The organism is Sporosarcina siberiensis (genome assembly GCF_042681925.1).
Taxonomy (GTDB): domain Bacteria; phylum Bacillota; class Bacilli; order Bacillales_A; family Planococcaceae; genus Sporosarcina; species Sporosarcina siberiensis.
The window spans coordinates 1-57671 of record NZ_JBHUGI010000004.1 but is presented as its reverse complement, the minus strand read 5'-3'; the positions used below and the strand labels follow the sequence as shown (position 1 = coordinate 57671).

The window sequence follows — 57671 nt, the reverse complement described above, 5'->3', positions numbered from 1 at the left end:
ACATATCTGAAAGTTCGGAAAGGATGTTTACGAATGAAGAAGGTTCCTGAAGGTATTTGGTCCGGAAGAATCGACCATCATACAAATAGATCGAGTTTTAGGATTCACCAAATAATCGAATTGGTAGAAGTTGAAGATTCTAAGTCGGTAAATAAGGCATGTGCACTCATCGGTTTTGAATCCGAAGAAGGCGTTCGTAGAAATAAGGGCCAACTCGGAGCTGCTGCGGCACCAAACGAATTGCGAAAAGAATTGGCAAAGCTTCCTTGGATGTTTTCGGACGACAAACGTTTAGTGGATATCGGTACTGTTGAATGTATTGGAAGTGAACTCGAACAAGCCCAGAAAAACTTAGGGAATGTTGTTTCAAAAGTTTTAACGAACAATGGTACACCAATCATTCTTGGAGGTGGACACGAAACAGCTTTTGGTCATTATTCCGGCGTTCGTAAATTCATTGGTAGTGATGCTTCACTTGGAATCATTAACATCGACGCCCATTTTGACTTACGTTCTTACGAAGAACAAACTTCTTCCGGTACGATGTTCAGACAAATTTTGGATACAGACAGTAATAGTAATTACCTAGTTCTTGGAATTCAGCGATACGGGAACACCAAAGAACTGTTTGATAAAGCAGACGAACTTCGTGTCGAATATGTTTACGAAGATCAAATGACGACCGGTAACACTGAATCTGTTTTGAACAATTTTATCGATAAACACGATTTTATTATGCTTACATTATGTACGGATGTTTTAAATGCAGCTTTCGCACCTGGCGTTAGCGCACCTTCACCATTCGGTCTCGACCCAAAAGTGGTTCGTGCAATTATTCAAACTGTCGCGTCAAATAAGAAGACGCTTTCATTTGATATTTCCGAAGTCAATCCTATTTTAGATGAAAATAATCGAACGGTAAAACTTGGTGCATATTTAGTTAATGAAGCAATCACATCATTTTTGGGGGGAAATAAATGAATTTAGAAATCAATCAAATAACAACTATTTTTCTTGCCATCGGACTTTTAGTTTTAGGTACATTTTTAGTAAAGAAAGTTGGAGTTTTACAAAAGTTTTGCATTCCAGCTCCGGTAGTCGGCGGATTGCTTTTCGCTTTATTTGCCACCCTGTTTAAATCACTCGGCTGGCTGGAATTTACTCTCGACACGTCTCTACAAAGTCTGTTCATGATTACTTTTTTCACTACTGTCGGTTTAGGAGCGAGTTTTAAACTCGTTAAACTTGGCGGAAAACTTCTGGTCATTTACTGGTTGGCATGTGGAGTTTTAGCTCTTGCACAAAACGTAATCGGTATTTCAATGGCCTATTTATTCAATCTACATCCGCTTATCGGATTGATGGCTGGTGCTGTATCAATGGAAGGCGGACATGGAGCTGCAACTGCTTTCGGGCAAACCATTGAAGATCTCGGCATCGATTCGGCACTTTCAATTGGTGTAGCGGCTGCAACATTTGGTCTTGTCGCAGGTGGTCTCATCGGGGGTCCAATCGTTAAGTATTTAATTACGAAATACGATTTAAAACCGAGTGAAACAGATGAAGATATAGGAATGCCAATAGTAGATACAGAAAAACCAATCGAAACAAATAAGTTTTTCACACAACTTTTACTCATTACATTTTGTATGTCCCTTGGTACGTATTTAGGCGGACTGTTCTCTACAGCAACCGGTTTTGTTCTTCCAGGTTATGTAGGTGCAATGTTCGTAGCTGTTATTGTTCGTAACATTGTGGATAAATTCAATCCGAAAGTGGTAGATATGAAGAGTGTTGGTTTAATAAGTGATGTGACGCTTGGAATTTTCTTAACAATGGCACTTATGAGCATTAAGCTTTGGGAAGTTGCGAACTTAGCTTTACCTTTACTCGTAATTGTTTTTGTACAAGTTGTCTTCATAGCTCTTTTCGGAATTTTCATCTTGTTCCGTGCGCTTGGCAAAGATTACGATGCTGCGGTAATGGTCGCTGGATTTACAGGTCATGGTTTAGGTGCAACTCCGAATGCAATGGCGAATATGGCTGCTGTTACTGAACGTTTCGGTCCATCTCGAAAAGCATTTCTTGTCGTGCCAATTGTCGGTGCATTTTTAATCGATGTATTTGCAATACCAATCATCATTACGTCTATTAATTTATTCCAATAAAAGAAAGGCGGAACCCTGTCCAACTCGACAGGATTCCGCATTTTTTTGTTGTTGTACAATACATATGCAACTAAAAATACCTATTATTACCCGTTGATTTCCGTTCCGATCGGACGCTTTCCACTAGCGAAGAATATAAACCATTCTTCTTAGGGGCACGGCTTCAGCCTCCTCGTCGCGAAAACCACGCTCCTGTGGGGTCTTCAACTCGCGCTAATCCCGCTGGAGTCGCCGATCTGCACTCCAATCAACTTGGTGTGGAGGGATATAAGTTCTATATAGTAGCTAGTGAACTTTTTTTAAATCCAATTCCTATTAGAGTTTACTCTTTTGTACTCAGCTTCTCAATTACACTCGCAAGAAGTTCAGTTCGTTCGACAAACGAAGGGATCTCCAAGTACTCTTTCTCCGTATGCGCATCTCCGCCGATTGGACCTAAGCCGTCAATGGTTGGAACTCCTGCTACCGAAGTAAAGGATGCGTCTGAGGCGCCGCCTGTTGCAGTGTCGGTTATATCAATACCAATTGTTGTACCAACCTGTTTAATAATATCCAAAAGCTGTATCGTTTTATCGGTCTTTACTAATGGCGGACGGTCAATTCCACCTTCAAGTCGTAAAGTTGTCCCAGGAATATCAGATACACTGCATATGTCTTCGATTTGTTTCGCAAGAACTGCAGCTTGTTCTGCCTTGTTAATGCGAATATCAATATGACCTACCGCGGTTGGCGCAACTGTGTTAACCGATTCTCCGCCTTCGATTAACCCCACATTCACTGTGATTCCTTCTTCATGATTCGTTAACGTATGCAACTTGATGATTTTATGTGCAAGTTCTTCAATTGCACTGATGCCGTTTTGTGGTTCAATTCCGGAGTGCGCTGCCTTGCCAGTAACGTAAAGCGAATATTCACCGCCGCCACGTCTTGCTGTAACTAGGGAACCATCTTTTCGTGCAGGTTCCATGATCAGCGCATATTTTTTACCTGTTGCCTGCTGTTCAATTAAATCTTTAGATGTTGGAGAACCAATCTCTTCGTCGCTGTTTAGAACAATACGAAGATTTTCAAAACCTGTACGTTTATTGGCAATTAAAGCTTTCACGGCATACAACAACGAAACTTGACTCGCTTTCATATCAATCACACCTGGACCATATGCACGTCCCTCTTTAATCGTAAACGGTCGCTCACTTGCAGTACCGTCCTTAAAAACAGTATCCATATGCGCCACCACTATGATTTCAGGGTTGTTTGACTGTTCATATTGAATCAATAGATTATTACCGTTATTCGACTCCTTGATCACTTCAACAGTAAAGCCCAAATCTTCATATTCGCTTTTAAGTATTCCCCCTACTTCATCTATACCTGCCTTATTTGCGGATCCAGAATCGATGTTTACGAGGCGTTCGAGCAATAAAAGCATTTCTCCTTCTTTACTTTGTAAATAGTTCTTCAAATTAACTCTCCCCTTTCCATCCTTATTAGCATATCAATAGTTAACTAGAAAAGAAATATCCATATCTAATTGGCAATTGCTTTTCAATTAAACCAAAGAATCTTTCGACAAAAACTGCGTTAACCACGTCTGTGGATAAGTTTACACACATTATACCACTAGACCGCCATGTGTTTAAGTGTGTTGCCCACAGACTACCCACATGTTACCCACACTAAGTTGTGGATAACAGAACGGTTGTTCCAATTTCATATGTATGGTAAATTAAGAGTAGTTGCTCCCACTTACCATACTATTCTAATTCCTTTAACAATAGAACAAAATACAGCTTTAAATTGGAGGCGAGATTTCTAATGAAGAACCTATCAAATGAACTGTTGATGGATTGTTATCACCAAGCGATTGTCTTGAAGCTATGTCCAGGTTTTATAGAGTTAATCGAAAATGAAATTCGACGTCGCTCTGAAAATTTTTATCAAACAAAGGTTTCTTTGTAATCACTTCATGATTCACGCCCATACAAAAACAGACTCTCATCGTTTCTCTTCAAGCATAATCCTTTAATGTCGCATACTTCTTAGTCACTTAGTTTCCCAATCAGTTTTGCCAATAAATTTGTTCGTTCAACAAGTGAAGGAATCTCAAGATACTCATCTTCACTATGTGCATTGCCACCGACTGGGCCCAATCCGTCTACGGTTGGAACACCGATCGCAGAGGTGAAGGAAGCATCAGAACCACCACCTGTTGAAACATCTGTTATTTCCATCCCCAGGCTTGAGCCAACATCTTTTATGAGGTTCAATAATTCAATTGTCTGCACGTTTTTCACCATTGGAGGTCGGTTCATTCCGCCCTCCAAAACAATTGAAGTTCCAGGAACGTCAGCCGTTTCACATATCTCTCTTATTTTCTGCATAAGAATGTCCGCCTGTTCCTTCCGACTTATTCGAACGTCTACATGCGCAACTGCCGATGGTGCAATCGTATTCACTGATTCACCGCCTTCAATTAATCCTACACTTACACTTATTCCTTCATCGTGATTTGTTAAAGCGTGTAATTTCACTATTTTATGAGCCAATTCTTCAATTGCACTAATGCCATTTTGCGGTTCAATTCCCGAATGTGCTGCTTTTCCTTTCACAAAAAGTGAAAATCTACCGCCGCCCCTTCGCGCACTAACGAGAGCACCATTTTTGCGTGCAGGCTCCATTATTAGTGCGTATCTTTTCCCCTTTGCTTGGGTTTCTATGAGTTTTCTAGAAGTGCCTGACCCAATTTCCTCATCACTGTTTAACACAATCTGTACATTCCTAAATCCATTGCTATCAATTGAAATCAATGCTTTCAGTGCATACAGCAATGCAACTTGGCTTGCTTTCATATCAATAACTCCAGGTCCATAGGCACGGCCATTTTTCATCGTAAAAGGTCGTACAGCAGCTGTTCCATCTCGGAAAACGGTATCCATATGCGCGAGCAATATGATTTCAGGAGTTGCAGCATCTTCATGTTGTATAACGAGATGATTTCCTCGTTCACTTTCTTTATACGTCTCTACACGGAAACCTAACTTTTCATACTCGGCTTTTAAGATTCCACCAACTTTATCAATCCCCGCCTTATTTGCCGAACCAGAATCGATATTCACAAGTTTCTCAAGTAATAACAACATTTCATTTTCCTTAGTTAACAGGTATTCCCTCAATTCAATGGACCCCTTTCTAAATAGAAAATGTGCCTGTTATATCCGCTGTAAAAAAGTACTTTGGACATAACGGACACACTTGTAGTTTTAAACTTTCAATTTTGGTCGGTTATTCAAGAAGTTTTCTGAAGTAAATCCTCTTACTTCTTCTTCAGTATATTTTTTTAGCAACTCATTCACTAAATTAGGATATTTAGATGAATCTTCCAATCCAACAATATATCGATCAATACCATCGAAATCAGAGCCAAATCCGATGTTTTTAACGCCGCCCAGTGAAATAATATGGTCGATATGATCAAACAATTCACTATAACTTGCGGATTGACCGTCTTTTTTAATGAATTCAGCATAAAAAACAACATGAATGAGACCGTTTTTCTCAATCACAGCTTTAATTTGCTCATCGGTTAAATTTCTTGGGTGGTCGCAAAATGCACGAGTATTTGAGTGACTTGCGATTACATAATCCGACAACTCTAGTACATCCCAAAATCCTTTTTCTGATAGATGAGAGACATCCGTAAACACCTGGTGCTCATTATTCAATAGGACAACTTCTTTTCCGAGCTCCGTCAGTCCAGCTCCGCGTGGTTCTCCAGCGCCGTCCGCACATAGATTTGGGTTGTTCCAAGTTAAACCAATAGACAAGACGCCAAGACGGTAAAGATGTCGGAGTTTGCTTAAATCATTTCCAAAGGCATCTGCACCTTCCAATGTTAAGACTGCGCCAATCTCGCCATCTTTTAAGTCATCAAGATCTTCCCATTTCTTAATATGTTTCATTGCCGGATTCTTTCCTAGGATTTCTGTATAGAACAAATCGATTTGCTCTAAAGCGTGTTGCCATTTTTCATCGGAAAGAACATCTGGAAAAATAAAGATTGCAAAAAATTGCGCCAGTACATTTCCTTCTTGTAAACGATGTACATTCGTTTCAATTTCAACGGAATCGGTAAAATTCAAGGGTTCTACATTGTAACGTTTCCCTCTTTTTGCTTCTTGAAGTTTTAAAAGTGCATCACAGTGCGTATCGATGATTTTCATTTTAAAAAAGCCCCCTGATTATTTTTTGTCTTTACGTATTTGTCTCGAACTATAGAATATCCGATCGACACTACCTGTTTCATTCGTTACAAATCGAATCACATCTTCTTTATTCTTTTCAATTCCAACAAAACTATTGCTTCCTACATGTCGAAGTGGATTGTACATACCTTCAGTAAAATGCCTTAACTGACCCTTGTTGACATCGATTTTCACATTCATACCTTCACCCGAAGTGTAAGAACCGGCGAACTTATCGAGCTTTGTCTCATCTATCCACTCTGTCTCTAAAAGGAATCTTGTCGCATCTGCTTGTCTTCCTTTCAGAACATTTAACGCTCCCTTTAATAATTTTCCAGACGGAACACTAGCAAGACTCGACAATGCAACGCCCGTCAAACCGCTTTCAGGGAGAACGACCATTAAAGAAGAAACACCTTTCAGACCTCCACCATGTTCAATAAGGGGTTCCCCGTAATAATCAGGTGTAATTCGTAAACCATACCCATAATAAGTACCTTTTTCATATTCGAAATGAGGATAAATCATCTGGTCTACACTATCCTTCGATAAAATCCGGATACCGTCAACCATTCCTTCATTCCGGAAAATTTCGAGATATCTTAAAATATCATTCATTGTTGATTTTAAATATCCAGCAGCTCTCATTGCCGGTGCATCCCACCAAATTTCTGTCGGATATACATGAACTCCTTCTTCAGACGTTTTTGCCGCATATAGCGTAGTCACATCATCAAAACTGTTTAATTTCTCTATGTCAAAGAAGCTTCTTGTTAATTTTGCTGGTTTTAAAATATGTTCACTTACGTAAGTTTCATAGGATTGCCCACTTACTCGGCTAATAATTACTCCAAGTAGTCCATAAGAGTCGTTCGAATAACTAAATGAATTTCCAGCCTTGTCTAGCGGCTCGTAGTTCAGCTCCGCAATAAAGTTAAACATGTCTTCATATGTATCAATTGCACTGCCAATATTGTTCACCAAATTTAAATCCAAATAATCTTTTGCAGAAGGGTCCGAATCTATGCTCCGTTTTCGAGCGAACACATGCGTAGAAATCGGTGGAATTCCCGCCGTGTGCGTCATTAAATGATGAATCGTAATCTCTTTTGTTTTCTCCATGTCCGCAGTTCGAAATTCTGGTAAATAGTTCAGAACTTTATCATGAACAGATAGTTTGCCTGCTTCTTGGAGTTTCATAATTGCCACACATGTGAAGGATTTGGTCATCGATGCAATCCCAAAGATAGTATCCCCAGTGATTTCCAGTTCACTTTCCACATCACGATAGCCAAATCCTTTTTCATATAGGCGCTCGCCATCCTTGTTCAAAGCAATTCCCACGCCGGGAATATGGTTTTCTACTACTAGTTTTTCAGCATACGTTTCAAATGGTTTCATCTCATCTTTTTCAATCATTACTAACAGCTCCTATAGGATTTATAATAAATGCATCTTTCTTATTATTATAACAATGATATAATAGTAATGTTCTAAATAGCGAAATCTTATTAACCGACTGGAGGGATTCCCCATTAACTTCTTTAATCTACGTTATTTTTTTGAAATAGCGAAAACGTTAAACTTCACTAATGCCGCAAAAAATATAAACATCTCACAACCCGGCTTAAGTCAACACATCAACAACTTAGAAAACCAATTAGGGTTTAAACTTTTCAATCGAACAACAAAGAATGTAAGCCTGACCGCAGAGGGTAAATTCCTGCACAGTAAACTAGCAAGCTCTTTCCAGAAAATCGAATCTACTTTCGAGGATATTCAAAAAAATATCATGTTGCCGATTTCCAATTTAAAGATGGCGATGGTTCCTTCCGCAGCAATCACGATTTTACCTAGAATTCTTAACATCGCACATCAAAGATTTCCCAATCTCAATCTACTGCTTGAGGAAACTGATTCTGTAAATGCATTAAATTTAATGCTTGATAAAAAGTGTCAGATCGCACTCATACGAACACCGCAAGACACAAGTTTTTTAGCTGAATCCGGTTTGAATTACAGAGAATTGCAAAGGCACCCAATTAAGCTCATTGTATCCTCAGACCATGAATTGGCAAAGCGTGATGAGGTATTGTTGTCTGAGTTAAAAAACGAACGATTTATCAGTCATCACAAAGTTCATTCCGCTTCCCTACATTTTTTATTTGAGAAAGCCTGCTTTTATGAAGGATTTACTCCACAATCCATTTGTGAGGGGTCAGAATTACACACTATACTCACATTAGTCTCTCACAATATTGGCGTTGGGATTATGCCAATGGATATTCTTGAAGTTTCAAATTCATTTAATGTAAAAGCGCTTGATATAAAAAATCAAAAGTTGGAAAGCTCGATAACGATAATATGGGGGGATAGTTTTTACCTAGATTCACTCATCGAAGAAGTGATTCAAATTATCAATCCTTGTGAAAAAGAACTAATACTACATTAAAACCCAGTTAAAGAGAGCTCTTACAAGCTCTCTTTAAAATGTTCACACTCTTATTCAAAAGTGCCTTCACATTTCATACTGAAAACCCTTCAAAATTGTATAATCTTTATCTGATGCCAATCAACTGTTCTTTTTTAACATCACTAAACTCAGATTTATATTCTTCATCGTACATATGACAACTTACAAACTGTCCTGGACTTATTGTGGTTTCTCTTGGTGTAATTTTTCCACACACATCTTTACTAAAACGACATCTCGGATGAAATGCGCATCCACTCGGAGGGGATGACGGACTTGGAACATCCCCTCTTAATATAATTCGTTCTTTTTTTGCATCAGGATCTAAAGAAGGTACGGCTGACATGAGTGCCTGTGTGTAAGGGTGTAAAGGTTTTTTAAACAACTCTTTTTTATCGGACATCTCAACGATTTTCCCCAAATACATCACACCTATTCTGTCACTTACATGCTTCACAACGCTTAAATCATGTGCGATAAAAATATATGTTAATCCTAATGTGTTTTTCAAGTCTTGAAACAAGTTCAACACTTGCGCTTGTACAGATACATCTAAAGCAGATACCGGTTCATCAGCGATTATTAACGCCGGATTTACAGCGATTGCTCGAGCAATTCCAATACGTTGCCTTTGACCTCCACTGAATTCATGAGGATACCGTCCAATATGGGTAGGACTCAGACCAACAATCCCTAATAATTCTTTGACCTTTGCTCTACGGTCCTTCGAATTCTGACCTAAATGATGGGTTGATAAGGCTTCTGTTAAAATTGAACCTACAGTCATTTTAGGATTCAGCGAAGCAAAAGGATCTTGGAATACAATTTGAATTTCACTGCGTATTTTTCTTAAATCAGATTTATTCAGCGTGGTCAATTCCACTCCATCAAACATCACAGATCCTTCTGTCGGTTCGATTAGACGAAGAATACTTCTACCCATCGTTGATTTTCCACATCCACTTTCTCCAACAATTCCTAGAGTTTCACCTTTATTCACATGAAACGAAATTCCATCCACAGCTTTCACAAAACTTTTTTCTTTATTTAGCAATCCCTTTTTAATTGGAAAGTGTGTTTTTAATCCCTCTACAACTAGTAATGGCTGATTCAAGCGAACACCTCCTCTTTTTCATACAACCAACACCTAACCGTTTGTGATTCCAACTTAAATAACGGAGGATTCTCTTGGTAACATTTTTCATGTGCATGTTCACAGCGAGACCTAAACGGGCATCCCGATGTTATCACGCCGAGATTAGGCACATTCCCCTCAATCGGTTTAAGTCGAACTTCATCGTCTTCGTCAATATTAGGAATGGAGTTTAAAAGTCCTACTGTATAGGGGTGTTTAGGCTGTTTGAATAATGTACGGACGTCTGCTTCTTCAACTATTTGGCCGTAATACATAACCATGACCCTGTCTGCCATTTCCGCTACAACCCCTAAATCATGGGTTATTAACAATATGGCCGTTTTATATTCCTCTTGCAATGTGTTCATTAAATCCAATATTTGTGCTTGAATCGTTACATCTAGTGCGGTAGTTGGTTCGTCAGCTATAAGTAAGCGAGGATTGCATGCCATTGCCATAGCAATCATCACTCGCTGCCTCATTCCACCTGATAATTGATGTGGAAATTCTTCAATTATCGCTTCTGGCCTGGGAATTCCGACTTTTTTTAATATTTCTATGACTTTTGATTTGATATTGGATTTGTTCGCTAGTGAATGTAATAGAAGAACTTCTCCGATTTGTTTCCCGATTCTATGTACCGGATTTAGTGATGTCATTGGTTCTTGAAAAATCATAGACATAGCATTTCCGCGAATGGACCTCATTTTCTTCTCTGAATAAGAATTTACATCTTCACCTTCAAGCAGTATTTGACCATCTATAATGCTTGAGTTTTCAGGTATTAGTTTCATAAGTGAAAGCGCAGTAACACTTTTCCCGCATCCAGATTCACCTACCAAACCAACCGTTTCGCCTTCATGAATATGGAAGTTCAAATCCCTTACTGCTGATAATAGACCACCTTCATCATTTTTAAAGGAAATGTTCATTTCCTCCACTTTCAGTAATTCTTTTTCATATGTTTTGCTCTCCATTAACGCACCTCCTAATTTTCTTTTTATAAAGTAAGGGTGCTGGATTTTCTGCAATTACTAAACTCATTTCCCACAAAAATGTTCGTAAGCAATTTGGGAAATGCGTGCAATTGGTTCGTCGCCTTTATATTCTAGCGAATTCCCAATTGAATAAACCGTAATTACAAATGCCCCTTTGTTTTCGGGTAAATCAACAATACCAGCATCATTGAACATCGATCCGAGGCTTCCCGTTTTATTTGCAACAGTAGTATTTCTAGGTAATTTGCCACCGATTCGTTGTTGATATTGTTGCTTTAACAAAATTTGATATATTGCCGATGAACATTGTTCTGAAACAAATGTGCCAGAAGCTATTTGTTCCAATAATAGGCACATATCTTTTGGAGAACTCATATTGTTTTCTACGCTTTCCTGAAAGACAGTTCCACCCAATTCATATCCGCCTTCTTCTAGACATTTAATGATTTGATCGGAAAGCTCTTTTGTATAGGGTTCCGGTGTAATTTCAGCACATAGACTTAATAATTCCCAAATGGAGTGTCGAACATGAATATTTTCAAGGCCAATACTTCGCATTTTCTCTTGAACTCTATCAGCACCGCCAACAATAGTTAATATTTTGTCGGTGGCTAGATTGTCGCTCACAATGATCATCATTGTCGCTAGGTCTTTAATCGTTGGTTCGATTCCACAATCCATTGTTTTAAATACACCCGATCCCGGGACAAAGTCACTTTCTTCTATTTTCACTCTTTTTGTTAATTCAATTTCTCCTTTTTCCACTAAATCAAATAGAGTCGCTAAAATTGGCACTTTTACTACACTAGCCATTTGGTATAAACGATCTCCTTGAATATTAACCTCTTCTTTTGTTTCTATATTTTTAATATATATGCCAAAGGAAGCATCTATTTCATTAATATACGATTCAATTTTCGTCTTTAAACTCATGGAATCTCTCCTATACTATTGTATTAGTTCGACCTTGGATCTAATGCATCTCTTAGTCCGTCTCCTAATAAGTTAAATCCTAATACGACGAGCATAATAGCGAGACCAGGGAATAGCGTCATCCACCAAGCCTGACTCAAGAATGATTTACCAACAAATACGAGCGCTCCCCATTCAGGGTTCGGTGGTTGTGCTCCTAAACCTAGGAAGCTCAGTGCAGCAGCCGCCAAAATTGTACTTCCGAATTCAAGTGTTGCTAATATAATTATCGGAGAAGTAACGTTTGGTAAAATATGTTTCACAATAATTTTCCAATCTTTAACTCCTAACGCTTTTGATGCTTCTACAAACTCTGTTTCTCGAATCGATAATACTGAACCCCTCACTACTCTTACAAATGACGGAATTACAGCAATTGCAACAGCTATCATAGCATTTGTCAGTCCAACACCTAAAATAGCCACAATTGCAATTGCCATTAAAAGTGAAGGGAAAGACATGAGTATGTCCATAACTTGCATGATGTATATATCCAATCTTCGATAATATCCTGCTATCACACCTAGAAACACACCGACTGTTCCGGATATAGAAACAGCGAAAAGGCCCATAAGTAATGAGACTCGGCCACCGTGAAGCATACGGGTCATTATGTCTCTTCCAAATTCATCCGTTCCGAGCCAATGTGCAGCACTAGGTCCCATTAAACTGTCTTCGAAATTCATCTCGTTTACAGGATAGGGCGATATCACTGGTGCCAAAGCAGATGTGATGATAAAAAACAGTAAAATTCCTGCTCCAACTAAAGCTCCTTTGTTTTTCTTTAACTTTTTAAAAAATATTCCTGCTCCGGACTCTATTTTTTCTTCATTCATATTGGAATCAGGATATTTTAGCGCTAGTTCACTACTATTTAATTGCTTCAGAATAATCGCTCCTCTCAAATTGATACCGCATATAGGATTACACCAGAAAGAGTATATAAACCGCATTCAGAAGTTTCTTTGAAGCGGATAGAAACCTTTCTCATTAATCGTATTGAATACGGGGATCTAGTTTTGTGTAGATCAAATCTACCAACAAGTTTGCGATTATTATCATAGCTGCCATAAACAGAAGCAATCCTTGTACCGTCGGAATATCTCGTGTAGAAATTGCAGATACAATTAAACTACCAAGTCCAGGTAGCGCAAACACTGTTTCAGTAACAACCGCACCCGCCATTAAATAACCAAATTGCATACCAATCAATGTAACAACTGGAATGAGCGCATTTTGCAAGCTGTGCTTAAAAACCAAACGATACAAACTTGCTCCTTTCGCCTTTGCAGTACGTATATAATCTTGTTTAATTACATCAAGCATATTTGATCGCGTCATACGCGCAATGCTTCCGGCTGATCCAAGTCCTAATGTTATTGAAGGGAGAATAAGTGAGTAAAATCCGCTGTAACCTGAAATCGGAAACATACCCAACTGGTAGGAAAATAGAAGTATTAAAAATAATGCAATCCAGAAACCAGGTGCCGAAATCCCAACTAGAGCAATAAGCATTGCAATTTGATCGAAAATCGTGTTTTGCTTAACCGCCGCGATAACGCCGAGTAAAATTCCAACAACCGATCCAAATATCACACTATATAATGCTAGTTGTGCCGTAATTGGTATTCGATTCATAATTTCTTCCACTACCGTGTAACCGGTAACATATGACGTACCAAGATCACCTTGAAATGCATTAATCATATAAGAGAAATACTGAGTTATAATCGGTCGATCCAAACCTAATCTACTTTCTAGTTCCGCAACAGATTCTTCAGTAGCAAAATCCCCTAAAATATACGAAACAGGATTCCCTGGTATCAAATGTATGATTGCAAAAACCAGTATTGATACACCGATTATCGTAATAAACATCGTTAATAATCTTCTCGATAAATAATTCTTCAAAACACGACCCCCTGTTCGTAAAGGCTTTGAAAGGATTAATTCAGGTGTGATTACTATCCTGTAATTATCTAGGACAGTAATCGCTCACCTGAATTTCCTTACATACTAATTACTTTGATACTTCTACACCTGGCCAAACAATTGCATTTCGTATCGGATGTATTTCAAAGTTTTCAAAGTTACGAATTGCTGTTATATTTTCTTTTACATATAGAGGAACCCATGGTGATTCTTCCACTAACATTTCTTGAGCTTCTTCATAAAGTTTCATACGTGCATCTTGATTCATTTCAATAGCACCTTCGTCTAACAAACTGTAAATCTCTTCATTTTGATAGTGTAGTCGAGTCGACTTATCCTTACCGAAAAGAAGGAAGTTCAATACGTCTGCATCCAACCAGCCAAAGCCCCATAGAAGCATCTCATGTTGCCCTTTTGGTGTTTGTTCAATAATCGTTGCAGATTCTTTAACCGATATAGAAACCTTAATTCCGATTTCCATTAATTGGTTTTGAATGATTTGTGCCGCTCTTGAGTTTGCTGGATCATCATCGACCCATAAATCTACAGTAAATTTCTCTCCATCTTTCATAACTACTCCATCTTTATCCGTTTCATTCCAACCAGCTTCAGATAATAAGCCTTTTGCTTTTTCTACATCAAATGCATATTTTTCTTTTGCCATATTTTCAATCTTTTCACTATGGCCAAATGTTGCTTTTGGTAATGGACCAAATACCGGTTGTGCTTCGCCACGCAATGTATTTTTGATGATTGAATCACGGTCGATTGCCATTGCGATTGCTTGTCGAACTTTTACGTCTTGAAATTTAGGCAATTTGTTGTTCCAACCTAAGTAACTTAAAACATAGTTAGGTACACGTTCAATTGTCACGCCTTCTTCTTTTTCAAGTTCCTCAATGTATTGATAAGGTACATCTGTTAGAACATCAATGTTTCCTTTTTTGAATTCCAAAATCCGTGTCTCTTCATCTGGTATGAATCTGAATTTCACGCTATCAAATCCAGCACCATCCGATGAACCCCAATCAAAATCTTCATTGGGTACATAAGTGATAGAGTCTCCTCTTTTAATTTCAGAAAGTTTAAGTGCTCCAGATGCGCTTGGGTTCTTTTCAAACTCTTCTCCTTCAGCATTCAACACCGATACATCTAAAGGCGCTAGGTACGGAGATGTTGCATTTAAGAAAAATGGAGCAAAAGGTTCATTCCATTCAATTTTAAATGAGTATTCGCTTAATACTTCAATAGTATCAATGTCTCCAGCATTCGAACTAAATGGTGATGACTCCATCAAACGCTCCATTGAAAGTTTAACTGCTTCCGCATCTAAAGCTTTCCCTGAATGAAATTTCAATCCTTCTTTCATTTTAAAAACTACGGCCTTACCGTTAGGATCGACTTCATATTCCGATACAATATTCGGCAAAATATTTCCATCGTTATCTAAAGACAATAATGTATCATACATTGCAATGTTTGAATCTCCAGCTGACGATGTTCTATGAATATCAACCGAATCTGGCTCTGAAACCATTCCAACGATTATTTCTCGATCGCCTTTATCTTTAGAATCCGTCCCCTCATCTTTATTACAACCTGCAAAAATCAGAGTTGAAACGATGCACATCATTAGAAATAGATAGAGTTTTTTTGTCAATAGAATTGCCCCCTTATTTTTTGTTTAAGACATTAAATGCTTTGAAGTATCTCAGTACGCTCAATCACCCCCTTACAATTTCAGGACTTTTAATATCATGAAGAAACAGACTATGTAGTCGTTTGGTTAAAATACCTGGTAAACCATTTCCAATTACTTGCTCATCCACTTTTAAAACGGGCATTACTTCACTTGTAGTAGAGGTGATAAATACCTCATCTGCATCTAGAAGTTCTTGTTTTGTAAATGATTTTTCTTCATAAGGGATATGCTCCTCGTTCAACAGGTGTAGAACTTTCATCCGTGTTATTCCATTTAATATGTTGTTGTCTGCAGGGTGAGTACTGATTACATTATCTTTTATCATGAATACATTTGTAGATGTTCCCTCGGTAACAAGTTCATCTCGAATGAAAATAGTTTCAAATGAACCACTATCATGCGCTTTTTGTTTCATCATAATGTTATACAAAAGATTCAGACTCTTTATATCGCAACGATGCCATCTCAAATCATCTGCTGTTAAAACCGAAACTCCTTCGTTTTGCTGTTTTTCGGGTCGTGTAAAATATAGAGGATACGCAATGAGTTTGGGTTCGATTTCTTTTTCATATTGATGTTTTCTTGGTGCCACCCCCCTCGTCATTTGAAAGTAGATACCGCCTTCTAACAACTTGTTTTCTGTAATTACATCCTCAATATTACTTTTCATTTCATTCTTCGATTGGGGCGGTGTAATTCCAATTTCTTTTGCACTTCTGTAAAACCGGTGAATATGCTCGTTCAATTCATACGCTTCTCCTTCATAAACACGAACAACTTCATAAATTCCATCTCCAAATTGATATCCTCGATCTTCAAAATCAATTCGTACATCTTCGCGATGCACTATTTCATTGTTCACAAGCACTCTCATAGCGATCCTCCTAATTGACCGATAAACTGAAACTTCGGATTAATAAAAATTGTAAGCCATTACACAGTTATTGTTAAATACTAATAATTTATTATGTCATAAGTTTTACTTATAGAAGGCTTGATATGTAGTTGCAATTTATTTGTGTATTCCCTTGGAATAGCAGTATAAAGCCTTCTCCAGATTGAATACGTTAATATTCTGTCGATTATTTACTTCCTAGATTGGCCTAGTCATTTAGTTTAATAACTTACTTTCCCATCATAGTCCTTTTTGTTTTATAGAGTACTATTCAGATAATTTGATCCCACACAAATAAAACCGTTAAGAACAATTTAAAGTTCTTAACGGTTTTCTGTATGTTATTTTCATTAAAATTAACCAATTACTTCTCTTCATTCAAATAATTATAAACCGTTAGTGCCTGTATTGCGGCGCCAAGGGGTAAACAGTCCTCGTCAATATCAAATTGATTGGTGTGGAGTCCGTGAACAATTCCCCTTGCTTCATTACGGCATCCAAGCCTGTAAAATGCTGAAGGGGCAGCCTCCGCAAAGAATGCAAAGTCTTCGACACCTAAACTTGGTAATGTAAGTTGGTGTACTTTGTCTTCACCAAGTAGATCGAATCCAGTTTGCTTCACTAGATCTACCATAGCGTTGTCGTTAATGAGTGCGTTATATCCATCTTCTATTTCTAATGTGAATGAACCGCCCAACGCTTGAGTTGTGTGTGCAATGACTTCTTCTATTCTCTTCAATACGTAACTTCGAACTTCAGGATCCAAAGTACGCACCGTTCCCGTCATCGTTACTGTGTCAGCAATTATGTTTGCAGCTGTTCCACCTTGAATAACCCCGATTGTAATTACAGCGGACTGCGTTGGGTCTACATTACGACTAACGATTGTTTGTAAAGCAGTTACAACTTGTGAAGCTATCACAATTGCGTCCGTTCCATTATGGGGATAGGCTCCGTGGGCACTGTCACCCTTTATTGTGATAGCCAATGAATTCGAAGCTGCATTCATTTGGTCGTATTTGACTCCAATTTCACCTACCGGAATGTCTGGTGCGATATGCAATCCAAATACCGCATCAACTTTCGGATTTTCCATAACCCCTGCTTCAATCATCGGTTTCGCACCGCCAACTGTTTCTTCAGCGGGTTGAAAGAACAGTTTCACATTTCCTTTGAGATTCTTTTTATTGTCATTTAGAAGTTTAGCAGCTCCGAGTAAGACTGTCGTATGTGCATCATGGCCACAAGCGTGCATTTTTCCTATATTTTGAGATTTATATTCCACTTGGTTCATTTCAGTAATTGGAAGTGCGTCGATATCCGCACGAAGCGCCACTGTTTTCCCTTTTATTCCACCTTCAATAAAGCCGACAACAGCCGTATGTGCAATATCTTGTTCAAAAGGAATTCCCATTTCTGTAAGATATTCAATGATTTTATCCCGCGTCCTGTATTCTTCCAATCCTAGTTCTGGGTGACTGTGTAAATCTCTCCGTATTTCAACGAGCCATGGCTTGATATCGGCCGCTTTCGTGAGCAACTCATCTTTGCTGTACATACTCTAGTAAACCCCTTTCGAAGGATGCATGATCACTAATTTACAAACCTTCTTTTTTTTTGATAGAATGTCAGTATTCATTTCTTAAACATATACCATTTGTTTGTTTATTGCGATAATTTATACTTTATTTATCCTAAAGAATAAAACGCAAGTTTAAAAACTACAACAGGATCAGCAGATGCTGGATGAACGATTATTTTCTCTGCTGATTTTCGAGTTTCTTCTATAATAACGTTCTTGCAGCACTATATTTCTTTTATCGTACTTTAATATGACAACTCTTACAGATTTATTTGTATTTATTCTACATATGTTCGGTATTATGTCTTTAAAAGCAACGACGAAATTGGAGATTTAGGTCGAACATTAAATTTACTAACCGCAAACTTACGGAGTATGATCGGAACAATAAAATCAACATCTGTTTTGTTGACCCGAAATTCATTGGACACTGCAGCCTCTTTAATTGAAGCAGGCTCAGACACAGTTCTCCAAACAGCCCAGTCACTAAGTCAAATCTCAACTGATGTATCAAGCACGGTTGATGAAATTAGTGCGATTTCTGAACTCACAACGATCGAAGCCGAAAACTCCAAAACGGTTGCTGCGCTTATTAGTCAACTGACCGATTCAGTTAGCGAAATTGACGAACAAACATCGACCATTTCAGCTGCTACAGAACAGACTTCCGCATCCATTGAAGAAGTCGCAAGTCGTTCGACTGAAACAAGTTATATGCCTTAAGAACTCGAACAAATCGTTGGTCAATTTAAAAATTTAATACAAGTTAGATTGAATGACCTCCGGAGGGTTTCCAATATCCTTGGGAGGTTTTTCTGTCAATCTCCAAAAGCAGATGAAATAATGGAAACCTGCGCCCTTGCATATAATAAGAAAAAAGTTTGAAGGAGGCTTTTTTATTAAAATATATTTCATTCTTATAGAAAACCTCGTTTCATATACATCAACAATGAGAACGCTTACTATTTAGAATATTCTAAATCAGTATTCTAATATACCTTAATTTCCGGTAAAGAATTATTGTAATTTCTATCTGAACATGTTATTAATTAGAATACTTAAATATTAATATACGATGGGATGGGGATCTTCAATGGTAAAAGTTATTAGTTCTGCTTTACAAATTCATAAAGATAATAAAGGCAAAATGGAAGTTGTATCTAAAGTACCTTTAGAAAACAACGTAGATTTAAGTTTGGCGTATTCTCCTGGTGTTGCAGAGCCATGCCTCGAAATTGTTAAAAATCCTTCATCTGTCTATGATTATACAATTAAAGGAAATTTAGTCGCTGTTGTTACAGACGGAACTGCCGTTTTAGGATTGGGCGATATTGGACCGGAAGCATCACTCCCAGTAATGGAAGGTAAAGCGTTACTTTTAAAGAGATTTGCAAACATCGATGCTTTCCCAATTTGTCTTAATACAAAAAATGTCGATGAAATTGTAAATATCGTAAAAGCGATTAGCCCTACTTTCGGCGCTATTAACTTGGAGGATATTTCAGCTCCGAGATGTTTTGAAGTAGAACGTCGTCTTCGCGAGGAATGCGATATCCCTGTTTTTCATGACGATCAGCACGGAACAGCAATTGTAGTAGGTGCTGGTTTAATCAACTCGTTAAAAGTGGTTGATAAAAAAATGAGCGAGGTTAAAATCGTAGTAAACGGTGCTGGAGCTGCAGGTATCGCTATCGTGAAACTTCTAGTAGAACTCGGTTTCGACCATATCGTGATGTGTGATTCTAAAGGAATTATTTATAAAGATCGACCAGATGGTATGAATCCAATGAAAGATATGATCGCAACAATCACAAATCACTCTAGTCTAAAAGGTTCTTTAAAAGATGCAATGACCGGAGCCGATATATTTATTGGTGTTTCGGCTGCAAATTTATTAACTAAAGAATTGATAGAATGTATGGATGTCGATCCCATTGTATTTGCTTTGGCTAATCCAAATCCTGAAATAATGCCGGATAAAGCGAAGGAGTTCGGAGTGCGCATAATCGCTACGGGACGCTCTGATTACCCTAACCAAGTCAATAACGTACTTGCATTCCCAGGCATCTTCCGCGGCACTCTAGACGTCCGTGCGACCGACATCAACGATATTATGAAGCTAGCCGCAACGTATGCGATTGCTTCATTAATAAAAGATGAAGATTTAAATGAAGAATACATCATTCCAAACGCTTTCGATGACCGCATCGCAAAAGTTGTCGCAAAGGCTGTCAGCCAAGCTGCGATTCAAAGCGGTGTTGCTTTACTGAAATAGGACAACGAAAGAGAGAGAATGCATTTATAGATGCATTCTCTTTTTTTGTTGAAAGTTGAAACTTTTCCAGGTGTATATCTGATTGGATTCTCGGCCCTTAATATACTTTCTATAGGATGAATCCGGAATACTAACTACTGTCGCGTGATGAAGAACATGATTTAGTATAGTGTTCTCTAATTTAATGTCCTCGAAAACTTCATCCTATGTCTTAAAGTCGCATTTTTTTGACGGAAAGCATATCGATGAGTTGAAGAACATCTTTGCATCTTCGACTACGATTGGTAAATAATCAATCTAATCGGTTATTAATAGTCTATACTTTGTTTAATCCTTTAAACGGTCTTATAGCAGACTTTCTTTAATTAACGAATAAAAAGATATATAAATCAACAGAAATATATGTCGTGAACACAAATGGAATTACAAGTAAAAACTTACTTTTAAGTGATAATTCTTTAATTTCATTTTTAAAAATAAATGTTAATAAAAACAATGAAATATATAAAATGACGAATAATGATGCCGGGAAAAATAACTGATAAAGTACCCTGTCAACGAATGTTATATCACCTGGATAACTGGAAGCAGCCATACTACGGCTTATATCAATATAAAAATGACTAGCCAATCTCCAAAAATAAGTAGTTAAAATGCTTATTAGTAATGCTATAAAAACCATATTTCTTACTCCATTTCTGCTTAAGGCATGAATTTAGGCAAGGTACATCTTTAACAACTGACCCTTATTTTAAAAAAGGGGGCAAATTCCTCTTCTAGAATTGCACTCTTTTATGAGTCAGGAGTCACATCACTCTTGTACATCAAATTCGAAATGATATATATATCAAACTTTAATTTGTGTTAAAATAAATGTTAAAACTTTAACTTGAAGGAGAATCTTTATGAATCCAAAAAAAATATTTTACTATACTTTAATTCTCCTGTGGTTCATTTCATCTGGTTATATGCTATATAAATATAGCTTGAATGCTGGGTACTGGAAAAACCCTCTATTACTATCCTTTTATTGTTACATAGTCATAATTATTATTAATAAGGGTTTTAATAAATTAATTATATTCATTACCTTGATCTATATTGGACTTGTTTTCTGGTTTATATGGGATTTAATAGTTATTCTAAATGAGATTTTTGGAGTTTAACGGTACTGTTCCAGGATCTGCTCTTAGCTATGACATATTCTCGTTTTTTTTGCACAAAATAGCCTTCATGTAAACCCTATTGTTCCCCTTTTCAAGCTGGCTAACAGCTCGATAGATGGTTTCGTGACCACGTTTTATTTTTCACAATTGTTCGTCCAGAAAAAATAAAGGAATGATATTCTTTTCTGAATACCAGTTCCCCTTTGGTAAGATGGCGGGGAGAACGTGTTTGATGCACTCTTCTTAATAACTCTAGTAGGTTATAAATTGTGTGTATCACGACATGTATTTTTGGTATCTCGCTTATTTATACAATCGGTGACTTATAAATGAAAAAGCCAAGAATCCGAATATATTATTCGAATCCTTAGCTAATGTAACAACGGGGGAATTTTTTCAGCGGCCTCCCGCATAGGGTTGAACTTTTTGTTCGCTTAAATACATTTCATCGAAACACGATTGTTTTATTGTCTTCAACAAGAATACGGTCTTCCAAATGCCATTTAACAGCTTTTGCTAACACCCGGCGCTCAATTTGGCGGCCGATTTTCTTTAACTTTACAATGCTGTCCCGATGATCGACTCGTTCGATATCTTGTTCAATGATTGGACCTTCATCCAGATCGTTCGTCACGTAATGTGATGTCGCTCCAATAATTTTTACACCGCGTTCAAAAGCACGTTCATACGGTCTTGCCCCAATAAATGCCGGGAGGAACGAATGATGTATGTTAATAATTTGGCGAGGAAAATGAGCTACAAATTCCGGTGTCAATATTTGCATATAGCGCGCCAATATTAATAGGTCCACATCATATTCCTTCATTAATCGGATTTGCTCCTCTTCAACTTGTTGACGAATGTCTTTATTCGCCGGTATGTAATGAAATGGGATTCCCAAATCTTCTACAATGGCTCGAGCGCCTTCGTGATTACTGATTACAACGACAATATCTGTTTCCAAGTCTCCATTTTGCCATTCCCACAATAACTCCATTAAACAATACGGTTCTCTGGATACAAAAATTGCGGTCCTCTTTCGCTCATTGCTGTATGCAAACTGATAGTCCATCGAATGTTCTTGCGCAACCACTTGAAAATCCTTTTCCATTTGGTCAGACTTTTCCGCAAGACCTTTACAATGAAACTCGATTCGAATGAAAAACGTTCCGCCTTGTGGATCCGTGGAATACTGACTGGACTCAATAATATTTGAATCATGTTCGAATAAGAAGTTGGATAACGTGGAAATAATACCTGGTTTATCTGGACATTTGATGAGTAAACGTCCAATGTTTTTATTTTGTTTTACAGTGTTGTTGATCATACCTATCCATCTCCTGTTGTCATCTTCCTACCGGCAATCCAGAGTACATTAGGATATCCTTTTCTGCCGGAGTAGTAATCAATCTTACACGACTCCGTTCAATTTTTATAGCATTTTGCGTTTCAACAACAGAGTTTATAAGTGATTGTACTAACCAATACCTATTTGGTTTTTCCCATTTTCCTTCGCCTTATAAAGTTCATTATCGGCTGAATGAAATAATCCAATAAAATCCGATGCATTGGAAGTAATATTATTCGCTACACCCATGCTTACTGTGATCGTCGTACTTTTATTCTCGATAGTCAATGTTAAATTACGAACAGCTTTTAAGAGTTTTTTTGCAACTCGGAAACCATCTTCCAATGATGTGTCCCTCAGTATAACAACGAACTCATCCCCTCCAAAACGACCTATTAAATCATCTGATCGAAGGGCTTTGGAACAGGCTTTACTTACGCTTTTAATTACTTCATCGCCGTAAACATGACCATAATTGTCGTTAAACGATTTAAAACTATCGATATCGAACACGATGCAGACAATCGATTCTCCGGTCTCCTGTGCAGCGTTTAACCATTGATTGGTTTTTCTTTGAATGTAATTCCGATTATATAAACCTGTCAAACCGTCTCTGTCTGCTTTTCCTTCTATATAAGCAACACGGTGTTTAATGTTCAATTTCAAAGCACTCATCGCCAAATCACGGTCTTTTATTTCATTTAACAATTCTATATATTCTTTCTGCACAAGATATCCTGTTTCAAAATCACCTATTAAATCACACATTTCACATCTTTTTTGTTGTATTGTTTTCAACAAATGTACATCGTTATAGCTCTCTGCAAGAACCTTCGCTTCCGTTAATGAATCAAATGCCTCTTGATACATTTTCTGTTCCTCATACCAAATTGCTTGCAAAATATAGGATTGCGACTTCTCTCTAATAAATGAATTTAAAAGGGGGTCATCGACCATAGATTGAACTAGAGCCGCAGACTCCTTTACATTTCCCAATAGGATGTGTGATTTGGCAATATTCAGTTTCACTCGAAACTTCAATATCGGACTCTTTGGTTCATGTATTTCTGCGTATTGAAGACCTTGTTCAGCCATCTCCAACGCCTTATTATAGTCCTTTTCCTCAAGTAAAATATGACTATAGTTGCTGTATGCATTGCTCGTAATATTATAATGACTTAACTTTTTACTTAGTTCAATAGTCGTTTTCAACGTTCTTTTTGCGTCAGCATATTCTTTATTGTATTCATATAGTAAAAACAAAATATTGAATGTGCCTAATCGATCGGCTTCATCTCCATGTTTGTCGCTTAGTTCTTTATGTGCATCAATGTTCTCGAAAGCTTCTTCAATAGCTCCAATGGAATAGTAGGATGCTGCATTGTTCATGTATGCAGTCAGTATGGATTTATAGTCGTTTAATTTCATGCCTATTTCTAAAAGTTTATAACCCGCATCTATTGTCTCTTGATATTTCCCTTCAGCGCGCAGCATCCCTACTTTCTGCTGAAGCAATATTAAATCCGACTGTTCCATTTTGCTATCAACTCCATACCTATTTAAGTATATTCACTCTACATCCGATTCTATTAATTCAAATTTAGTATATCATATAAATAGAAAAAATACCCATTTACAATGAATGTGAGAATAGTAATAGAATGTGAATGAATATTCATGTTTATGGTAAGTGAAAACCCACTGTAAAGTGAGATCATTACAACGATACACTAACCATGCACCTGTAAATATCCCTATGCTTTCCATTAATACAATAAATAGTTCACTTTCCCACTCCTCATTTCATCAAAAAAATACCCACCCAATAATGAGGTAATCTCTCATCATTGGACCGGCATTTATACTGTAAGATCATTTCGTTTTTTTAGGGATTACTTTCATATCTACTTTGGCTTCTGATTCTTTTTTGGATAACTCTGTATTCACGTCTGCTTTATCGCTCACAACTGTTTCGGCAATTTCAGTTTTAGTTTTTTTGTGCAAACGATGAAAAAAGGTTGCTGTTTGTGCTCTTGTTAAATAATCCGTTTGGCCAAATTTATCGCCAAGTGTTTTACCTTGTGCATATCTTCCTACTGTAAGTCCTTCTTTAAATAAATATTCAACCGCCCCCTCTAATTGAAAGGTGTTTCCATCAAGATACGAGATTACTTGTGCAATGAGCCCACGCATGACGGGATTGTTCCTATAGTAGGCATCGTTGTAGCCGAGCATTGGGATTCTATAGATAGCCAATGCTTCATAGAAACTGTTGGACCAGACCGCTCGATCGAGTTCTTTATATTTATTCGATTCTTTATCGATTTCAGCATAATATCTGGACAGCATTACAGCAAATTGTGCTTCTGTTAATAAAGATTCTGGTTTGAATCTTCCATCGGGATAGCCGTTTATAATTCCTGATGCATATGCCCAGTTGATCGCTTCAAATGCATGAAAGTCTTCTCCTACGTCTTTAAATCGTTTGCTTTTAATAGGTTCACTTGCGGCCGCCGCCTCATTGAATGGAATGGAACTTGTAATGAATGTGATTAATAAAACTGTAAGAACTATTTTCAAAAGTCTTTTTCCATTATTAATAATCTGCATCCTAGATTCCTCCCTATTTTAATAAAGTATATAAGTTTATTAAGTATAGCCTAGATTGGTAAGCTCATGTCAGACTTTTCATTTTATTACTGAACAATGTCAGAATTAATAATGACTTGTTGTTCTTTTTAACGCTACTCGCTATTCCAAATACCCACGAGACTTTAGTCCTTACCTAATATCCACTAATGTCACTGGATGCTTTTCTCGATTCTATATAAAAACAAATAACCAGTTCCCCTTTAAGTGATTTACTATCACTAGAGGGTAACTGGAATATTCTATATTCTCATAAAAAAACAATGGTCTTTTCATTTCCATATTTTATAATGAACGATGGAATGAACTGTATGTCTGCTGACGTTGTATTTCTTTGCCAACTTTCGTAAGGATGCTTTTCTGTCATTGCTGTACTGGTCGCGAATTTCTTTTACGTCTGCAGCTGTCAAGTGAGAGCGGCTCATACTGGATTTAGGGACTTCGGGATGACTTTCTTTAAAATGTTCAAAGTCCTCGCCTAATTGTGTTTCTTTAATTTTTGCTCTTGTATCATCCGTTCGGCGTATGCCTAATTTGGCATCGGATAATTTTTCTCTATGTTCTTTTGAAAGTGTTTTTATCTTAGCTTTGTTACTTTTCCCCGCATTTAAATCCTTTATAAACTTTCTCATACATGCTGTTCCTCTCTACTTCCTAGGAATATAAATTGGTAATTTCCAATTAAAAACTGCAGTGAAAAACTTTCGATAGTACAAACAAACTACCTATCATTGTTGAATGATTCAATTGTATCACATTTTAATTAATTGTCATTAAGAGTATTTATTAAAATTAAATAGGAATTTGCTGTTTTTTTGACACTAAAAAAAAGAACTCATCAGATGTGTTAACTAAAGAGTTCTTCCTTTTCGAGTTTAGGAGTTCCTACTAGTTTCTTACTTAGATAATAGGCAAGAAAAATTCCTATTAAATCGATGGCAACGTCTACCAATCTTCCTGTACGGTTAAAATACAGTTGTGCAATTTCTGTTACAAAAGCAAAAGTAATGCTAACGAGTAAAGCTGTTTTAACATTGTTAAAGCTTCGGAGAAGAAAAATATAGAGCAATCCAAATACGGAGAAATGACCTATTTTTTGTACCAAATAAAAGCTGCTCGTTACATAGATTCCTTCCACAAGAAATAGGTCTGTAAATGCAGGTGTCGGATTAATGTTAAAGCTGACAACTTGTTCATATAAAAATGCGTGAGGATCTGCATTACAAATTGCTACAAGTATAATGAGCATATAAAGGAATGTACATAAGCGAGTTACAAACAAGACATGACAACCTTTCAATTGAATCCATTTTAGCATACTACTTATATATATCAATATACGCAAATCTCATAGTATTTAGTCCTTTTAAATTTAATCAATTGAATAGCGATGGGTGAATCGTCCTTGTCCCTATGCTAAAAAGCGGAAAAATAAAAAGAAGCCATCCAAAACTGCTTTGGATGACTTCTCTTCACCATATCTTATTCCATGCATTTACGAATGAATGAAATGCATTGATCGGCTATGAATTCTTTGTCGTTGTCGAGCGTCGCAACGTGGTAGCTTTCTTCGAGTTTCACGAGTTCTTTAACATCTGACTGAATATCTTCATAGATGATTTGTGAATTGAGTGGAGGAACAACATGGTCCACTTTTGAAGACAATATGAGAGCGGGTATTGTTATTTTCCCTAAATCCTTTTGCACAATCTTTAATAATTGAACGAGTTCTCCCATCGACTGAACAGGAGTTTTTGCATATGCTAACTCCTTAATTCCTTCTGCTTTGATGTCTGACCCAATCCCGTCAATAAAACGTTCCTTGTCTTTTAAACTCAAATAATACGATTCGAATTCAGACATTTCTACTGCAGCATTGATGGGCATGATGCCGGCAATTTCGGGGTGCCGTTCCGCTAAATACAGCGTAAGTGTTCCTCCCATCGATAAGCCTGTAACAAATACCGCAGAGCATGTTTCTTTTAAGCGCCCGAGCCCCGCTTCAACGTCTTCGATCCACTCTTCAAATGTAGCTGTTTCCATATCTTCAGGAGTCGTACCGTGTCCGCGAAGTCTCGGCCCGAACACCGTGAAACCTTCGTCTGCCAAACGTTTTCCAAGATACGCCATACTTTGTGTCGTACCCGTAAAACCATGGCTCACCAAAATCCCTATTTCATTTCCAGTGTAATAAAATTCTTCTGCATCTTTTAAAACTGTAAATTCTTCGCTCATCCGAATCATTTCCTTTCTTTAAGCGTTACTATACTTGTTCGACAGAATGAAGCGGTTCCCTCTTTAGCTATTCATTCACATAAAAACTACTCTTTTTAAAGAGTAGTTTAGTTAGTAAGCCATCCAACCGCCATCCGCTTGCACAATTGTACCGTTTACAAAACTTGCATCGTCTGAAGCTAAAAACAATGCGATGGATGCAATTTCACTCGGTTCACCACTTCTTGGATTAGACGCAATACCCGACATCACTCGTTCCATACCGAATGCATCCGGTTCCGACATTGTAGTACCAATGTTTGTATTGACGCCACCAGGGGCAATTGCGTTGCAACGGATGCCTTTAGTAGCATATTGAAAGGCAACATTTTTGGTAAGTCCGACAACAGCATGTTTGGAAGCAGTGTACGCAACCCCTGCTCGTGAACCTTGTAAACCTGCTGCTGAAGCAAGATTTACGATAATCCCCTTTTCTTTCTCCAAGAAAATCGACATTGCTTTTCGAATCGTACGCATTTGACTTGTAGCATTGACGGACATGACACGATCCCACAATTCATCCGTAATTTCGGCAATGGGTACAAAATTATCCATGATGCCTGCATTGTTAACGAGTATATCTAGTGTTCCATATGTTGCAACGGTTTGATCGAAGAGATGTTGAATGTCTTCTTCGTTTGCAACGTTTGCAGTAATTGCGACCGCTTGCCCACCACTGCTCGTTATTTGATTGACAACGTCATTAGCAGCCTCTTCATTTAAATCACAAACAATAACTTTTGCACCTTCATTTGCATATAAATTCGCAATTTCCTTACCAATCCCGGATCCAGCTCCCGTAACAATCGCTACTTTATCATTCAGCCTCATACTCATCCCTCTTTCATCCTTTTTGTTTTTTCAGAATATACACTCTATATTAAACCATTTTAAGCTATACATCTATTATAAGAAACTTTATTGCTAGTTAAATAAAAAGCACACAATCGCACTTGAGCAATGCGCTTTGAAAAAGAGGGTTTTCCACATCTTGTAAAGAATTCAGATACATACGAATGAAAGGAGTTTTTGAACTTGAAACAACCGATTGCAAAACGCATACCACATCCTCATGAACTGCATGGCGATGTGCGCGATGACGACTATTATTGGCTGAAGGAGCGAACAAATCCGGAGGTCATTGAGTATGTAGAGGAAGAGAATCTCTACTACGATGAAGTAATGAAGCCACTTAAGGAACAAACAGAACAAATTTACAAAGCCATGATGGACCGTGTTCCCGATTCTGAAGTAGATGTTCCCATACAGCAGGGACCCTATTTCTACTATTCTCGTTTAGATAAAACAAAGCAATATCCAATCCATGCACGTAAGAAAGCGGTAAGCCGGGATCTTTTATCTAAAGCAACTGAAGAAATCGTCCTGGATTTGAATGAATTGGCGACGGAAAGTGATTATTTAAGCGTTACTGCACAACGCATGAGTACCGATCACCGTCAGCTCGCATATTTGGAGAATCGGGATGGAACGGACCGCTATACGGTTTTTATCAAAAACATGGAAACTTGTGAACTTCTGCCCGACCGAATTCCAAATGTCTTTATTTACGGCAGTGTGGAATGGAGCTGCTGTGGTGACTATATTTTCTACATTACTGTGGATGACACTGAGCGCCCGTCCCGTTTATTGCGCCACCGTTTAGGAAGCAGTACGGAGAGTGACGAGCTGATTTATGAAGAAAAGGACGAGACATTCACACTTTATATGAATAAATCCCAAAGCGGTAAATTCATTATTGTGCATTCAAATTCGAAAACGACGAGTGAAATCCGTTTAATTGATGCAGATTCACCACTCTCTCCTTTCCAATTAGTAGATGCACGTCGGGATAATATCGAGTATGACGTCGAGCACTGGGGTGAGGACCTACTTATTCTGACCAATGAAAAAGCGGTGAATTTCCAGTTACTTCGCTGCCCTATCAACGATCTGCATAGGCGGGAAAACGTCGTAGCGTATAACGAAGATCGTTTTCTACAAGACATCTATCCGTTCCAAAATCAGTTATTAATTGCTGGGCGTGAAAACGGATTGACGCAAATCTGGTTGCTGAAAGAAGGTCAGTTGGAGCAAGTTCAGTGGGAGGAACCCCTTTATTCTGTGTCAATTGTTTCCAATCAAAGCTATGAGGCTACGGAAGTCTTGCTCAGTTTTGAGTCCTTGCTAACGCCTGAAACGACTTATGCGTTCCATCCGCTTACTGGTGAAAAACAGTGTCTGCAAGTCACTCCTGTTAGTGGTGAATATACTCCTTCTGATTTTCGTCAAAAGCAGTTGTGGGCGACAGCAGAAGATGGAGTAAAAGTACCGTTGAACATAGTGTATAAAGATGGGGCCCTCGATAATGGACCTGCTCCTATTATTTTGTTGGCCTATGGATCATATGGTTCCAACAGTGATCCATATTTCAGTCCGTACCGGCTTCCGATATTAGGGCAAGGCGTTGTATTTGTCACAGCTCAAGTGCGCGGCGGTTCTGAAATGGGACGCAGCTGGTACGAAGATGGAAAGATGCAGAACAAGCGAAATACATTCACTGATTTCATCGCAGCTGCAGAGTATTTGATTGCTGAAGGATATACAACTTCGGACCAACTCGCGGCTCGCGGAGGAAGTGCCGGAGGTTTGCTTGCAGGTGCTGTCGCCAACATGGCCGGTGACTTGTTTAAAGTCATTGTTCCTGAAGTTCCGTTCGTCGATGTCGTGACAACAATGCTCGATACGACCATTCCCCTTACCACTTTGGAATGGGACGAATGGGGAGATCCGCGGGAGTCGGAAGCCTATTTCTATATGAAATCCTACAGTCCTTATGACAATGTAGAAGCAAAAGACTATCCGCATCTGTACATCACAACTGGACTCAATGATCCGCGTGTTGGTTACTGGGAACCCGCAAAATGGGTTGCTCGCTTAAGAGAATTGAAAACCGACGACCATGTAATCGTTATGAAAACAAATATGGGCGCCGGTCACTTCGGAGAATCCGGCCGTTTCAATCAATTAAAGGAAGTCGCGGCATTGTACGCGTTCGTTCTTGATAAAATCGGGCCTAAGACAGAATCAGAATAAATAAAACAGGAGTCAAAAGCACATCGCTTATGACTCCCGTTTTCTTATTGTGCCGTATTTCGGTGCCAGGCACTTATTGAATTCTGAATAGTCTTCGAATTATGAAGAGGACTGTCACCAATCGGATGAGCACAAGGCGATAAGTTTACTTCACTGGTTGCTGCTGATCCCTGACCCAGTTAATCATGCCGCCCTTTAAAACGACGTCAACTTGGCGACTTGTAAGTGCATGTCGAACTTTAATAAACTCTTTCGTCTCACCAATTTTGATTTCAAATTCATTGCCTTCTTGTATCTTACTTCTTAAATTCGAAAACTCTAGAATAGCTCCTTGATGCAGTTTATCGTAATCCTTCTCATCAACGAACGTAATCGGTAGAATTCCAAAGTTCACAAGGTTTTGCCAATGAATTCGCGCAAAGTCTTTTACGAGTGCTACGCGTAAACCAAGATATCTGGGCGCAAGTGCTGCATGTTCACGGCTAGATCCTTGACCATAATTGATACCCGCCACAATCGCATGACCGCCATGCTCGACACTTACCATACCCCGTTCGTAATAAGTCTTGTCAACATTTTCAAATGCAAATTTACTAATTTCCGGTAAATTACTTCGATACGGAAGCACACGAGATCCACCAGCCAATATTTCATCTGTTGAAATATTGTCCCCCATTTTCAACAGGATGGGCACTTGTAAATTATCAGGCATTTCATCCATAGCTGGTATTGAGGCGATATTCGGCCCTTTTTGAATAACAACTTTCCTCGCTTCTTCAACTGGAAGGGGCGCATCCAATAAGTTCAAATCGATTGTTGGATTTTTCACTTCCTTCACTCGCGGTGCTTTAGGTCCAAGAGTTCTTGGATCCGTAATAACCCCAGTTAATGCCGAAGCTGCAGCAGTCTCTGTTCCACTTAAGAACACACTATCTTCAATCGTTCCTGAACGACCAGGGAAATTTCGCGGCGTAGTTCGCAAGCTATTTCGACCGGTCGCAGGCGCTTGACCCATACCGATACATCCGTTACACCCTGCTTGATGTAACCGTCCTCCAGCTTGTATAAAACTGGCGATATGTCCCTCTTGAAGTAAGTCTGTCAACATTTGTCTAGATGTGGGATTAATGTCTAATGAAACCCCATCTGCAACTTGTTTTCCTTTCACAATTTCTGCGGCGATTGCAAAATCATGATATCCCGGATTCGCAGATGAACCTATATAAGATTGATAGATTGGCGTCCCAGCGATTTCCGAAACCGGAACGACATTTCCTGGACTTGTCGGTTTAGCAATGAGTGGCACAACTTCCGATAAGTTGATTTCCTCATGAATATCATACGTTGCACCTTCATCCGCTTTTAACTCAGACCAATCGTCTTCACGTCCTTGTTCTATTAAATAGCGCTTAATTTCTCCATCGGATGGAAATACCGAACTCGTAGCTCCTAACTCGGCTCCCATATTTGCAATTACATGACGGTCCATAGCACTTAAGTGTTCAAGACCCGGTCCGTAATATTCGATAACTCTTCCAACTCCGCCCGTAACATCATGTCTACGTAACAGTTCCAATATTACGTCCTTTGCACTTACCCATTCCTGAAGCTCACCCGTTAACTTAATACCCCAAACTTCGGGCATACGTAAATAAAACGGTTCTCCGGCAATTGCTAGTGCAACATCAAGTCCACCAGCTCCCATGGCAAGCATGCCCATACTTCCATTTGCGCATGTATGACTGTCCGATCCGAGAAGGGTTTTCCCTGGTTTCGCCAAGCGTTGCATATGCACAGGATGACTCACACCATTACCCGGTTTACTATAATATAATCCGAATCTTTTAGATGCGCTTTGTAAAAATAAATGGTCATCCGCATTTTTACTATCCGTTTGAACAAGATTATGATCCACGTACTGTGCGGATGCTTCGGTTTTCGCAATGTCTAATCCTAATGCTTCTAATTCCAACATAACCATTGTTCCGGTTGCGTCTTGCGTTAGCGTTTGGTCAATCTTCAGAGCAATTTCAGAACCTGGAATCATTTCACCAGATACAAGATGGCTTTTGATTAACTTTTGGGTACAATTTAATGGCATACAAATTCCTCCTGTTAAAGTATTGGATATCTTCCACACGACAAAATTCCACCATATAAAAACTGCTTACCAATTACATGTTTTTACTCCTTCTTTAAACCGATTTCGGAATACTCTTAACATTGCATACTACTATAACTCTATCATATCTATGCTATTTTCTCTAATGAATACAGTTACAACAAGCATTCCCCTCTTTTTAGTGCCAGGCACTCGTTGAATTCTGAATAGTCCCCAATTTGCAAAAGAAAATACCACCGCAAATATGCTTTGACTTATGTATTTCAGGGTATATTCTTGTTAAAGATATAATAGGGGGCAGTTTGTTTTGGATAAGAAGTTTTGGAAAAATCCAGTTTTTACAATATCGGCATCAGTCATTTTCATTTTAGTTTTATTAGGTGCGTCAAAACCGGAACCGTTTCGAAAAGTAGCAGATATATTATATGATTTCACGACAATAAACTTCGGTTGGTTCTACTTACTTACAGTTTTCATCATTGTGTTGTTTTTGGCAGGTCTTGCAATTAGTAAATACGGGGCCATTCGAATTGGTGGAGATGAAGAACGACCGGAATTTCCATTTTTCACATGGATTGGTATGCTTTTCTCGGCCGGTTTTGGAGTAGGACTTGTTTTTTGGGGTGTTGCAGAACCGATGAGTCATTATTTCTCTCCTCCAATTCTTGGTACAGAACCTCAATCTGCAGAAGCCGGAAGAGCGGCTATGGGTTATTCGTTTTTCCATTGGGGCATATCTCAATGGGCCATTTTTGGAATCGTAGGTTTAGTCATCGGATTTTTACAGTTCCGTAAGAAAAAAGATGGCCTCATTTCAACTGCTTTGGAGCCTTTGCTCGGGAAAAATAAGAAAATGAAAATTGGAATTGATTCCTTCGCGGTTATTGCGACGGTCATGGGGATTGCAACTTCACTCGGTCTTGGTATTTTACAAATGAGTGGTGGTCTTGAATCGGTCTTCAACATAAAGAGTACGTTTAGCATTCAACTGATCATAATTGTTATTGTCTTCATATCTTATATGATTTCTTCTTTAAGCGGATTAAATAAAGGCATTCGGTACTTAGGGAATTTTAATCTAGGTCTAGCTATTACGATGCTCGCTTTCTTTTTCATTGTCGGTCCTAAAGTATTCATTTTAGAAAGTTTTACATTGGCAATCGGGGATTACATAACCAACTTCATCCCCTATAGCTTTCGATTACAACCTTATCAAGGAGGTACATGGGTACGAGATTGGACGATATTTTATTGGGCATGGACGATTGCTTGGTCTCCTTTTGTAGGCGCATTCGTTGCACGCGTTTCAAAAGGACGAACGATTCGTGAATTCATCATTGGTGTGATGGTTATCCCACCAGTATTTGCATGTATGTGGATTGCAACGCTTGGAGGTACAGCGCTTTACAGCGATTTGAATAATGGAACAAAAATTGCTGAAGCGGTCGATGTTGATATCACATCTGCCATTTTCCAAACGTTTCAACATATGCCTTTTACAGGTCTCATGTCGGCGCTCGCGATTCTTTTAATATTTACATTCTTAGTAACATCTGCAGATTCTGCAACGTATATCCTTGCAAGTATGACAACGAACGGAAGCCTAATGCCTCCATTAATTGTTAAAATGGTTTGGGGATTTCTCATGTCTGCCATTGCAGCAGTTCTGTTGTATGCAGGAGGTTTGGAAGCACTGCAATCTGCATCTCTTGTCGCTGCATTACCATTCACGGTACTCCTTCTTCTACTCATATTCGGAATGACTAAATTATTAAAGAAGGAACCTATAACTGTTCGACCTTCAGATATCCAAAATTTTGAACAAGTTGAACGACATGTGAAAAAGAAAGCCGGAAAGGATAAATCATCACCTTCTTCTAACTGGAAATATCGGAAAAAGAAAGATAAATAATTTTATATGGCGTTAATAAAAACAGAAGGAAAAAGCATAAAGCTTTCTCCTTCTGTTTTTTTCGGCGACATTTTTCCATAGAATTCTGAATAGCTTCCGAATTGCTCAAGGGACTGTCACCAATTAAGGCTCCGAAATCCAGCCCATGAATAGAATCGCATTTGTTTTATCGTCTGTTATCGTTAGAAAGAACGGTCGGTTTACTTCCATATAAAATGGAGGATTGGCGGGTGCGGATTCCGTTACCATTTCGACGGATGTCACAGCAGCTGCTTCTGTTCCTTTTTCATGCACGTCTATAAAGGTCTTTTGCTTCACTTTACTGATCCATAACGGGACGTCCTCTTGAATCATTTTCGTGAATACGGCATCCTTTTTAAAGGCAGACGGCATTCCTAATGTCTCCAATGTTTCATTTAAATCGACTTCATATTCCAACTGAAACTTCGGCAAAAGAATGGCTCCTTCTTGTTTGCTAAACTCAGCGTCCCAGTTCAACCAGTTTTCATTTGTTAAATTCCTCGTGAATTCATCTAAACTAGAGGTTTCCTTCGGTAAAAATACATTCATACTCATTTCTCCATCACCATACGGTAATTGGACGGCTTGGAAATCTTCATTCTCCATATAGTTCAAGTCCTTCTGTAAGGTCATGAGCGGAACTTCTTTTGCATTGCCGTCTTCTAAGTAAAATGGACGCATCTCAGTTTGTTTTTCATCGAATTCATACGTCCAATTCCCTTTAAAATAAATTGCATTCATAAGGATTGCGACCAGGTCCGGATCGAGCGGTGCCTCTACAATTTCCTCAATCTTTTTATTTGTTGATTTCTTAACCCAATCATTGATACGCGTTACAGAATCATTGTCGTGTATATTTATTTCTTGTATTTCTGCATTGAAATAGTCTTTGTTGTTTTTCGAAAAGTCTTCTTGAAAGTGATAGTTTTCATTCAACCAAATTGAATTTGCTACATTCAGCTGGATTTCTTCAGAGCTTTTCATCAACATCGATACCAAAGATGCATTTGCTTTGTTCAACTCCGATGCATCCACTCCTTCTATTTTCAGTGCTTTAGCGATTTCTTCCTTTGTAATCCCGTCTGCACCGTTGTAAACCATTGACAATGCCATCAGTAGACTCGTTGGGGAAACGAATGCATTGTTCTGCTCATCTCCATCAATTTCTTGAATTAAGCGAAAACCGAGCGTATTGTTCGCAACAGTAATTTTTTCATAATCCTGTTCTCCAAATTCAACATCACTGGAAACCCATGTATTTTCGGACTTCTTTTTTGCTCCACAAGCCGGCAACATAAAAAGCATAAGTGTGATTCCTATAAATAATAAAATCTTTTTTGTCATAGATATCATCCTTCCTATATACGATTAGACTGAAAGGACTGGCAAAAGTTACATAGAATAGAGAAAACACTTCTTCGGAGTTTATTATCCATAGAAGTGTTTTGCATTTATTTAAATTAATATTCACAGGTTCAATTCTTCTTGAAATACTCATCCGGACAATCTACCACAAATGAATGGCCATCTAAAAGAGGTTCATTTCTCAAGCGCAATTGGAATTGATTGAAGTGCTTAATAAGGTAGTCTCTTTTTTCTTCATCAAGAATGAAGTTAATCCCATATTGATATAAATTGTCTCTTTCCGAAGTATGGACAATGCTCCCATAAAGCACAAAGTCTTCGCCAAGAATTGTTATTTGAAACTTTAATACAATGCCTGCTTTTACCGGCAGTTTGATATTTGATATGAATCCTAATCCACCAGGCCCAATATCTTCAATTAACACTTTAGTATTTCCTAAATGAACTATCTCTCCATTTAACTCAGCTACTGTCATCAAAGCTTCTAATGGATTTTCTAGCTCAATTCTAAAGTAGGCTCTTCTTTGTTTCGTGTTGAAAGCCTCAACTTCAGTTGTCCATTGCCCTTTCAATAATTTGAGTAGACTGGCTTCCGGCACGGGAGGACTAAACAAATAGCCTTGAAGCCAATCGCATTGGATTTCCGATAAAAATCTATGCTGTTCCATGGTTTCGACCCCTTCAGCCACGACGGTGATTGAAAGTCTTTTCGCCAACTGAACAATTGACGTGACAATTTCAACACTGGCTTGATCTGTGGGGAGCTCTTTAATAAAAGATTGATCCAACTTCAATATATCGGGTTTTAATTCTCTTAAACTTTTAAAAGAGGCATAACCCGTACCAAAATCATCTATTGATATTTGGATACCCAACTTACGTAACTTAGATATTTTCTCAATATTTGTTTCGTTATGTTTTAACATTGTGCTTTCGGTAATTTCAAGATTCAGCCATTTAGAATCTAGTTCATTTTCTTGTAATACTTGATGAATGATCTCAACTAAATCTTTTCTGAAAAACTGTGCAGGAGATAAGTTAACTGAAGCCTTAATAAAATATCCTGCTTTATGCCATATGCTTAAATTCCTACAAACTGTCCGCAATACCCATTCACCTATTGGGATGATTAACCCTGATTCTTCTGCGAGGGGAATGAATTCACTAGGTGAAACAATTCCCCATTTGGGATGATTCCAACGAATAAGCGCTTCTGCACTTCTTATTTGTTTGGTCTCCGAATGAACAATTGGTTGGTAATGGATAACGAATTCATTGTTCTCTAAAGCTTTTTGCAAATCATTCCGTAAGGAAAATAATTTATACGTGCCGATATTCGCTTTCGGGGAAAAAATTTGATAATTGTTTTTCCCTTCATTTTCCGCAAGATACAAGGCCAAATCTGTATTTTTCATTAATGAACTTGTATCATTCCCGGACTCAGGATAAATCGCAATACCGATGCAGGATGTAATCGAAAGGTTGTAGTCTTTAATTTCGAATGGTTGCTCAAATAATTGAAGAATCTCATTTGCGATGTTTTCAACTAAAGCAACGTCATGGAGAGGTTTCGTTAAAACAGCAAATTCATCACCATCAATTCTCGCAATGATTTCAATGTATTGTGGAAAACTTCTATTTAATTTCTCTGCAACCTCAATTAATAAAAGATCCCCAACTTCATGACCCAGTGAATCGTTTAAATACTTAAATCCGTCTAGATTAAGAAACATGACCGCGAATTTTCGATCATCTACATTAGCGAGGCGTGTTTCCAATTCTAACCGATCTTCGAATGATCGACGGTTCGGCAGTCCGGTTAAATAATCGTGGTAAGCCATATATCGGATTTCTTTCTGTTGTTTTTTAATTTCCGTAATATCATGTAAATTGTATATTATTCCATTAAGACTTGGATCGTTAAGATGATTTGTCAAGGTGATTTTAAATTCTCGCCAATATCCCTTATTATGTTTTAACCGTACTTCTAGCATAGCCGTTGAATCGGGTCGTTGAAGAACTTCCTTAAATTTAAGATTTGCAAGCGGAAGGTCATCAGCATGAATGTATTTGGAATAATTTTCTCCAATACCTTCACCAACTCCGAAACCAAGGACGGCCTCAATTGCCCTGCTTTCGAAGACAATCGTTCCCTCCGAGTCTAAGATTCCAATAATTTCATCAGCATGATGCAGCAAAGATTCTAGCCGTTTATGAGTTTGTTGATTCTCTTTAATTAAATCCAGTTTTTCAGATATGTTATGCATTAAACCATAAAAACCAATGACTTCTTGATCATCACCTCGTATCGCTACAAGGCTAACACCAACGTGAATGAAACCGTTTTTCATATCTTTCACCCGATAATCAATATAGTACGATTCTCCGCTGAACACCTTCAGGAAGAAATCATTTACTTTTTCAACATCTTCATGATAAACAAAGTCTTGATACTGCTTGCCAACAATCCCACTAATGCGGCTATCGCTTCCCCAGACTTTCATAATGATGCCTTTTAAATCCACAAGGAATAGAAGGATATCAGGCGAGTTCTCAAAGATATCAGTGTAGGAATGTTGTTCCAGCTCTAAATACTCCTTTAATTTCCTTTTTTTATTTTGTGTACTCATTGGAAATAATATTTGAATCACACCTATCTATCATTATTTTGACTATGTCAATACTTTTTTGATAAATTGGATTTGGGAGTGTCCATAAATGATTTCTTTCTAACTATAATGAATACTAAAAACAAAAATAAACGACTACTCATTCCATAGTAATATTGTATCATGCACCTATCAGATTTTCACGACTTTTCACTCTAAATAGAATATCCACACTCGGGTGATTAGACCTAAAAATAACACTTGTTAAGTAAATCACTTTGAAAACCATTAACTGCCGCTGCTCAATCATCATAGCCTTCCCAAAGATTACATCAAAAACCGATATGAATCTATTGTAGAATATAGTTGTGTTATCACAGACCCATAAAATCACGACCTATCTGCTTTGTACGGATAAAGGTTCAAATGGAAAAATCACCATATCGAGTTGACAGGTGATCTTTTCACGCATATAAACACTTTATATAATCCCACTTTTTGAATAATATAACGTATATTCTTTGTTACTCAGATAGTATGATTTGAAAAATAGTTGAATAGTTTTCATCCTCTGTAATTTTCAGTTCCACTCGGTATTCAACATCATCCAGCGTAGTTACGACGACCTCATCTAAATAATCCGTTGTGAGAAAACCGATTTCATCCAGAAGGTCGAAGTGACTTTCTTCTTTCACCAAAGGAGTGGCAATTTTCAATATATTTCTAGCGATTTCAACATTATCATATACATAATCATCTTCAAGAAGGGCCGTTAGTATTTTAATTTCACCTAAGTCATTCAGTGTTCCTATGATTTGAGTTTCTTCTCTGAAGAGTATTTGAAATACATCATTCACTTCACCCGGTTCAATAACGATGTCTTCAATCAATAATGTATCATCCACCAAATTTACCTTGCTTAATTCATTGAAACGTTCTTTAAAGTATTCAGGAGTGAGAGGCTGCTTGTATACATCGAACCACTTTCCTGTGGAAGCATCTAAATATTTTGTGTTGGATGTCCATCCTTCTGGAATATCGTATTCCTCCCCTTCTGCCAAGCGAATCTCCAGAAGTTTACCTTCATCATTTTCAATGATTTGCACACTATCCTCTAAGTCCTCTTCATTTTCGGAAACAACTTCTATTTTGTCTTTTTTCTCCACTTTAGACGATGTGTTCATAGTAAATCCAGCAACTATAAGCAAGACTACTCCTAGCCCTACGAGAACAACTCCTATTGTTAGAGATTGTCTTTCCTTAAAAGAGGTTGAAGTTTGATAGCCTCCGACCAATACTAAAATTAAACCAAGAACTAATGTGATCTTTCCCACAGAATATCCCCTTTTCCCTGTAATGTTAAAAGTCGCGAGGTACGATTGAAAAAATATAGGTATTTTTCTCTATTTCCCGACAAAACTTTTACCCTATTCTAACATTAAAGAAGATAATAGTGCATACTTTTCAAAAATGAATTGTTTCCTTAGATAATGGGCAATATATGGATGGTAAACAATAATAAGATGAGTCTCTTCATATTTTAATTAGAAAAAGAATCATTACTATTGAAAGGAAGGTAATCATTTGTCGAAAGATCCATCCAATCCTAACGAAAATACAGAACAGGAAAACACATTAACGAATAGACAAGGACATCCTGTTACAAACAATCAAAGCATTCGAACTGTAGGTAATCGAGGTCCTGCGGCACTGGAAAACTATGATTTCATAGAAAAGATCAGTCACTTTGACAGAGAACGAATACCTGAGCGTGTTGTTCATGCACGAGGTGCCGGTGCACATGGTTATTTCGAAACGTATGGAAAAGCTGGAGATCATCCAGTAGCCAAGTATACACGCGCAAAACTTTTTCAGGAGAAAGGGAAACAAACACCTGTATTCGTTCGCTTTTCAACCGTTATCCACGGCAACCATTCTCCCGAAACACTTCGTGATCCCCGTGGATTTGCTGTGAAATTTTATACAGAAGACGGCAACTGGGATCTTGTCGGTAATAATTTAAAGATTTTCTTTATCCGTGATGCGATTAAGTTCCCTGATATGATTCATGCTTTTAAACCAGATCCGATTACGAATATTCAAAGCAGTGAGCGCTTTTTCGATTTTTGTGCTTGTTCTCCCGAATCATTTCATATGGTGACCTTTATTTATTCCCCTTGGGGCATCCCTGCAAATTATCGTATGATGCAAGGTTCCGGCGTCAATACGTATAAATGGGTGAACCAAGAAGGCGAAGCGGTGCTGGTCAAGTATCACTGGGAACCGAAACAAGGGATCAAAAACTTAACCCAACAAGAAGCAAGCGAGATTCAAGGGACGAGTTTCAATCACGCTACGCAAGATTTGCATGACTCCATCGAAAAAGGAGATTATCCTGAATGGGAGTTACTCGTCCAGCTCATGAGTGATGGTGACCATCCTGAGCTGGATTTTGACCCACTCGATGATACGAAATTATGGCCCGAAGATCAGTTCCCTTGGTTAGCTGTCGGCAAAATGGTTTTAAATAAAAACCCTGAGGATTACTTTGCTGAAGTGGAGCAAGTTGCATTCGGCACGGGTGTGCTTGTCGATGGCCTTGATTTTTCTGATGATAAGATGCTTCAAGGACGAACCTTCTCCTACTCTGACACACAACGGCATCGTGTAGGCACAAATTATTTGCAGCTCCCTATTAATGCTCCTAAAAAAAGAGTTGCAACAAATCAAACCGGTGGACAAATGCAATATAAATTGGACCGAGCCCCAGGTCAGAACCCTCATATTAACTACGAACCATCGATTTTGGGAGGATTACAAGAAGCCATACAACATGGAAAAGAACACACGCCTTTTGTTGAGGGAAATCTTGTTCGAGAGTCCATTGAACGACAAAGCAATACAATACAAGCTGGTGACACCTACCGGAACTTTGAGGAATGGGAACGACAAGATTTAATCTCTAATCTTGTTGCTGATCTTTCAACTTGCGACACACGCATTCAAGATAAAATAATAGCGCTTGCTCATGATGCCGATGAAGAATATGGGCGTCGATTATCTGAAGGTTTGGCCACAACAGCGACAACCAGTGGATCCAATCAGAAACCGCTCGGTAATCGAGACGGTGACAAAGCACCGCAAGAAGCCGTCGACAAAGGCCATGAAGCCGAACCCTATTAATTCGAGATAGGTGGCTGTGAATTGTGTGAAAGTTGCGCAGGTGACTGTCCCCAGCTCAAATTCAAAACAATTCAGAATGGTGTCTGAATTGTAAAGGGGACTGTCACCACTAAACCACTAAAACCAAAAAACACCAGGTTCCCCTGCGGGGAACCTGGTGTTTTGTCGTATTACTTACTTGCTTTGTACTTATCCAAGTACTCTTTTGCTTTTGCAGCATCTGCTTCGAGTACATTTCCCGTTTCGACGAGTGGACTTAAAGTTGAAAATGCTTTGATTTTATTTCCTTGATAAAAAGTGATGAAATCCTCTTGGTTAATAGAGTAAAGGATTGCTTTACGTAAATCTTCACTTTCAGCTACGTCTTTGTTCGCTGTGTTGAAAAGTAAGTACGTTACAGCATTACTTGCTACTTTTTGCAATACTAACTTTTCATCTGCTTCAATAACGTCAAACTTTGTTTCAGGAACAGCATAGAACAAATCGATTTCACTGTTACGCAAAGCTGCAAGTGAACTGTCTGCATCCTTGATGAATCGCATTGTAACCTCTGAAACTCTAGGCTCATGCTTTGTTCCTACCATATAACCCGGATTTTTGAAGAACGTTGCGTCGTAATCATTTTTTGAAGACAAGATGTATGGTCCACTTGTATACAATGTATTGTCGTATTTATTTCCTTCAGTCACTGTGTTTTGGTCACCGTAAGGAATGTCTTTATTTACATCAAACGAAGCTAAGTCATATGTGTTTATGCTCTCTACTTGTTTTTTAGAAACAATTCCAGCAGATTGGTGTGCTAAGTAATTCAATACTTGCGGGAACGGCTCTGTAGTTGTTACTTTCACAACTTGGTATTTTCCTTCTTTACTATTTGCTGCTGTTTTATCCGAAACCAATTCAGAAATTTTTGTATCTAATCCATTTTCAAGTTCTTCTTTAACTGTTGCAGAACCCATTGAATTTTTCAATCCTTCAAGAGCTGCAAGATCCGTTACCAATTCAACGTCTTGAACATGCTCATGCAAGCTATACGTACGGTGATCAGGAACTGAATCTTTGTCTTTAGCGCGGTCAAGTGAAAACTTCACATCGTCGAAGCCTACACGTTCACCTGAATCTACTGCTGCTTTATCTGTAATTTTTGCAAAGTTAATGTCATCACGAAGGATGAAATAGTACTCCGAGTTTCCTTCAGCAATACTATGGTTGAAAGATAAAGAACCTTCAGATGTAATATTGTCATCGTCTGTTAAGTTCACTAAACGAACATACATATTCGTATTGATGATATTGATCGATCCATCGTTTGCTTTAATAGGATCTAAAGAAGTTAATACAGATGCTGTTTGTGATAGTACAAATGCGTCTGTAGCTTGTTTAGCGGCATCATTGAATTCGATATCTTCCCACGGAAGTGAACGTGATTTAGATAAGCGAACGGAATCTGCTTTTAATTTATCTTTATTGATGGCTTGTGTTTTATAAGAGCTATACATAGGTGCAATATAGGCTTTATCCAAAACAAGATATTTTTCAAATTCTGTATATGTTGAAGCATACTCTTCTGGTGTCTGAGTACCCGCTTCATCGATTAATTCATCTAGCTTCGGATCCGAAGTGATACTATAATCTCCGCCTGTCTTAAAGAGTGAACGTACTGCGTAATCAGGATTTCCTGTTACCGTTGTCCAGCCAGACATTACAACATCAAAATTACCTGCGTCTTGTTGTGCTTTAAAGCTACCGTAATCCGGTTGCATATTAATCTTTACATCGAAACCGTTTTTCACGAGCTGATCACGAACGATGTTGATGTTGTCTTCATCGCTGCTCATTCCAAGAAGTTCAATTGCAACTTTCGAAGTATCTGTTACACCATCATTTACGCTATCGTTCTTATCTTTTCCTGTTTCTTCTACATCGGACTTTGTTTTAACACAAGCCGATAATACTAAAACGAATGCGAGCATTACTAATAATAAACTTCTTTTCATTTCGAATTCCTCCTGATTATCATCTTAGTTGTAAGAAAACTTACTAATTAATCTAATTTCGGGTCGAGCGCATCACGTAATCCATCTCCAAGAAAGTTGAAAGATAGAACGAGTAAGATGATTGCAAGTCCAGGATATATGGCTAGATATGAATTGGTTTCAAGATATGTACTGCCCAATTTTAAAATATTTCCCCATTCTGGAATATGCGGTTCCACTCCAAGTCCTAGATAACTCAAACTACTTGTCGCAATAACGGCTCCACCGATTGTTAGTGTAGACTTAACAATCATTGGGGCTAGTGAATTGGGTACGACATGCTTGAATATAATTGTAAAATCTTTTTCCCCTAATGCACGTGCAGCATCTACATACTCTAAATTGGATACCATTAAGACGTTCGCACGCATTGTTCGAGCATATGTAGGTATGGAACCCACGCTGAGCGCAATGATTAAGTTTGTTGTATTCGCTCCGAATGCTGCAATAATTGCAATCGCAAGTAAAATACCGGGAACTGCATACAGAACATCTAACAATCTCATGATCACATTATCCGTATGACGACCATAATATCCTGCGAAAGCGCCGAGCATTCCCCCTATAACAGCCGGAATCATCGTAGAAAGAAACCCTACAATAAGAGATATTCGAGCTCCAAAAACAATTCTTGAAAACAAATCCCTACCAAAGTTATCTGTACCAAGTGGATATTGAAGACTTGGACTTTGTAAAATAGCTGCATAACTATTTTCAACAGCAATGGTGTAGTCAAATGTAAAGTTACTACAGACAGAGATGGATAACATTAAAATAATGAAAAACAAACCTAAAATTGCGGTCGTATTTCGAGTAATCTTTCCCCAAATGGTATCCCATTTCACGATAGTTGATACATCAAAACTTCTTGATTTCATAAGGAGATTGATACCTAAAAACAACGCAAAGAGATTACCTGTGACGGCCGTTAACAGCATTGGAATGGCAATAAATATCATCCAAGGCTTGGCAGTATGGGCTTCGACATGTTTCGCCACCAAAAACAACGAAACAACATAAAAAATCGCAATCAGTAAGAGTATGCCCATTGCCGGCACAAATGTATCCGAAACGTAGGGTTTAAAAAGATTGAGTGCCGAAATTCCAATAATGAAAATTTGAGTTAGAAGTGCATATACTGCAAACGTATACTCTGTCGTTTTTTTCTTTTTAATTAAATTAAAAGCAAAAGCTGCAGTAATAACATTCCCTGTGAAAAGACTTAGTAACTGCAGATAACCCAATTTTCGTGTTGAGCTTTTAATTTCGCCTACTTTTAGCAAGTCTTTTTTAATTTTTAACGTTATAAGAATTTGGATTAAAGTAACTAGCCCATATGCCGCAAACACACTGAACACAAAAGGTTTAATCACTTTAGTAGTGAAATCAAAACTGTTCAAAGCTAAAATTATTGTAAGAACTAAAGAGGTAACCAGAGTGAAGGTTGCTTGTGTATACTCTGGTGAAGCCTTCAATACTTTCTTGTTTTCCATCTTTACCATTGCATCCATCCCTACACCTACTTTAACTTTGTTTCATCTTAGAACGAATTCTCGGATCGAAAAACGCGTACAGTATATCGATAATTATGTTTACCAATGAAATGGTAATTGCAATGTATACTACCCCACCCAAAATCGCAGGAATATCTGGGATAAATTGTTTATCTACAATATAGCTACCAATACCACTTATATTAAATACTTTCTCTGTAACTGCAGCCCCACCTAACATACCACCGAAGAGAAGGCCTATCACTGTAATGATTGGTATCATAGCATTTCCGATTGCATGCTTCCAAAGTACTTGACTTCGATTGAGCCCTTTTGCTTTTGCTGTAATGATATAATCCTCATTAATGATTTCAAGCATGGATGAACGGGTCATCCGGGCAACAGAGGCTGTTAGTGCAGTCCCTAGAACCACAACAGGCATAATCATCGATAACCCATTTTGTGGACTAAAGGTCGCTGGCAACCACTGTAACTTAATAGAGAAGTTTAAAATAAAGATAAGTCCTTGCCAGAAGTTTGGAATGGACAATCCAAGAAGTGCAATGAACATAAATGTATAGTCAAAGAAAGAATTGGATTTTGTTGCAGAAATAATACCAATTGGAATCGCAACAACTATCGCCATTATAAGCGCATAGAGAGTAAGCTTTAAGGTTACTGGAAACTTATTCGCTATACTTGCCGCAACATCCTCATTACCTGCAAAGGAATTCCCAAGGTTGAACGTGAAGATTCCCTTAACCGCATTCCACAATTGATTTAAATACGGTAAGTCCAATCCATAGATATGATTAAACTGCGCAATTTGTTCTTTTGTTCCTGTGACTCCTATAATGTTTGCCGCGGGATCAAATGGGGAGATATAAAGGATTGTAAACACAAGTACTACAACACCTAGCACAACGAATATTCCCATAACAAGTCTTTCGAAAATGAATTTTACATATGAATTGTTCAATAGTAGCAACAATGCATACATCAAAATGCCTGGTATAAAACTAACAATTAAAAAGAGAGGTTTTGCAAGTAAGTTTTCAAAGAAACTGGAATACGATTGCTTTTTCATACCCTTTTGTTCAAGTGCAATCATCGTCCTGTGTTGAATCTCCTTTTCAAAACGTTCTTCCGCTAATTTTTCAGCTTGTTTTTCAGTTTCTTCCATACTAACCTTCTGATCGAAAAAGGATTGCTTTTGAATAATTTGGTTGTGGTAATCCAGTTTCAATTTCGCTTTAAAACCTTCTGATAGTAATGTGTTTTTAATTTCAGAATATAGTATTGGATAAATAGTATCTTTTTTCTTAAACTGATAATAGAGAACTGTGAAAATATGTAGAGGTATACCTAAAAACCAAATCAAGTATTTATAAAAGGGATGGATATGTAGCTTTGTATATGCGTTTTGAAAATGAAGTCCCGTCTTTGCATTTGCTGCGTTTTGTTTGCTCATTCCCACTGACTTTAAACTCTCCTCCCTTTTATTGCTTAATATTTTGTAGTATAGTAAAGTATATTTAAACTTGCTACATAAGTCAACGACGGAATACTCTAACTACAACTCTAGCTATCGGTAGGTGCATCCCTTGGAAACTATTTTACAAGTAACGGATTTACGCGTTTCTTTTGAATCTAAAGATACTATTTTCGAAGCGGTTCGAGGTGTTAGCTTCGAAGTGAAAAAAGGTGAAACACTAGGTATTGTTGGGGAGTCAGGTAGTGGGAAAAGCGTCACGGCCAGGTCCATCATGCGCCTACTCCCTTCTCCCCCCGCAAATGTAAAGGATGGAAAAATCACTTTCCTAGGTGAAGACCTTGCACGTAAAACAGAAAAAGAAATGGAAAGTATTCGCGGTCGTGACATCAGCATGATTTTCCAAGATCCAATGACATCACTGAATCCGACCATTCGTATAGGTAAGCAAATCGCTGAAAGTTTAATAAAGCATCAGCATTTATCGAAGAATGATGCGAAACAGAGATCCATTGAAATCTTAAAATTGGTTGGCATTAAAGACAGTGAAACACGTTACAACCAATTTCCCCATGAGTTTTCCGGCGGAATGCGACAACGTGTCATGATCGCCATCGCTCTTGCTTGCCGACCTGCACTTCTTATCGCAGATGAGCCTACAACGGCTTTGGATGTAACCATTCAAGCTCAAATTTTAAATATAATGAGGGATATGCAAAGCAACTTTGGTACCTCCATTATTTTAATCACACATGACCTCGGTGTTGTTGCGGGAATGTGCGACCGCGTTGTTGTCATGAAAAAAGGTGAAGTTGTTGAAACTGGAACTACAGAAGAAATCTTTGCGAATCCAAAACACCCTTATACAAAGCAACTTTTAAATGCTTTACCTCGTTTAGATGAGAAGAAGAAGCCTAAACGTCCACCACTTATCATTACAAATACAGATATACACAAACCTTTACTCGATGTCCGATCATTGAAATTGCATTTTGATATGGGCAAAGGTAATTATTTAAAAGCTGTAGACGATATTAGCTTTACCATCAAACATGGAGAAACACTAGGTCTTGTTGGTGAGTCCGGTTCAGGAAAATCGACAACCGGCCGAGCAATTTTACGGTTAAATGAACCCACAGATGGGGATGTTTTATACCAAGGAATGGCTGTCAACAGACTTTCTAAAAGCGAAATGAAAACAATGCGTCGACATATGCAAATGATTTTCCAAGATCCTTACTCATCTCTTAATCCTCGCCTTAAAGTCCTTGATTTAATCGGTCAAGCTTTGGATATCCACGGATTAGCTACAAGCAAATCGGATCGAAAGCGCAGAGTTGAAGAATTATTAGATATGGTTGAACTGGAGCCATCGCATGCAATGCGGTATCCCCATGAGTTTTCAGGAGGACAAAGGCAGAGAATCGGAATCGCCCGTGCTTTAGCTGTTGAACCAAAGTTTATCGTGTGTGATGAACCCTTGTCTGCTCTTGATGTATCCATTCAATCTCAAGTTGTAACACTACTTGAAGACCTTCAGCACAGACTTGGACTTACCTACTTATTTATTGCCCACGATTTATCGATGGTCAAACACATTAGTGATCGGGTAGCTGTAATGAATGCGGGTAAAATTGTCGAATTGGCCGAAAGTGAAGAATTGTACAGCAATCCACAGCATGCATATACAAAGTCATTGTTAGCTGCAATTCCAATTCCAGATCCAAAAGTTGAAGCAAATAAAAAACGTATTCTAATGGAAGAAGATACAGGCCAAGATAAATACAACCTACTCAATTCCGAACTCGTTGAAGTTTCAGAAGGCCATTGGGTTGCACTTCCTAAGAAATAAACAGGTGCAATGAATGTCTAATTAACGCTAATTTCCTGGGAAATACCTCATGGTTTTACAGGACTCGTCTATATAACGCAAAAACAACCTCCCCAATGAATTTTATTGGGGAGGTTGTTTTTTGTTTACTTTTGATACAAGGCACCGAAAAAAAGTGAAAAAGAGTATATACAGGCCTCTATATTTAACATAAAATAGTAATACGACTAGAAATAAATAGTTCAGGTGATACATCATCATTTAATGTATAAGCATCACTTTAATTATCGGAATAATCCGACAAAAAAACAACCTTAGTCGATATCAAACAAGAATAATGAACGGATGTGGCTAATATGCGAAGAAGATTAGTACTTATTCAATTCTCTCGAGCACTCGTCCCACTCTTAGTAATGCTTTTTCATGTATCTGAATTTATGACCGGCTATTGGGATTACAGCTTATTCGGAATCAATCAACTTCCTATATCGGGTGGGGTAAATTACTTTTTCGCTTTATCAGGTTTCATGCTTTATTATATCTATCATACTAAATTCAATAAACCAAATGAATTAAAAGGGTATTTACTTAACCGATTTATTAGGGTTTATCCACTTTACTGGATTATTACTTCAGTAGCCATCCTAATCTTTCTACTATTTCCTCATCTAGATGAAGTCACATACCACTCAATCCTTGCATCTTTTCTACTCTTACCCGATCCTAGAGATAATGTACCGATACTGAATGTAGCATGGTCACTCGTCCATACAATCTATTTTTACATCTTATTTTCACTTCTTTTTCTCCCTAAAAAGTATATTTCAAGGGCAATCTTATTCATATTTGCTTTAACTTCTTTAGCTTTTGTCCGGGGAATACTATGGTCCGAAAACTATTTCATCAACTTCTTATTCAACGAGTATAATCTTATCTTTTTAGCTGGTTTATGGTCTGCATACTTCATATTAAAATCTCCGTTTAATACAAAATTAGGCGTCGTTATTGCTGGAATCGGCTTAATTGGATTTCCATTAACGTGGTTAAATTATATTTATCCTGTTATTGATTTAAACTTTGATATTGGCACAGGTGTATCTTCTATTTTAATTATTTTAGGATTGGGATCCATCGATATGCAGAAGAGCATTTCAATTCCTAAGTTTTTAAACTATATCGGAAATGCATCTTTTGCTATCTACTTATCTCACAACTTAGTTCTGTACACTTTTACGGACTTGTTCAGCGTTCTGAATGTCTTTGAAACTCTTGGTGGAGTACTAACAAGTATACTATTAATGGCCATAGCAACAACTGTAGGGTGTCTGACTTACTCATTTATTGAACTTCCACTTATTAAAGGTTTAAAGAGAGCAATACTAGTGAATAAAAATAAAGTTGAAAAAGTTTCTGAAAAAGGGGTTATTTAAGAGGTGGCCCATACTACAAAAAATGACGATAAAACCTTTGATAGATACCTTTTAAACTGAAAAAGGAGCTATTTGAATACCAACATGTTCTAGCTCCATTCGAATGGTTTTTATCATCTGCAAAGCAGTTGGAGTATCCCCGTGGACGCAGATTGACTGTCCTTCAATCTCTATCTCTTCACCATTAAAAGTTGTAAGTTTCCCTTCTGTAACCATTTTCACCATTCTTTGAGCTACCTTATTCGGGTTTGTAATGACTGCCCCTTCAATCCTTCTCGACACTAGCGAAAAGTCGCTGTTATAGGATCGGTCTGCAAACAATTCTAGTATAAACGGTAAACCCTTTGCTTTTGCGACTAAATGCAGTTGGGAATTGGGCTTCACCATAATAGGTAAATCCGGTCTAACTGCAAGTACAGCATCTACAATATTAGTTGCCATCTCTTCATCTGAATCGGCCATATTATTCATATTGCCATGGGGTTTTACATGTGTAAGCGGAACTCCATGTTTTTGACAAAATATATCAAGAGCTCCGATTTGATAAATGATTAAATTCATCAAATCCTCTCTTTCCATATCAATATTTCTTCTGCCAAACCCCGCCAAGTCTTGAAAACCAGGATGGGCACCAACCCCAACACCATACTTTTTTGCCATTGCAACCGTATGATCCATAATATTAGGGTCACCTCCATGAAAACCGCACGCGACATTTACAGAGGATATTAACTGAATAACTTCATCATCTAAACCAAGTTTGTACACGCCAAAACTTTCACCCATATCACAATTCAAATCAATTGTCTTCGTCATTTTTTTACACTCTCCAATAATTAGTTATTTGAATATGTTTTTAAAACCGAAAAAACCTTTTCACTTTCTTTTAACAAAGTATGCGCTTTTTCGACAGTTACTTGTTCAAACATGATCGAGTCTCCTGGTTTCACTTGGGCCAATTTCGGAAGATCTACAGTAATGACTCCACCTATTTTCGTATAGCCCCCTACACTTTGCCTTCCAACTAGAAAAACAATGGGTTGTCCATTTCTAGGAACTTGAATCGCACCGAAAAAAATACCTTCAGACGTTATATCCGCTCCATCTACATGTTCAATTATTGGTCCCACTAACCGGCACCCCATTCGGTCAACATCATTTGAAACTTTATATATAGAAGAAAAGAAAGTATCAATTCCTTCTTTAGTAAAAGCTTCCTCTTGTGGTCCAAGTACGACTCTTACGTGAACATGCGTTTCATGTTTTGGTATGAACTTTTCAGGTAACCGACGTCGGATTCCATTAAAATGATGTAATGATTTAGTTTCAACAGGAATAATATCTCCTTTTTTCAACGCTCTTCCTTCGATTCCACCTATTTTCCCAATTGTATCTGTAGATCTGCTCTGCATGACTTCTGGAATTGAAATCCCACCGGCAACCCCAACATATGCCCTGCATCCTGACTTACAACGAGAAAACTCAATAACATCTCCTTCAAATACTTTTAAAGAGGTCCACATGGGAGATAGATCCCCATTAATTGTGAAAGTGAGATCACCTCCTGTTACGCTTATCACATTACTTGTAAGCACCTTCATTTTTAGTCCAAAAAGAGTTACTTCTAAAACTGCATTTGACTCGCTGTTCCCTACAAGATAATTCGCGATACGATGTGAATAGTGATCCGCAGAGCCAGATACCGCTAAGCCAAACTTTTGATATCCAGTTCTCCCTAAATCTTGAATGGTTGTTAACAATCCTGGTTTTATTATTTCAAAAATGGTAGATTCCTCCTTTTTACTGCAGAAACCATATTTAAAATGCTCTTTTTAACAATCAATTACTAGTTTATATGTATCTTTTTCAACTTGATCTTTTATTTCGTCATATTCTTCAACTTGAATGGATCGAAACGTTACAAAGTCTCCTGCTTTAAGCAAAAAGGGATTGCTTTTCTCCGAATTGTATAAGCGTAGAGGAGTATTCCCAATAAGGTTCCATCCACCCGGACTCGCAACTGGATAGATTCCAGTTTGATCTTTTGCAATTCCAACACTGCCTGGAGGTATTGCAAAACGAGGGCTTTCTAAACGCGGTGTAGCAATCTCTTTTGACATCCCTCCCATAAAAGGATAACCAGGAGTAAATCCGAGAAAATAGACGAGATATTGAGATTTGGAATGGATAGATATCACATCTTCAATCGTAAGTTTGTTATGTTGGGCTACTTTCTCTAAATCGGGACCATGATCTCCTCCGTAAAGAACAGGTATTTCAATTGTCCTTCTTGATTGAGATCCAGTATTATTCAATACTTCTTCCAACCGCTTAAGTTGGTCTATGGCTTTTTGATAACTCAATTTTAATGGATTGTACTGAACGAGTACTGATTGATAACCTATGATTACTTCGCCAAATCCTTCTTCTGACTTCGATTCAATGAAACTTGCCAAATGAATGATCCTTGTGTTCGTTTCTTCATTAATGCCACTATCAAGATCCATTAAGATTGCCGAATCCCCCGCAGGTTTATAATTGAAATTCAATTTCATCATTCCTTTAATATGTATGAGTATTCTGTTCTTTTATCCGACACTCTATTAACAATGTGCTAATAACTTGTAAGCTAGTATTACCAAAGGCTATAGAAATTTTTTCAACAAAATGGTAATCTACTTAGTTTGGGATAGAAATAATCTGTTTATTCCCCATAATCTATTGATCCCTTTTATTCATTTAAGAACACCTCCATGAATTCAAATCAATATTATTAGAACCATAACACTTGCTATTAATTGAGTCAAACAAATATTCAGATATAACGAAGTACTCAATGATTTCAGTATAATTACGTAAGTGACTGACACTGCACTGACCTGTTTAGAATTAAAAAGCCTTCCAGCATCGTATTTGCTGGAAGGCTCTTATGGAATGGACTTATGTCGTGAATATCGCAAAAATTAATGAAGTAAACTCATAATATACATGGCTTCTGAAAAGCTGCCTGAATCACAATCCAAACGTTTAGGATAAAGCGGCCTCGAATCATCGGAGTCCAGCATTTCTGCCACAAATGGATTTTCTTCCATAGCTTCTTCAAACATCCAATCTAAATTTACAGACTCCCCTTCGGACATACAAGCTTCCAAGTACCATCTGAGATATAAGTAAGCAGCATCCGTTTCAGAATTTTCTTCGTATTCATCAAGTATAATCTCCGCGGCTTCGAAATCTTCTGTTTCAATGTAGGAAGAAATCGCTAAATACCGTGCGCCTTGATTATCATCAGGATTCATCTCAAGAAGATCATTGAATACTCTTCCTGCTTCGTCGTATCTTTTCTTATTAAAAAGCCACACGCCATACGCGAATAATGCGCGCATATAAGGTCGGTTGGTTACAAGGCCCCAAGGATTTTCATCGACCGCTTCGTATCGACTTTCTGCATATTCAATCGCAGTCTTGTATAAGTGTTCAGCTTCATGATCAATTTCAGTTCGTTCGGCTCGGATGAGATATACATCTGGATTTTCAGGATCTAATCGCAATGCTTTTTCAGCCAGCTCATATCGAACTTGATTATTATCCGCTTCGTACGCATCATAAATGAACGTTTGTGCTTGTTCCATTTCCCCTTTTGGTTGAAAGGGTTCATTCATCGTAAGCGTCATATAGGTTTGCATCGCTTCTAACGTGTCAAAGTGTTTGCGCGAGAGCTTAACACTCATCTCCCAATTAACACGTTCCGTCAATAACGGATACGTTCCTACACTTCTTACTACTCGGGGTCCTCTAGAAATCCCTTTTTGTTGTTCCAAGCTTTCGATAGCAAATTCCGCAATCTCCTCTGCACGTTTCGCCATTGCACCAACGGATACGTCAAATAGTTGTGCAACATCAGCTTGGGTCATACTTAAACTGATGATTCCCAAATCAATTCCGGCTTGAAACATTCCAGCTGAAACAACATTTGGTTTACGAAAGTTCGGTTGTTCTTCTAGTAAATACATTACCCCTACGCTCTTCAAAAGTTGTTGTTCTTCTATATCTACTCTTGTCATTTCAAATATACCTGTTAATGAATCCATCACGGATCTATGAGCTTCACTCAACTCATTGTCAATAATGTCTTCAAGAGGGTTGTCCACAGCTTCCACTATTATTTTGTAGATATCCAACATATGCTTTTTATAAAAATCCTTACTTTGTTGAAGGCCACTACTTTCCGCAAGCGCAACAACGTTTTCCTTAATCGTCTCACTTCCCTGACGTACAAACAGAAGCGAAGTTACGGTTTTTATTCCGTTTGGATGATTCCGATCATCAGGTAACACAACTCCAAAGACAATAGAACCTATATCAAAACGCATTTCATCTTTAATTTCTAGAAAATACGTTTTCTCACCAAGATTCTCTTCAATTTCTAGAAAATCATTCTGCTCGGCTTTAACCGTACCAAATAAAACAATCGGTGCTTGCCAAGATTCAACAACAGACCGCGTTCCACTTCGCATACTCGAATTGAGTACCTTCATTAAATAACGTTTCCATAAATCTTCTCTAGCTACGAAAAGGAAATATTCACTTACAGAAACCTCAATCGTTTCTTCATCAAAAAATTCAACCAGCTTATTTGTCCAACTCCTCAAATAACCATCAAATTCAGCTGCGCTTTTCGGATCTGAAACAAGATCATACACACCTGATAAGATTCGTTCCAATTCCTCATCCACAAGCTGTTCAACCGGTACGTCGCTCTTACCGGCACAACACTTCTTATACTTTTGTCCACTCCCGCACGGACATGGGTCATTACGTCCAATCATACGTTTTCCACCTTCCCAACATGAACTATTCCATTAAATATAACATTAATTAAATAAATTCACATCCGGGAAGTTTTCTGTTTCCTTCTAAAAGGTTCCAGGCACTCATTGAATTCTGAATAGTGTCTAATTTGTATTGGGGACTGTCACCACATGAGGTATACTATAAGGAACATCAAAAATGAGGTGCCTAATGAAGCGATTCAATAAATGGTTTCAATTTTCCGTCATAAGTTGTATAGCATTCATGCTCTTTTTGCCGAACAGCACTGTATCGGCGGATATGCACTCATTGGAAAATAAACTGGATGACTATATTTCGCAAAACGAAGACACAACTGCCGGCCTTGCGATAATGATTATTCAAGATAATGAAGTAGTCGTACGTAAATCAATTGGATTTGCCAACAGTGAAAAGAATTTAAAAGTGAACGAGGAAAGTGTTTTTGAATGGGGATCCGTCTCTAAAATTGTAATTTGGATTAGTGTCATGCAGTTAGTTGAGGATGGTTTAATCGATTTAAATCAAGACATTCGGCATTATTTACCGGAATCGTTTCCACTTCCAACGAAATTTGAGGAACCGATTCAGCTGCTTCACCTTATGAATCATACTGCGGGTTTTGACGACAGTTATACCGACTTGGTGCTCTACAATCCTTCTGAAATGCTGTCTCTTAAGGAAACGCTCAATAACACAGATGTGAAGCAAGTTTTTCGTCCAGGCGAGATCATGGCTTACTCGAATTACGGTGCTGCTTTGGCTGCATTTATTGTGGAAAATGTGAGCGGACAAGACTATGTTGACTATGTAAATGAACATGTTTTTGAGCCTTTGAAAATGAAGCATACATCCATTGATCCATTGCAAAATGCCAATGAGTGGGTGAAATCTGAGCGCAAGAAAATTCAAGGCTATACCTTGGATAATCAACCCATTACTCCCGATTTGTATGCGATTCCCCTCTATCCTGCGGGAAGTATAATGGGAACAATCGATGATCTTGCTTTGCTCGTTACTGCATTTTTATCCGAAAAGGGTTCTCCTTTATTTAAAAAGGAAGACACAATCGACTTGCTGTTTGAGCCCAGCGCTTTTTATCCAGGAACAAATATCCCACGTATCGCACATGGCTTCCTTTCACTTCCAGCAGAAACAAAAACTTTTGGACATAGTGGAAACACAATTGCATTCACTTCTTCTTTATACTTAAGTAGGGAAAAACGACTTGGAGTCATCGTCATGACCAATCAATCAAATGAAACGAATTTTAGTTTCGGCATTCCAGAACTTGTATTTGGCAAGCCCGAGTTTAGTGCTGAAGTGGAAAAGCTGGAAAATTCAGCACCATGGACAGGAATCTACCAAGCTGCTCGAGTACCCTATCACGGGTTCAGCAAAATGTATGGCTTGGCCAATCGATTTTCAGTTAAACAAAATGGTCAACATAACTTAATGACAAACGGATTTCTATATACGCAACAACATCCCGGTATTTATTCCAATAAAGAGGAATTCAGTATGTACGCCCGTGATGTGTATTCCGTTCATCCTGAATACGGCAATATCCTCTCCACCTCTCTTGGGGATCACATTCAAATCTCGTTAAAGCGTCATCTGTTCGAATGGGCTATGCTCATAGCTGGATTGGCCGCGACTTTGTTTTCTGTTGTTTACAGTGCCCTTATTTTAGTACCTAAGTTTAGAAAGCGCGCGTTTCATATCGTAATTCTGATACTGATCGTACTCAATCTTCTAGTCGTTTCTAACGTAGCATTTATGATTTATAAAACCCTTTCCATGACGACGTACGAATCGCTTAAAGTCCATATGATGTTCACCATCATTTATGTAATATTAATCAGTGTTTTCATTGTAACGAGTCTGTTTTTGAAGAAAAAGCTTCGATTGAATAAAACACAAAATATATATTTCTTCGTTTCTATTCTTTCCGCCATTTTACTATGTGTAAATCTGGTGTATTGGGAATTTTACCGGTAGGAAGAACATCGAATATATTAAAAAAGCCCTCCATCTATGAAATTTGAGATGGAGGATTTTTTGATTAGTTCTAGCGTGTCGCAGCATAATAAAGTACGTACAGCCAACTGAATAATCCATGAATACAAGCCCATAAAATCGATTTGTGTACACTCCAAGAAATTGCAATGGCTAAAGCCGAGCCGAATGTAACACCCGATTTAACCGTTGATTTGGTTTTATCCTTCATCTCTACACATCCCCAATGCATCGTTTTCTATACTCTACATCTTACCGCATTCACTCACATCGTAGTACTTCCCCAAAAAGTTATAATTGACTGAATAGTGTCCGAATTGTAAAGGGGACTATTATGTAATATAACCTCGAAAATGCAAAAAACCACCGTTTTCGGGGTATATAAGAAGTACCAATCACAGAACTTCCATTACCCAACCCAATCC

At 38.0% G+C, this 57671-nt stretch carries 44 protein-coding genes and 1 pseudogene; 13 read left to right on the top strand and 32 right to left on the bottom strand.

All coding sequences use genetic code 11. The features are described 5' to 3' along the window. The first annotated feature begins 33 nt into the window (after positions 1–33). Complete coding sequence (gene hutG, locus ACFSFY_RS01665; RefSeq protein WP_381535438.1) at positions 34–981, top strand: formimidoylglutamase; 948 nt, start codon at positions 34–36, stop codon at positions 979–981. Next, positions 978–2168 carry a sodium/glutamate symporter gene (gltS, locus tag ACFSFY_RS01660; protein ID WP_381535437.1) on the top strand — a complete coding sequence of 397 codons (1191 nt, stop codon included), beginning with the start codon at positions 978–980 and terminating at the stop codon, positions 2166–2168. The genes hutG and gltS overlap by 4 nt, the downstream gene beginning before the upstream one ends. Before the next feature lie 322 nt (positions 2169–2490). Here gltS and ACFSFY_RS01655 read toward each other — a convergent pair whose 3' ends face one another. Then, complete coding sequence (locus tag ACFSFY_RS01655) at positions 2491–3630, bottom strand: M20 family metallopeptidase (protein WP_381535436.1); 1140 nt, start codon at positions 3628–3630, stop codon at positions 2491–2493. A gap of 353 nt (positions 3631–3983) precedes the next feature. On the opposite strand from ACFSFY_RS01655, the gene sda reads away from it, so the two are divergent. Further along, on the top strand, positions 3984–4127 hold the full coding sequence (gene sda, locus ACFSFY_RS01650) for a sporulation histidine kinase inhibitor Sda (protein WP_381535435.1): 144 nt from the start codon (positions 3984–3986) through the stop codon (positions 4125–4127). 80 nt (positions 4128–4207) lie between these two features. Here the strand turns inward: sda and ACFSFY_RS01645 are convergent, their stop codons facing one another. From ACFSFY_RS01645 to ACFSFY_RS01635, 3 genes are all read right to left on the bottom strand, one after another. Further along, positions 4208–5341, bottom strand: a complete 1134-nt coding sequence (locus tag ACFSFY_RS01645) for a M20 family metallopeptidase (RefSeq protein ID WP_381535434.1) — start codon at positions 5339–5341, stop codon at positions 4208–4210. 87 nt (positions 5342–5428) lie between these two features. Further along, positions 5429–6388: a dipeptidase gene (locus ACFSFY_RS01640; RefSeq protein ID WP_381535433.1), complete on the bottom strand. Its 960-nt coding sequence runs from the start codon at positions 6386–6388 to the stop codon at positions 5429–5431. 18 nt (positions 6389–6406) lie between these two features. After that, complete coding sequence (locus tag ACFSFY_RS01635; protein WP_381535432.1) at positions 6407–7828, bottom strand: serine hydrolase domain-containing protein; 1422 nt, start codon at positions 7826–7828, stop codon at positions 6407–6409. Positions 7829–7919: 91 nt separating this feature from the next. On the opposite strand from ACFSFY_RS01635, the pseudogene ACFSFY_RS01630 reads away from it, so the two are divergent. Next, positions 7920–8117: pseudogene (locus ACFSFY_RS01630) on the top strand (helix-turn-helix domain-containing protein); the annotation flags it as partial. Between the two features lie 84 nt (positions 8118–8201). Beyond that, positions 8202–8861: a LysR family transcriptional regulator substrate-binding protein gene (locus ACFSFY_RS01625; protein WP_381535431.1), complete on the top strand. Its 660-nt coding sequence runs from the start codon at positions 8202–8204 to the stop codon at positions 8859–8861. Between the two features lie 106 nt (positions 8862–8967). Here ACFSFY_RS01625 and ACFSFY_RS01620 read toward each other — a convergent pair whose 3' ends face one another. From ACFSFY_RS01620 to ACFSFY_RS01585, 8 genes are all read right to left on the bottom strand, one after another. Continuing rightward, positions 8968–9996 carry an ABC transporter ATP-binding protein gene (locus ACFSFY_RS01620; RefSeq protein ID WP_381535430.1) on the bottom strand — a complete coding sequence of 343 codons (1029 nt, stop codon included), beginning with the start codon at positions 9994–9996 and terminating at the stop codon, positions 8968–8970. Continuing rightward, on the bottom strand, positions 9993–10994 hold the full coding sequence (locus ACFSFY_RS01615) for an ABC transporter ATP-binding protein (protein WP_381535429.1): 1002 nt from the start codon (positions 10992–10994) through the stop codon (positions 9993–9995). The genes ACFSFY_RS01620 and ACFSFY_RS01615 overlap by 4 nt, the downstream gene beginning before the upstream one ends. Positions 10995–11057: 63 nt before the next feature. Further along, entirely contained in the window at positions 11058–11948 is an 891-nt protein-coding gene (locus tag ACFSFY_RS01610; protein WP_381535428.1) for a serine hydrolase, read from the bottom strand. A gap of 23 nt (positions 11949–11971) precedes the next feature. Further along, positions 11972–12823 carry an ABC transporter permease gene (locus tag ACFSFY_RS01605; RefSeq protein WP_381535575.1) on the bottom strand — a complete coding sequence of 284 codons (852 nt, stop codon included), beginning with the start codon at positions 12821–12823 and terminating at the stop codon, positions 11972–11974. A gap of 154 nt (positions 12824–12977) precedes the next feature. Continuing rightward, entirely contained in the window at positions 12978–13898 is a 921-nt protein-coding gene (locus ACFSFY_RS01600; protein ID WP_381535427.1) for an ABC transporter permease, read from the bottom strand. Positions 13899–14007: 109 nt separating this feature from the next. Further along, positions 14008–15579 (bottom strand): ABC transporter substrate-binding protein, encoded by a 1572-nt coding sequence (locus tag ACFSFY_RS01595; RefSeq protein ID WP_381535426.1) that lies wholly within the window; start codon positions 15577–15579, stop codon positions 14008–14010. 64 nt (positions 15580–15643) lie between these two features. Next, on the bottom strand, positions 15644–16495 hold the full coding sequence (gene dat / locus ACFSFY_RS01590) for a D-amino-acid transaminase (protein WP_381535425.1): 852 nt from the start codon (positions 16493–16495) through the stop codon (positions 15644–15646). Between the two features lie 385 nt (positions 16496–16880). Further along, positions 16881–18074 (bottom strand): M20 metallopeptidase family protein, encoded by a 1194-nt coding sequence (locus tag ACFSFY_RS01585; RefSeq protein ID WP_381535424.1) that lies wholly within the window; start codon positions 18072–18074, stop codon positions 16881–16883. 399 nt (positions 18075–18473) lie between these two features. Between ACFSFY_RS01585 and ACFSFY_RS01580 the strand changes: the two genes are divergently transcribed. Together ACFSFY_RS01580 and ACFSFY_RS01575 are read left to right on the top strand one after the other, a co-directional pair. Then, positions 18474–18821 carry a hypothetical protein gene (locus ACFSFY_RS01580; protein ID WP_381535423.1) on the top strand — a complete coding sequence of 116 codons (348 nt, stop codon included), beginning with the start codon at positions 18474–18476 and terminating at the stop codon, positions 18819–18821. A 370-nt stretch (positions 18822–19191) separates the two neighbouring features. Continuing rightward, on the top strand, positions 19192–20373 hold the full coding sequence (locus tag ACFSFY_RS01575) for an NAD(P)-dependent malic enzyme (protein WP_381535422.1): 1182 nt from the start codon (positions 19192–19194) through the stop codon (positions 20371–20373). Between the two features lie 361 nt (positions 20374–20734). On the opposite strand, the gene ACFSFY_RS01570 is transcribed toward ACFSFY_RS01575, so the two are convergent. The 8 genes from ACFSFY_RS01570 to ACFSFY_RS01535 form a co-directional block, all read right to left on the bottom strand. Further along, positions 20735–21055: a hypothetical protein gene (locus ACFSFY_RS01570; RefSeq protein WP_381535421.1), complete on the bottom strand. Its 321-nt coding sequence runs from the start codon at positions 21053–21055 to the stop codon at positions 20735–20737. A 929-nt stretch (positions 21056–21984) separates the two neighbouring features. Next, positions 21985–22866 carry a formyltetrahydrofolate deformylase gene (gene purU, locus ACFSFY_RS01565; RefSeq protein WP_381535420.1) on the bottom strand — a complete coding sequence of 294 codons (882 nt, stop codon included), beginning with the start codon at positions 22864–22866 and terminating at the stop codon, positions 21985–21987. A 150-nt stretch (positions 22867–23016) separates the two neighbouring features. After that, entirely contained in the window at positions 23017–24423 is a 1407-nt protein-coding gene (locus ACFSFY_RS01560) for a tetratricopeptide repeat-containing diguanylate cyclase (RefSeq protein ID WP_381535419.1), read from the bottom strand. A gap of 336 nt (positions 24424–24759) precedes the next feature. Then, a complete protein-coding gene (locus tag ACFSFY_RS01555; protein WP_381535418.1) occupies positions 24760–25497 on the bottom strand; it encodes an S-layer homology domain-containing protein in 738 nt (245 codons plus the stop codon). Between the two features lie 311 nt (positions 25498–25808). Next, entirely contained in the window at positions 25809–26168 is a 360-nt protein-coding gene (locus tag ACFSFY_RS01550) for a hypothetical protein (protein ID WP_381535417.1), read from the bottom strand. Positions 26169–26383: 215 nt separating this feature from the next. After that, positions 26384–26854, bottom strand: a complete 471-nt coding sequence (locus tag ACFSFY_RS01545; protein WP_381535416.1) for a VanZ family protein — start codon at positions 26852–26854, stop codon at positions 26384–26386. A 164-nt stretch (positions 26855–27018) separates the two neighbouring features. Continuing rightward, positions 27019–27771 (bottom strand): alpha/beta hydrolase, encoded by a 753-nt coding sequence (locus ACFSFY_RS01540; protein ID WP_381535415.1) that lies wholly within the window; start codon positions 27769–27771, stop codon positions 27019–27021. A 111-nt stretch (positions 27772–27882) separates the two neighbouring features. Next, a complete protein-coding gene (locus tag ACFSFY_RS01535; RefSeq protein WP_381535414.1) occupies positions 27883–28641 on the bottom strand; it encodes an SDR family oxidoreductase in 759 nt (252 codons plus the stop codon). A gap of 204 nt (positions 28642–28845) precedes the next feature. Between ACFSFY_RS01535 and ACFSFY_RS01530 the strand changes: the two genes are divergently transcribed. Next, the gene (locus ACFSFY_RS01530) at positions 28846–30903 is read left to right on the top strand and encodes a S9 family peptidase (RefSeq protein WP_381535413.1); all 2058 of its coding nucleotides are present in this window, start codon (positions 28846–28848) and stop codon (positions 30901–30903) included. A gap of 145 nt (positions 30904–31048) precedes the next feature. On the opposite strand, the gene ACFSFY_RS01525 is transcribed toward ACFSFY_RS01530, so the two are convergent. Next, complete coding sequence (locus ACFSFY_RS01525; protein WP_381535412.1) at positions 31049–33004, bottom strand: aconitate hydratase; 1956 nt, start codon at positions 33002–33004, stop codon at positions 31049–31051. Between the two features lie 328 nt (positions 33005–33332). Here ACFSFY_RS01525 and ACFSFY_RS01520 point away from each other — a divergent pair, with 328 nt between their 5' ends. Next, positions 33333–34937: a BCCT family transporter gene (locus ACFSFY_RS01520; RefSeq protein ID WP_381535411.1), complete on the top strand. Its 1605-nt coding sequence runs from the start codon at positions 33333–33335 to the stop codon at positions 34935–34937. A gap of 123 nt (positions 34938–35060) precedes the next feature. Here ACFSFY_RS01520 and ACFSFY_RS01515 read toward each other — a convergent pair whose 3' ends face one another. The 3 genes from ACFSFY_RS01515 to ACFSFY_RS01505 form a co-directional block, all read right to left on the bottom strand. Further along, on the bottom strand, positions 35061–36302 hold the full coding sequence (locus ACFSFY_RS01515) for a serpin family protein (protein ID WP_381535410.1): 1242 nt from the start codon (positions 36300–36302) through the stop codon (positions 35061–35063). A gap of 131 nt (positions 36303–36433) precedes the next feature. Further along, on the bottom strand, positions 36434–38953 hold the full coding sequence (locus ACFSFY_RS01510; protein ID WP_381535574.1) for an EAL domain-containing protein: 2520 nt from the start codon (positions 38951–38953) through the stop codon (positions 36434–36436). 503 nt (positions 38954–39456) lie between these two features. Beyond that, positions 39457–40266, bottom strand: coding sequence for a hypothetical protein (locus ACFSFY_RS01505; protein WP_381535409.1), 810 nt, complete (start codon positions 40264–40266; stop codon positions 39457–39459). 250 nt (positions 40267–40516) lie between these two features. On the opposite strand from ACFSFY_RS01505, the gene ACFSFY_RS01500 reads away from it, so the two are divergent. After that, a complete protein-coding gene (locus ACFSFY_RS01500; protein ID WP_381535408.1) occupies positions 40517–42115 on the top strand; it encodes a catalase in 1599 nt (532 codons plus the stop codon). Positions 42116–42285: 170 nt separating this feature from the next. Here ACFSFY_RS01500 and ACFSFY_RS01495 read toward each other — a convergent pair whose 3' ends face one another. From ACFSFY_RS01495 to ACFSFY_RS01485, 3 genes are read right to left on the bottom strand one after another with little or no spacing between them, the layout of a single operon-like run. Further along, a complete protein-coding gene (locus tag ACFSFY_RS01495) occupies positions 42286–44112 on the bottom strand; it encodes an ABC transporter substrate-binding protein (protein WP_381535407.1) in 1827 nt (608 codons plus the stop codon). A gap of 47 nt (positions 44113–44159) precedes the next feature. Continuing rightward, the gene (locus ACFSFY_RS01490) at positions 44160–45662 is read right to left on the bottom strand and encodes an ABC transporter permease (protein ID WP_381535406.1); all 1503 of its coding nucleotides are present in this window, start codon (positions 45660–45662) and stop codon (positions 44160–44162) included. Between the two features lie 13 nt (positions 45663–45675). Next, the gene (locus ACFSFY_RS01485; RefSeq protein WP_381535573.1) at positions 45676–47115 is read right to left on the bottom strand and encodes an ABC transporter permease; all 1440 of its coding nucleotides are present in this window, start codon (positions 47113–47115) and stop codon (positions 45676–45678) included. 133 nt (positions 47116–47248) lie between these two features. Here ACFSFY_RS01485 and ACFSFY_RS01480 point away from each other — a divergent pair, with 133 nt between their 5' ends. Together ACFSFY_RS01480 and ACFSFY_RS01475 are read left to right on the top strand one after the other, a co-directional pair. After that, positions 47249–48988: an ABC transporter ATP-binding protein gene (locus tag ACFSFY_RS01480; protein ID WP_381535405.1), complete on the top strand. Its 1740-nt coding sequence runs from the start codon at positions 47249–47251 to the stop codon at positions 48986–48988. A 335-nt stretch (positions 48989–49323) separates the two neighbouring features. Further along, positions 49324–50397 carry an acyltransferase family protein gene (locus tag ACFSFY_RS01475; protein WP_381535404.1) on the top strand — a complete coding sequence of 358 codons (1074 nt, stop codon included), beginning with the start codon at positions 49324–49326 and terminating at the stop codon, positions 50395–50397. Between the two features lie 51 nt (positions 50398–50448). Here ACFSFY_RS01475 and ACFSFY_RS01470 read toward each other — a convergent pair whose 3' ends face one another. From ACFSFY_RS01470 to ACFSFY_RS01455, 4 genes are all read right to left on the bottom strand, one after another. Beyond that, complete coding sequence (locus ACFSFY_RS01470) at positions 50449–51213, bottom strand: LamB/YcsF family protein (protein ID WP_381535403.1); 765 nt, start codon at positions 51211–51213, stop codon at positions 50449–50451. A gap of 20 nt (positions 51214–51233) precedes the next feature. Then, positions 51234–52169 (bottom strand): 5-oxoprolinase subunit C family protein, encoded by a 936-nt coding sequence (locus ACFSFY_RS01465; protein ID WP_381535572.1) that lies wholly within the window; start codon positions 52167–52169, stop codon positions 51234–51236. Positions 52170–52229: 60 nt separating this feature from the next. Further along, the gene (gene pxpB / locus ACFSFY_RS01460; RefSeq protein ID WP_381535402.1) at positions 52230–52946 is read right to left on the bottom strand and encodes a 5-oxoprolinase subunit PxpB; all 717 of its coding nucleotides are present in this window, start codon (positions 52944–52946) and stop codon (positions 52230–52232) included. Positions 52947–53360: 414 nt separating this feature from the next. Then, the gene (locus ACFSFY_RS01455) at positions 53361–55226 is read right to left on the bottom strand and encodes an SEC-C metal-binding domain-containing protein (protein ID WP_381535401.1); all 1866 of its coding nucleotides are present in this window, start codon (positions 55224–55226) and stop codon (positions 53361–53363) included. Between the two features lie 193 nt (positions 55227–55419). Between ACFSFY_RS01455 and ACFSFY_RS01450 the strand changes: the two genes are divergently transcribed. Next, the gene (locus tag ACFSFY_RS01450; RefSeq protein WP_381535400.1) at positions 55420–57228 is read left to right on the top strand and encodes a serine hydrolase domain-containing protein; all 1809 of its coding nucleotides are present in this window, start codon (positions 55420–55422) and stop codon (positions 57226–57228) included. Positions 57229–57298: 70 nt separating this feature from the next. On the opposite strand, the gene ACFSFY_RS01445 is transcribed toward ACFSFY_RS01450, so the two are convergent. Continuing rightward, entirely contained in the window at positions 57299–57457 is a 159-nt protein-coding gene (locus tag ACFSFY_RS01445) for a hypothetical protein (RefSeq protein WP_381535399.1), read from the bottom strand. Positions 57458–57671: the final 214 nt, after the last annotated feature.

What these genes read in the sequence shown, in the direction of transcription:
- ACFSFY_RS01640 (WP_381535433.1), bottom strand. Translation starts at nt 6,388, where the DNA reads ATGAAAATCATCGATACGCACTGTGATGCACTTTTAAAACTTCAAGAA.
- ACFSFY_RS01550 (WP_381535417.1), bottom strand. Translation starts at nt 26,168, where the DNA reads ATGAGAAAGTTTATAAAGGATTTAAATGCGGGGAAAAGTAACAAAGCT.
- ACFSFY_RS01455 (WP_381535401.1), bottom strand. Translation starts at nt 55,226, where the DNA reads ATGATTGGACGTAATGACCCATGTCCGTGCGGGAGTGGACAAAAGTAT.
- ACFSFY_RS01540 (WP_381535415.1), bottom strand. Translation starts at nt 27,771, where the DNA reads ATGAGCGAAGAATTTACAGTTTTAAAAGATGCAGAAGAATTTTATTAC.
- ACFSFY_RS01610 (WP_381535428.1), bottom strand. Translation starts at nt 11,948, where the DNA reads ATGAGTTTAAAGACGAAAATTGAATCGTATATTAATGAAATAGATGCT.
- dat (WP_381535425.1), bottom strand. Translation starts at nt 16,495, where the DNA reads ATGAGAGTGCTTGTGAACAATGAAATAGTGCATCGCGAAGATGTACGA.
- ACFSFY_RS01570 (WP_381535421.1), bottom strand. Translation starts at nt 21,055, where the DNA reads ATGGTTTTTATAGCATTACTAATAAGCATTTTAACTACTTATTTTTGG.
- ACFSFY_RS01605 (WP_381535575.1), bottom strand. Translation starts at nt 12,823, where the DNA reads ATGAATGAAGAAAAAATAGAGTCCGGAGCAGGAATATTTTTTAAAAAG.
- ACFSFY_RS01515 (WP_381535410.1), bottom strand. Translation starts at nt 36,302, where the DNA reads ATGACAAAAAAGATTTTATTATTTATAGGAATCACACTTATGCTTTTT.
- ACFSFY_RS01535 (WP_381535414.1), bottom strand. Translation starts at nt 28,641, where the DNA reads ATGAGGCTGAATGATAAAGTAGCGATTGTTACGGGAGCTGGATCCGGG.
- ACFSFY_RS01580 (WP_381535423.1), top strand. Translation starts at nt 18,474, where the DNA reads ATGATCGGAACAATAAAATCAACATCTGTTTTGTTGACCCGAAATTCA.
- ACFSFY_RS01470 (WP_381535403.1), bottom strand. Translation starts at nt 51,213, where the DNA reads ATGACGAAGACAATTGATTTGAATTGTGATATGGGTGAAAGTTTTGGC.
- ACFSFY_RS01525 (WP_381535412.1), bottom strand. Translation starts at nt 33,004, where the DNA reads ATGCCATTAAATTGTACCCAAAAGTTAATCAAAAGCCATCTTGTATCT.
- sda (WP_381535435.1), top strand. Translation starts at nt 3,984, where the DNA reads ATGAAGAACCTATCAAATGAACTGTTGATGGATTGTTATCACCAAGCG.
- purU (WP_381535420.1), bottom strand. Translation starts at nt 22,866, where the DNA reads ATGATCAACAACACTGTAAAACAAAATAAAAACATTGGACGTTTACTC.
- ACFSFY_RS01625 (WP_381535431.1), top strand. Translation starts at nt 8,202, where the DNA reads ATGTTGCCGATTTCCAATTTAAAGATGGCGATGGTTCCTTCCGCAGCA.
- ACFSFY_RS01510 (WP_381535574.1), bottom strand. Translation starts at nt 38,953, where the DNA reads ATGAGTACACAAAATAAAAAAAGGAAATTAAAGGAGTATTTAGAGCTG.
- ACFSFY_RS01450 (WP_381535400.1), top strand. Translation starts at nt 55,420, where the DNA reads ATGAAGCGATTCAATAAATGGTTTCAATTTTCCGTCATAAGTTGTATA.
- ACFSFY_RS01635 (WP_381535432.1), bottom strand. Translation starts at nt 7,828, where the DNA reads ATGATTGAAAAAGATGAGATGAAACCATTTGAAACGTATGCTGAAAAA.
- hutG (WP_381535438.1), top strand. Translation starts at nt 34, where the DNA reads ATGAAGAAGGTTCCTGAAGGTATTTGGTCCGGAAGAATCGACCATCAT.
- ACFSFY_RS01575 (WP_381535422.1), top strand. Translation starts at nt 19,192, where the DNA reads ATGGTAAAAGTTATTAGTTCTGCTTTACAAATTCATAAAGATAATAAA.
- ACFSFY_RS01585 (WP_381535424.1), bottom strand. Translation starts at nt 18,074, where the DNA reads ATGTACAGCAAAGATGAGTTGCTCACGAAAGCGGCCGATATCAAGCCA.
- ACFSFY_RS01555 (WP_381535418.1), bottom strand. Translation starts at nt 25,497, where the DNA reads ATGCAGATTATTAATAATGGAAAAAGACTTTTGAAAATAGTTCTTACA.
- ACFSFY_RS01485 (WP_381535573.1), bottom strand. Translation starts at nt 47,115, where the DNA reads ATGAGCAAACAAAACGCAGCAAATGCAAAGACGGGACTTCATTTTCAA.
- ACFSFY_RS01615 (WP_381535429.1), bottom strand. Translation starts at nt 10,994, where the DNA reads ATGGAGAGCAAAACATATGAAAAAGAATTACTGAAAGTGGAGGAAATG.
- ACFSFY_RS01560 (WP_381535419.1), bottom strand. Translation starts at nt 24,423, where the DNA reads ATGGAACAGTCGGATTTAATATTGCTTCAGCAGAAAGTAGGGATGCTG.
- ACFSFY_RS01475 (WP_381535404.1), top strand. Translation starts at nt 49,324, where the DNA reads ATGCGAAGAAGATTAGTACTTATTCAATTCTCTCGAGCACTCGTCCCA.
- ACFSFY_RS01490 (WP_381535406.1), bottom strand. Translation starts at nt 45,662, where the DNA reads ATGGATGCAATGGTAAAGATGGAAAACAAGAAAGTATTGAAGGCTTCA.
- ACFSFY_RS01495 (WP_381535407.1), bottom strand. Translation starts at nt 44,112, where the DNA reads ATGAAAAGAAGTTTATTATTAGTAATGCTCGCATTCGTTTTAGTATTA.
- ACFSFY_RS01445 (WP_381535399.1), bottom strand. Translation starts at nt 57,457, where the DNA reads ATGAAGGATAAAACCAAATCAACGGTTAAATCGGGTGTTACATTCGGC.
- ACFSFY_RS01545 (WP_381535416.1), bottom strand. Translation starts at nt 26,854, where the DNA reads ATGCTAAAATGGATTCAATTGAAAGGTTGTCATGTCTTGTTTGTAACT.
- gltS (WP_381535437.1), top strand. Translation starts at nt 978, where the DNA reads ATGAATTTAGAAATCAATCAAATAACAACTATTTTTCTTGCCATCGGA.